This window comes from Arthrobacter sp. StoSoilA2 (genome assembly GCF_019977195.1).
Classification (GTDB): Bacteria; Actinomycetota; Actinomycetes; order Actinomycetales; family Micrococcaceae; genus Arthrobacter.
This window is the reverse complement of sequence record NZ_AP024643.1, coordinates 3,620,229-3,677,899: the sequence shown is the minus strand read 5'-3', so window position 1 is coordinate 3,677,899 and position 57,671 is coordinate 3,620,229. Positions and strand designations below refer to the sequence as shown.

At 63.0% G+C, this 57,671-nt stretch carries 47 protein-coding genes and 1 pseudogene (2 of these 48 cut by a window edge); 30 read left to right on the top strand and 18 right to left on the bottom strand.

Features of this window, described 5'->3' with window-relative positions:
• The 3 genes in view from LDN82_RS16735 to LDN82_RS16725 are tightly spaced (at most 22 nt apart) and all read left to right on the top strand, a layout consistent with a single transcriptional unit that may run on beyond the window.
• Positions 1–115: the 3' portion of a demethylmenaquinone methyltransferase gene (locus tag LDN82_RS16735; protein WP_224165087.1), read on the top strand. It extends 656 nt beyond the left edge of the window; the window shows 115 of its 771 coding nt (coding positions 657–771); its start codon lies off the left edge, out of view; its stop codon occupies positions 113–115.
• Between the two features lie 22 nt (positions 116–137).
• A complete protein-coding gene (locus LDN82_RS16730; protein ID WP_224165086.1) occupies positions 138–1,481 on the top strand; it encodes a geranylgeranyl reductase family protein in 1,344 nt (447 codons plus the stop codon).
• Positions 1,482–1,490: 9 nt separating this feature from the next.
• Positions 1,491–2,594, top strand: coding sequence for a polyprenyl synthetase family protein (locus LDN82_RS16725; protein ID WP_224165085.1), 1,104 nt, complete (start codon positions 1,491–1,493; stop codon positions 2,592–2,594).
• A 408-nt stretch (positions 2,595–3,002) separates the two neighbouring features.
• Here the strand turns inward: LDN82_RS16725 and LDN82_RS16720 are convergent, their stop codons facing one another.
• Together LDN82_RS16720 and LDN82_RS16715 are read right to left on the bottom strand one after the other, a co-directional pair.
• Complete coding sequence (locus LDN82_RS16720; RefSeq protein ID WP_224088473.1) at positions 3,003–3,425, bottom strand: SMI1/KNR4 family protein; 423 nt, start codon at positions 3,423–3,425, stop codon at positions 3,003–3,005.
• Positions 3,426–3,438: 13 nt separating this feature from the next.
• Positions 3,439–4,110 carry a trimeric intracellular cation channel family protein gene (locus LDN82_RS16715; RefSeq protein ID WP_224165084.1) on the bottom strand — a complete coding sequence of 224 codons (672 nt, stop codon included), beginning with the start codon at positions 4,108–4,110 and terminating at the stop codon, positions 3,439–3,441.
• 63 nt (positions 4,111–4,173) lie between these two features.
• Here LDN82_RS16715 and LDN82_RS16710 point away from each other — a divergent pair, with 63 nt between their 5' ends.
• From LDN82_RS16710 to LDN82_RS16660, 11 genes are all read left to right on the top strand, one after another.
• A complete protein-coding gene (locus LDN82_RS16710) occupies positions 4,174–4,878 on the top strand; it encodes a CbiX/SirB N-terminal domain-containing protein (protein WP_224165083.1) in 705 nt (234 codons plus the stop codon).
• 152 nt (positions 4,879–5,030) lie between these two features.
• Positions 5,031–6,773, top strand: a complete 1,743-nt coding sequence (locus LDN82_RS16705; protein ID WP_224088467.1) for a nitrite/sulfite reductase — start codon at positions 5,031–5,033, stop codon at positions 6,771–6,773.
• Entirely contained in the window at positions 6,770–7,483 is a 714-nt protein-coding gene (locus LDN82_RS16700) for a phosphoadenylyl-sulfate reductase (protein WP_224088465.1), read from the top strand. The genes LDN82_RS16705 and LDN82_RS16700 overlap by 4 nt, the downstream gene beginning before the upstream one ends.
• Positions 7,480–8,427, top strand: coding sequence for a sulfate adenylyltransferase subunit CysD (cysD, locus tag LDN82_RS16695; RefSeq protein ID WP_224088462.1), 948 nt, complete (start codon positions 7,480–7,482; stop codon positions 8,425–8,427). Before LDN82_RS16700 ends, cysD begins: the two co-directional genes overlap by 4 nt.
• Positions 8,428–9,840, top strand: coding sequence for a GTP-binding protein (locus LDN82_RS16690; RefSeq protein WP_224088460.1), 1,413 nt, complete (start codon positions 8,428–8,430; stop codon positions 9,838–9,840). It abuts the gene before it with no gap.
• Positions 9,841–9,953: 113 nt separating this feature from the next.
• Positions 9,954–10,907, top strand: coding sequence for a homocysteine S-methyltransferase (gene mmuM / locus LDN82_RS16685; RefSeq protein WP_224088458.1), 954 nt, complete (start codon positions 9,954–9,956; stop codon positions 10,905–10,907).
• Between the two features lie 227 nt (positions 10,908–11,134).
• Complete coding sequence (locus tag LDN82_RS16680) at positions 11,135–12,283, top strand: ABC transporter substrate-binding protein (RefSeq protein ID WP_224165082.1); 1,149 nt, start codon at positions 11,135–11,137, stop codon at positions 12,281–12,283.
• A gap of 100 nt (positions 12,284–12,383) precedes the next feature.
• Positions 12,384–13,115: an ABC transporter ATP-binding protein gene (locus LDN82_RS16675; RefSeq protein ID WP_224165081.1), complete on the top strand. Its 732-nt coding sequence runs from the start codon at positions 12,384–12,386 to the stop codon at positions 13,113–13,115.
• Positions 13,105–14,049, top strand: a complete 945-nt coding sequence (locus tag LDN82_RS16670; protein ID WP_224088454.1) for an ABC transporter permease — start codon at positions 13,105–13,107, stop codon at positions 14,047–14,049. Before LDN82_RS16675 ends, LDN82_RS16670 begins: the two co-directional genes overlap by 11 nt.
• A 102-nt stretch (positions 14,050–14,151) precedes the next feature.
• Positions 14,152–14,709, top strand: coding sequence for a dihydrofolate reductase family protein (locus tag LDN82_RS16665; RefSeq protein ID WP_224165080.1), 558 nt, complete (start codon positions 14,152–14,154; stop codon positions 14,707–14,709).
• A gap of 47 nt (positions 14,710–14,756) precedes the next feature.
• Positions 14,757–15,815: an LLM class flavin-dependent oxidoreductase gene (locus LDN82_RS16660; protein ID WP_224165079.1), complete on the top strand. Its 1,059-nt coding sequence runs from the start codon at positions 14,757–14,759 to the stop codon at positions 15,813–15,815.
• A 7-nt stretch (positions 15,816–15,822) separates the two neighbouring features.
• Here LDN82_RS16660 and LDN82_RS16655 read toward each other — a convergent pair whose 3' ends face one another.
• Together LDN82_RS16655 and LDN82_RS16650 are read right to left on the bottom strand one after the other, a co-directional pair.
• Entirely contained in the window at positions 15,823–18,615 is a 2,793-nt protein-coding gene (locus LDN82_RS16655; protein ID WP_224165078.1) for an aminotransferase class I/II-fold pyridoxal phosphate-dependent enzyme, read from the bottom strand.
• A 17-nt stretch (positions 18,616–18,632) separates the two neighbouring features.
• Positions 18,633–20,084, bottom strand: coding sequence for an amino acid permease (locus LDN82_RS16650; protein WP_224167557.1), 1,452 nt, complete (start codon positions 20,082–20,084; stop codon positions 18,633–18,635).
• A 387-nt stretch (positions 20,085–20,471) separates the two neighbouring features.
• Between LDN82_RS16650 and LDN82_RS16645 the strand changes: the two genes are divergently transcribed.
• From LDN82_RS16645 to LDN82_RS16625, 5 genes are all read left to right on the top strand, one after another.
• On the top strand, positions 20,472–22,088 hold the full coding sequence (locus LDN82_RS16645; protein ID WP_224165077.1) for a helix-turn-helix domain-containing protein: 1,617 nt from the start codon (positions 20,472–20,474) through the stop codon (positions 22,086–22,088).
• Positions 22,089–22,092: 4 nt separating this feature from the next.
• The gene (locus LDN82_RS16640; protein WP_224165076.1) at positions 22,093–23,004 is read left to right on the top strand and encodes a glutaminase; all 912 of its coding nucleotides are present in this window, start codon (positions 22,093–22,095) and stop codon (positions 23,002–23,004) included.
• 128 nt (positions 23,005–23,132) lie between these two features.
• Entirely contained in the window at positions 23,133–24,410 is a 1,278-nt protein-coding gene (cobA, locus tag LDN82_RS16635; protein WP_224165075.1) for a uroporphyrinogen-III C-methyltransferase, read from the top strand.
• A 20-nt stretch (positions 24,411–24,430) separates the two neighbouring features.
• Positions 24,431–25,897, top strand: a complete 1,467-nt coding sequence (locus LDN82_RS16630) for an FAD-dependent oxidoreductase (RefSeq protein ID WP_224165074.1) — start codon at positions 24,431–24,433, stop codon at positions 25,895–25,897.
• Between the two features lie 79 nt (positions 25,898–25,976).
• Entirely contained in the window at positions 25,977–27,356 is a 1,380-nt protein-coding gene (locus tag LDN82_RS16625; protein WP_224165073.1) for an MBL fold metallo-hydrolase, read from the top strand.
• Between the two features lie 59 nt (positions 27,357–27,415).
• Here the strand turns inward: LDN82_RS16625 and LDN82_RS16620 are convergent, their stop codons facing one another.
• From LDN82_RS16620 to LDN82_RS16610, 3 genes are all read right to left on the bottom strand, one after another.
• Complete coding sequence (locus LDN82_RS16620; RefSeq protein ID WP_224088446.1) at positions 27,416–28,096, bottom strand: FadR/GntR family transcriptional regulator; 681 nt, start codon at positions 28,094–28,096, stop codon at positions 27,416–27,418.
• Positions 28,093–29,376, bottom strand: a complete 1,284-nt coding sequence (locus LDN82_RS16615; RefSeq protein ID WP_224165072.1) for an MFS transporter — start codon at positions 29,374–29,376, stop codon at positions 28,093–28,095. Before LDN82_RS16615 ends, LDN82_RS16620 begins: the two co-directional genes overlap by 4 nt.
• Before the next feature lie 76 nt (positions 29,377–29,452).
• Positions 29,453–30,895 carry a PucR family transcriptional regulator gene (locus LDN82_RS16610; RefSeq protein ID WP_224088444.1) on the bottom strand — a complete coding sequence of 481 codons (1,443 nt, stop codon included), beginning with the start codon at positions 30,893–30,895 and terminating at the stop codon, positions 29,453–29,455.
• 146 nt (positions 30,896–31,041) lie between these two features.
• On the opposite strand from LDN82_RS16610, the gene LDN82_RS16605 reads away from it, so the two are divergent.
• Positions 31,042–32,472, top strand: a complete 1,431-nt coding sequence (locus LDN82_RS16605; protein ID WP_224165071.1) for a gamma-aminobutyraldehyde dehydrogenase — start codon at positions 31,042–31,044, stop codon at positions 32,470–32,472.
• Positions 32,473–32,535: 63 nt separating this feature from the next.
• Entirely contained in the window at positions 32,536–33,891 is a 1,356-nt protein-coding gene (gene gabT, locus LDN82_RS16600; protein ID WP_224165070.1) for a 4-aminobutyrate--2-oxoglutarate transaminase, read from the top strand.
• 170 nt (positions 33,892–34,061) lie between these two features.
• On the opposite strand, the gene LDN82_RS16595 is transcribed toward gabT, so the two are convergent.
• Both LDN82_RS16595 and rarD read right to left on the bottom strand, forming a co-directional pair.
• Positions 34,062–36,503 carry a polysaccharide lyase 8 family protein gene (locus LDN82_RS16595; protein WP_224165069.1) on the bottom strand — a complete coding sequence of 814 codons (2,442 nt, stop codon included), beginning with the start codon at positions 36,501–36,503 and terminating at the stop codon, positions 34,062–34,064.
• Between the two features lie 312 nt (positions 36,504–36,815).
• Positions 36,816–37,907, bottom strand: coding sequence for an EamA family transporter RarD (rarD, locus tag LDN82_RS16590; RefSeq protein WP_224167556.1), 1,092 nt, complete (start codon positions 37,905–37,907; stop codon positions 36,816–36,818).
• Between the two features lie 128 nt (positions 37,908–38,035).
• Between rarD and LDN82_RS16585 the strand changes: the two genes are divergently transcribed.
• The 6 genes and pseudogenes from LDN82_RS16585 (at position 38,036) to LDN82_RS16560 (ending at position 45,801) form a co-directional block, all read left to right on the top strand.
• Positions 38,036–39,490, top strand: a complete 1,455-nt coding sequence (locus LDN82_RS16585) for an FAD-dependent oxidoreductase (protein WP_224165068.1) — start codon at positions 38,036–38,038, stop codon at positions 39,488–39,490.
• Positions 39,491–39,632: 142 nt separating this feature from the next.
• Positions 39,633–40,976, top strand: a complete 1,344-nt coding sequence (locus tag LDN82_RS16580; RefSeq protein WP_224165067.1) for a GAF domain-containing protein — start codon at positions 39,633–39,635, stop codon at positions 40,974–40,976.
• A gap of 96 nt (positions 40,977–41,072) precedes the next feature.
• Positions 41,073–42,596, top strand: coding sequence for an aldehyde dehydrogenase family protein (locus LDN82_RS16575; RefSeq protein ID WP_224165066.1), 1,524 nt, complete (start codon positions 41,073–41,075; stop codon positions 42,594–42,596).
• Positions 42,597–42,630: 34 nt separating this feature from the next.
• The gene (gene adhP, locus LDN82_RS16570) at positions 42,631–43,653 is read left to right on the top strand and encodes an alcohol dehydrogenase AdhP (protein ID WP_224165065.1); all 1,023 of its coding nucleotides are present in this window, start codon (positions 42,631–42,633) and stop codon (positions 43,651–43,653) included.
• Positions 43,653–44,088 (top strand): annotated as a pseudogene (locus tag LDN82_RS16565) (DUF779 domain-containing protein). Before adhP ends, LDN82_RS16565 begins: the two are co-directional and overlap by 1 nt.
• A 156-nt stretch (positions 44,089–44,244) precedes the next feature.
• Entirely contained in the window at positions 44,245–45,801 is a 1,557-nt protein-coding gene (locus tag LDN82_RS16560) for an amino acid permease (RefSeq protein WP_224165064.1), read from the top strand.
• Between the two features lie 173 nt (positions 45,802–45,974).
• Here LDN82_RS16560 and LDN82_RS16555 read toward each other — a convergent pair whose 3' ends face one another.
• The 4 genes from LDN82_RS16555 to LDN82_RS16540 all read right to left on the bottom strand — a co-directional run bounded on the left by LDN82_RS16555 (position 45,975) and on the right by LDN82_RS16540 (position 49,623).
• Entirely contained in the window at positions 45,975–46,610 is a 636-nt protein-coding gene (locus LDN82_RS16555) for a DUF2461 domain-containing protein (protein ID WP_224165063.1), read from the bottom strand.
• Between the two features lie 131 nt (positions 46,611–46,741).
• The gene (locus LDN82_RS16550; protein WP_224088432.1) at positions 46,742–48,223 is read right to left on the bottom strand and encodes a catalase; all 1,482 of its coding nucleotides are present in this window, start codon (positions 48,221–48,223) and stop codon (positions 46,742–46,744) included.
• 14 nt (positions 48,224–48,237) lie between these two features.
• Positions 48,238–48,717, bottom strand: coding sequence for a Fur family transcriptional regulator (locus LDN82_RS16545; RefSeq protein ID WP_224088431.1), 480 nt, complete (start codon positions 48,715–48,717; stop codon positions 48,238–48,240).
• 30 nt (positions 48,718–48,747) lie between these two features.
• Positions 48,748–49,623 carry a hypothetical protein gene (locus tag LDN82_RS16540; RefSeq protein WP_224165062.1) on the bottom strand — a complete coding sequence of 292 codons (876 nt, stop codon included), beginning with the start codon at positions 49,621–49,623 and terminating at the stop codon, positions 48,748–48,750.
• A 107-nt stretch (positions 49,624–49,730) separates the two neighbouring features.
• Here LDN82_RS16540 and LDN82_RS16535 point away from each other — a divergent pair, with 107 nt between their 5' ends.
• Together LDN82_RS16535 and htpX are read left to right on the top strand one after the other, a co-directional pair.
• Positions 49,731–51,002, top strand: coding sequence for an MFS transporter (locus LDN82_RS16535; protein ID WP_224165061.1), 1,272 nt, complete (start codon positions 49,731–49,733; stop codon positions 51,000–51,002).
• 117 nt (positions 51,003–51,119) lie between these two features.
• Complete coding sequence (htpX, locus tag LDN82_RS16530; protein ID WP_224165060.1) at positions 51,120–51,989, top strand: zinc metalloprotease HtpX; 870 nt, start codon at positions 51,120–51,122, stop codon at positions 51,987–51,989.
• 88 nt (positions 51,990–52,077) lie between these two features.
• Here htpX and LDN82_RS16525 read toward each other — a convergent pair whose 3' ends face one another.
• From LDN82_RS16525 to LDN82_RS16505, 5 genes are all read right to left on the bottom strand, one after another.
• Positions 52,078–52,881: an aminoglycoside 6-adenylyltransferase gene (locus LDN82_RS16525; RefSeq protein WP_224165059.1), complete on the bottom strand. Its 804-nt coding sequence runs from the start codon at positions 52,879–52,881 to the stop codon at positions 52,078–52,080.
• Between the two features lie 127 nt (positions 52,882–53,008).
• Complete coding sequence (efeB, locus tag LDN82_RS16520; protein ID WP_224167555.1) at positions 53,009–54,283, bottom strand: iron uptake transporter deferrochelatase/peroxidase subunit; 1,275 nt, start codon at positions 54,281–54,283, stop codon at positions 53,009–53,011.
• Between the two features lie 176 nt (positions 54,284–54,459).
• Positions 54,460–55,653 (bottom strand): iron uptake system protein EfeO, encoded by a 1,194-nt coding sequence (gene efeO, locus LDN82_RS16515; protein ID WP_224165058.1) that lies wholly within the window; start codon positions 55,651–55,653, stop codon positions 54,460–54,462.
• Positions 55,654–55,806: 153 nt separating this feature from the next.
• Complete coding sequence (efeU, locus tag LDN82_RS16510; protein WP_224165057.1) at positions 55,807–56,667, bottom strand: iron uptake transporter permease EfeU; 861 nt, start codon at positions 56,665–56,667, stop codon at positions 55,807–55,809.
• Positions 56,668–56,875: 208 nt separating this feature from the next.
• Positions 56,876–57,367: a YajQ family cyclic di-GMP-binding protein gene (locus tag LDN82_RS16505; RefSeq protein ID WP_018776783.1), complete on the bottom strand. Its 492-nt coding sequence runs from the start codon at positions 57,365–57,367 to the stop codon at positions 56,876–56,878.
• Positions 57,368–57,547: 180 nt separating this feature from the next.
• On the opposite strand from LDN82_RS16505, the gene LDN82_RS16500 reads away from it, so the two are divergent.
• Positions 57,548–57,671 carry the start of a hypothetical protein gene (locus tag LDN82_RS16500; protein ID WP_216925007.1) on the top strand. The gene runs 143 nt beyond the window's last position, so only the first 124 of its 267 coding nucleotides appear in the window; it begins with the start codon at positions 57,548–57,550; the stop codon falls past the right edge of the window.

Genomic DNA, 57,671 nt, shown 5'->3' with positions numbered 1-57,671 from the left:
CGGCATCGTTGCCGTACATCGCGCGCAGAAGCCGGCCGAGCACCGCGAAAGCGTGCCCGTGGCCAAGCTTCGCCGCCAGATCAAACCGCGCCGGTCCGGCAGCCAGCCCACCTGACGTGCCACTTATTTAGGACGACGTGAAAGTACTGATTGTTGGCGCGGGACCCGCCGGGTCCACCGCCGCGTATTACCTCGCCCAGGCCGGCATTGATGTCACAGTCCTGGAGAAGACCTCCTTTCCCCGCGAAAAAGTCTGCGGCGACGGTCTCACCCCGCGCGCGGTCCGTGAAATCCAGAAGCTCGGATTGCCGCATGCCGAGTCCGAGGGCTGGCGCCGAAACAAGGGTCTTCGACTCATTGCTGGCGGCCGTACCATCGAGCTGCCTTGGCCGGAGGTTTCAGACTTTCCTACCTACGGACTGATTCGGACCCGGCTGGGCTTCGACGAAGAGTTGGCCCGTCACGCACAGGCCGCGGGCGCCGTCGTGCTTGAACGCCACAGCGTCACGTCCGCCCTGCAGTCCGACGACGGCCGCGTCATCGGCGCACGGGCGTCCATCCTCGACGAGTCCGGACGCAAGACGGGCGAAACGCGCGACTTCCATGCCGACGTCGTACTCGCTGCGGACGGCAACTCCACGCGAACCGCCGTGTCGCTGGGTATGCACAAGCGTGATGACCGTCCGTTGGGCGTCGCCGTGCGAACTTACTTCACATCTCCCAGGCATGAAGACGACTGGATGGAAGGCTGGCTGGAGCTCCCCGGCAAGTCCGGCAAGCCGCTGCCCGGCTACGGCTGGGTGTTTGGGGTCGGCGACGGCACGTCCAATGTTGGCCTCGGAATACTGAACTCTTCCAAGGAATTCGGCAAGCTGGATTACAAGCAGGTCCTGCGCGAATGGACGGCTGGAATGCCCGCCGATTGGGGCTTCACGCCTGAGAACCAAGTGGGGGAGATCCGTGGCGCCGCGCTGCCCATGGGCTTCAACCGCACGCCGCACTACTCACCCGGACTGCTCCTGCTGGGCGACGCCGGTGGCATGGTGTCCCCCTTCAACGGCGAGGGTATCTCCTACGCCATGGAGTCGGCCCGGTTCGCGGCTGAGTTCCTTATTGACTCTGCTTCACGTTCCGCTTCCGCCGGATGGACCGCCGACGACGCCGACGCCCACCTTTCGCGGTACGCGGACTATGTGCGGGACCAGTGGGGATCGCACTTCACTTTGGGTCGAATGTTTGCTTCCTTGATCGGGAAGCCGGCCGTCATGAAGCTCGCACTGCGCACGGGCATGCCCATTCCGATGCTGATGCGCTTCGTGGTGCGTATGCTCGCAAACCTTACGGACCCGTCCGCGAAGGGCTTCGAAGATCGCGTAATCCGCGTCCTTGAGATGCTCGTCCCGGCCACGTCCAACACTTCCCCTGTCCGTCCTTTTAAGGCGGCAGACTCCGACACCGCGGTTTCCGCAACAACTAGTTAGGGTTAAGCCGTGACGAATTCTGCCGAACACAGCTGGACGCATGCCGGGCACGGCCTGCCGGACACTGTTGAGCCTGCCCCCAACACCACCGCCATCGCCACAGGGCTCCAGCTGCCCGCCGGTTTTGCCGCCATCGCCGGCGACGCCGAACTCGGCCCAGCCATCACCACCAACCTGGCCCGCGTGGAAAAGAAGCTGCGCGAAGCGATCTCCAACTCGGACCCCCTGGCTGACGCAACGTCGCGCCACCTGGTGGAAGCCGGCGGCAAGCGTATCCGTCCGCTGCTCACATTGTTGTGCGCACACCTGGGAGATGCGTCCCGTCCCGAGGTGGTCCAGGCGGCAGTTGTGGTTGAACTGACGCACCTTGCAACCCTGTACCACGACGACGTCATGGACTCCGCACCCTTCCGCCGCGGCGCCCCGACGGCCCATGAAGTGTGGGGCAACTCGGTGGCCATCCTCACCGGCGACCTCATCTTTGCCCGCGCCTCCATCCTCGTCTCCGAGCTCGGCTCCCGTGCCCTCGGCATCCAGGCCCGCACCTTCGAACGCCTTTGCCTCGGCCAGCTCCATGAAACCGTGGGCCCGCGCGAGGACGAAGACGCCGTGGAGCACTACCTCTCCGTCATCGCCGACAAGACCGGCTCCCTGGTTGCAGCCTCCGGCCAACTTGGCGCAATCTTCGCCGGTGCCGATCCCACATACGAGGACGTCTTGGTTGAGTACGGCGAGAAGGTGGGCGTGGCCTTCCAGCTTGCCGACGACGTCATCGATGTCACCGGCGTGAAGGTCAAGTCCGGCAAGTCCCCGGGCACCGACCTCCGCGAAGGCGTGCCCACCTTGCCTGTACTCCTGCTCCGCCGGGATGCTGCAGCGGGGGATTCCTCAGCGGCTGCCCTGCTGGAGTTGGTGGACGGCGACTTGACGTCCGACGCCGCCCTTGCCGATGCTGTGGCTGGTTTGCGCGAACACCCTGTGACCACCGAATCCTGGAAGATCGCCCGCCAGTGGTCTTCGGAGGCCATTTCGGCTCTGGCGCCGCTGCCTGAGGGCGTTGTTAAGACGTCGCTGACCAACTTCGCGCACGCAGTGGTGGACCGGAGCAGCTAACTTCCTCGTTCCGATTAACGCAACGCGGGGTCACTTACGGCCCATAAATCCCCTTGGGATGGGCCGTAAGTGACCCCGCGTTGCTTAATGTGCTGTGTTTTGCAGCTATATGGAAAACTCCACGGTTCCGTAAATAAGATCATGGTTGTTGGAAAATCCTTGACGCAAAAAGTTGCGTATGTGACAGAGTTGTCATAAGCTATTCACGGATCCACTAAATGCCTCCGGTGGGTCTGATGCGAACGGAGATTGTGGTCCCGGTTCGGTGCAGCGTATGACTCGTAACGTTGCAGCGGACCGGGGCCATTCCGTTTAACAGCAAGACCTCAAGGGAGGGCTATCGACAGCCCAAATAAAAACAGCCCCCGCGCCACCATCAAGGGGAGCGCAGGGGCTGCCAGTCAGAACTTAGTCTTCGTCGTTGAACGCCCACTCGAACATGTCGAAAACGAATTCGGAGAACGTGCCTTCTTCGCTCTTCCACTGGCCGCGGGCGTTGTTGCGGCGCCAGACGATGGGGTCCGGGATGCTGACATCGGCGATGCGGAAGCCCCAGGTGAATTGTTCCTCTTCGTCCTCCAGGAACATGAGGAAGCCTTCGTCATCCACCTCGAGTTCCTCGGGATCCCAGAAGTAGTGGTACGCCTCCATGAGGTCCTCGCAACCACCGAGGGCAAGGTAGAACTCACGCAGAGCCAGGGGGATCGTAAAGGAGTGATCGGCGAGGGCCTCGTCCAATTCCTCTGGTGTGAGGCCGTCTTCTTCCTGCCATTCATCCTCGAGATACTTTGGGACCAGCGCGCGGAACTTCTCGAGGAACATGTCAGTCATGCTCTTATCCTAGCTAATCGCGGGCACCCGAAATTGCGCCCGTCCCGGTGCCCGCACGCTGCCATCCGCGCACGGCCAGTGGCACGTACCAACTGCGCCTCCAGGCTGTGACGCGGAAGGCAAAAACAATGCCGGCCACCAGGCATGCGGTGAGCCCGCTGAACAGGCCAAGGTGCCAGAGCAGGGTGGTCAATCCGGCCCCCACAAACGCGGGTAGCGCGTAGATGTCGCGGGCATCAAAAAGAGTTGGAATCTCGTTGGCGGTGATGTCGCGCAGCAGACCGCCGCCCACTGCCGTGGTGACGCCCAAAAGGATTGCAGCCACTGGATTCATGCCGGATGTGAGTGCCTTCAACGTCCCGGTGATGCAGAAAAGGGCCAGCCCGCCGGCGTCGAACAGTGTTAACAGGGAGGTGAAGCGCTGCACTGAGGAGAACAGGAAGTACACCAGCAGCGCAGCGAGCAGTGGCGGAATCAGGTAGATCGGGTTTGTGAAAGCAACAGGTGGTCCGGCGTTGATGACGACGTCGCGGATCGCACCGCCACCCAGCGAGACGATGGAGGCGAGGAGCACTGAACCCACGATGTCGAATTGTTTGCGGGCTGCCAGCAGCGAACCCGAGACCGCGAAGAAGAACACGCCGACCAGGTCAAGCCACAGAAGGACAATGTCGATGGAAATCAAGTGGACGGGTTCTTTCTGCCTGCGACTCTCGGTAGGTGCTGGCTCAACGTTACGCTAGCTCCCATGAACAGCCCCGTTTTGATCGCTTGTGCCCACGGAACCCGCAACGCCGAAGGCCAGGCCGCCATCCGTCGCGTCATGGCCGAAATCGAAGCCCTGCGCCCCGGCCTGCAGGTCCTTGAGGCGTACGTGGACGTGCAGGAACCCGAGTTGTCCGGGGTGGTGGAGGGTCTGCCCGAGGGGACTGCCGCCGTCGTCGTACCGCTTTTGCTCAGTACCGGCTTCCACATCAAGGTGGACGTGCCCAAGGCGATCAAGAGCCGGCCGGAAGTAGTGGCCGCGAGGCCGCTGGGTCCGGACCCGCGCTTGGCGGAGCTGCTTGCCACCCACTTGCGCGCCGCCGGACTGAAGGAGAACGACGGCGTGCTGCTGGCTGCCGCAGGATCATCCCTTCCGGACGGCTCGGTGGACTCGGAGGAGCAGGCGCGCCAACTCGCTGAGCTGCTGCCGAACAAGGTTCGCGTCGCCTACGGTGCCAGTGCACAGCCAACAGTGCCCGACGGCGTCGCCTCCTTGCGCGCCGAACTCGCCGAAGACGGGGCAAACGGCAGGGTTTTCGTCGCCTCTTACCTGTTGGCAACGGGCTACTTCCACGACCAGCTGGCCAAGGCTGGGGCGGATATTGTTACGGCTCCTTTGCTGCCGTCGCCGGTTCTGGCGGAGATAGCACTGGAGCGTTACGACGCCGTGTTGGCAAGGGCGTCCTAACCTTTATTGGCGCGGAGGGAGCCCAAAAAGGACCTGCATATACGGGCTCCCGGGACAAGGCCGCTGGCGTGTTCGTGACGAAATGTTTCCCTAGGTGACTTAGCGTTTCCGGACCTTTGCTGACGAAAACTGGCCAGACCTAAAGTCGACGTATGACAGATACAGCTGTAGCCGGTGCGCCCGCGGACTCCGCAGTCCCCTCGCGCCCAGCACGCACCCGCCCTGCCGCCAAGCCCCACGGCCAGTGGAAGGTTGATGGCACTGCGCCGCTCAACGCCAACGAAACCTGGAAGCAGGAAGACAACGGGCTGAACGTCCGTGAGCGGATTGAGTCTGTCTATTCCAAAGAGGGCTTCGACTCGATCGACGGCACCGACCTTCACGGCCGTTTCCGCTGGTGGGGCCTCTACACCCAGCGCAAGCCCGGGATCGACGGCGGCAAGACCGCAACCCTTGAGCCGCACGAGCTCGAAGACAAGTACTTCATGCTGCGCGTGCGCATCGACGGCGGTGCGCTGACCACCGAGCAGCTGCGCGTTATCGGCCAGATCTCCGTGGACTTCGCCCGCGGCTCGGCTGACCTCACGGACCGCCAGAACATCCAGCTCCACTGGATCCGCGTGGAGGACGTGCCCGAAATCTGGCGCCGCCTCGAATCCATCGGCCTGTCCACCACCGAGGCTTGCGGCGACGTTCCCCGCGTCATCCTCGGCTCCCCGGTTGCCGGCATCGCCAAGGACGAGATCATCGACCCCACGCCGCTCATCCACGAGCTCGCAGAGCGTTTCATCGGCGACCCGGAGCTGGCCAACCTGCCTCGTAAGTACAAGACCGCCATCACGGGCCACCCGTCCCAGGACGTAGTGCACGAGATCAACGACTTCGCCCTGGTGGGTGTCGTCCACCCCGAGCTCGGCGCAGGTTACGACCTCTGGGTTGGCGGCGGTTTGTCCACCAACCCGCGCCTTGCCGAACGTCTCGGTGTTTTCGTCTCGGCCGACGTCGCCGCTGAAGTGTGGCTGGGCGTCACCAGCATCTTCCGCGACTACGGCTACCGTCGCATGCGCACCAAGGCCCGCCTGAAGTTCCTGATGAACGACTGGGGTCCGGCCAAGTTCCGCCAGATCCTTGAAGACGAATACCTTGGCTTCAAGCTTCCGGACGGCCCCGCCGCTCCCAAGCCGACGGCTCCCGGCGACCACATCGGTGTCCACGAGCAGAAGGACGGCAAGTTCTTCATCGGCGTGACCCCCACGGTTGGCCGCACGTCCGGCGAGGCGCTGGTCAAGCTCGCCGACACGCTGGAGCAGCACGGCAGCTACCGCCTGCGCACTACTCCCCACCAGAAGCTCGTCATCCTGGACGTTGCCAAGGAGCAGGTGGAGCCGCTCATCGCTGAACTGGACACCCTGGGCCTTTCCGCCCGTCCGTCCGTGTTCCGCCGCGGCACCATCGCCTGCACAGGCATCGAGTTCTGCAAGCTGGCCATCGTGGAAACCAAGGTCACTGCGGCTACGGCCATCGCCGAGCTGGAACGCCGCCTGGCTGACCTCGTGGAGACCAAGCAGCTGCCGCAGGCACTGTCCCTCCACATCAACGGCTGCCCCAACTCCTGCGCCCGCATCCAAACCGCGGACATCGGGCTCAAGGGCATGATGCTGCCAACGCCCGACGGCGACCCCACCCCGGGTTTCCAGGTCCACCTCGGTGGCGGGCTGGCCAACAACGAGCGTGAGGAAGCCGGTTTGGGACGTACCGTCCGCGGCCTCAAGGTCACGGTCGAAAACCTGCCTGACTACGTGGAGCGTGTGGTCCGCAAGTTCGTCGCCACTGGCGCCGAGGGCCAGACCTTCGCGGAGTGGGCACTCTCCGCAGATGAAGGAGACCTCCAGTGACAGTTGCAACCAAGCGTTCCAATGAAGAACTCAAGGCTCTGGCCGAGGCCGGAGCTGCAGAGCTCGGTTGGAACGCACCCGCCCGCGATGTCATCGCCTGGGTGGCCCGGAACTTCGAGCTGCCCGCAGTGACGGTCGCCTGCTCCATGGCCGATGCCGTACTGCCGGCCTTGGTCGCTGACCAGCTTCCCGGCGTCGACGTCTTGTTCCTGGAGACCGGCTACCACTTCAAGGAAACGTACGAAACCCGCGACGAAGTCGCCGCCAACCTGCGCGTCAACGTGGTGGACGTCCTCCCGGAGAACACGGTGGAACAGCAGGACCGTTTGCTGGGCAAGGACCTGTTCGCCCGCGACCCCGCCCAGTGCTGCGCGCTGCGCAAGGTAGAGCCGCTCCGCCGCTCACTTGGCGGCTACGAGGTGTGGTTCACCGGTGTGCGACGCGACGAAGGACCCACCCGCACCAACACGCCGGTGATCACTTGGGACGAGGGCTTTGGCCTGGTCAAGGTGAACCCGATGGTCGACTGGACCTTCGACCAGCTGGTCGAGTACTCCGAGGACAACATCCTTCCCGTCAACCCCCTCCTGAGCCAGGGCTACCCGTCCATCGGCTGCCAGCCCTGCACCCGCAAGGTGGCCCCGGGTGAAGATCCCCGCGCCGGCCGCTGGGCAGGATCCGACAAGACAGAATGCGGACTACACACATGAGCACATACACAACTGAGGAGTCCACCCTGGTGACTGAAGCCGCTGTCTCTACGCGCCTCTCCAGCCTGGACACCCTTGAGTCCGAGGCCATTCACATCATCCGTGAAGTTGTTGCTGAGTTCGAGAAGCCTGCGCTGCTGTTCTCCGGCGGCAAGGATTCCGTGGTCATGCTGCACCTGGCCACCAAGGCTTTCTGGCCGGGCAAGGTTCCTTTCCCGGTCCTGCACGTGGACACCGGCCACAACTTCCCGGAGGTCATCGACTTCCGTGATCGCACCGTTGAGCGTCTTGGCTTGAAGCTGGTTGTTGGTTCGGTCCAGGAGTTCATTGACCGTGGCGAACTGGCCGAGCGTGCCGACGGTACCCGCAACCCGTTGCAGACCGTTCCGCTGCTGGATGCCATCCAGCGCAACAAGTTCGACGCCGTGTTCGGCGGCGGCCGCCGTGATGAGGACAAGGCCCGCGCCAAGGAGCGCATCCTGAGCCTCCGCGATGAGTTCGGCCAGTGGGACCCGCGCAACCAGCGCCCCGAGCTGTGGAACCTGTACAACGGCCGCCACACCGTGGGCCAGCACGTCCGCGCGTTCCCCATCAGCAACTGGACCGAGCTGGACATCTGGCGCTACATCGAGCGCGAGAACATTGAGCTCCCCAGCCTGTACTACGCCCACGAGCGCGAGGTGTTTGCCCGCGACGGCATGTGGCGTGCGGTAGGCGAGGTTTCCGAGCCGTTGCCGCACGAGGAAGTCATCACCAAGCTGGTTCGCTACCGCACGGTGGGCGACATGTCCTGCACCGGTGCCGTCGAATCCGACGCACGCACCGTGGCCGACGTCGTTGTTGAAGTCGCTGCCTCCACCCTGACCGAACGTGGCGCCACCCGAGCAGATGACCGCATCTCCGAGGCAGCCATGGAAGACCGCAAGAAGGACGGCTACTTCTAAATGAGCACCGATACCGTATTCCTGGATGGCGGGCTTGAGTCCGCGCCGCTCCCGTCTACTCTCTTCCGCTTCGCAACGGCCGGATCGGTGGACGACGGCAAGTCCACTTTGGTGGGCCGCCTCCTTCACGATTCGAAGGCGATTCTTGCTGACACGCTCGACGCCGTTGCCCGCACCTCTGCGGACCGCGGCTTCGGTGGGGACAAGGGCGGGATCGACCTCGCCCTCCTGACCGACGGCCTCCGTGCCGAGCGCGAGCAGGGCATCACGATCGACGTCGCATACCGCTACTTCGCCACCGACCGCCGCAGCTTCATCCTGGCGGACTGCCCCGGCCACGTTCAGTACACCAAGAACACGGTGACTGGCGCGTCCACTGCGGATGCCGTCGTCGTGCTGATCGACGCACGCAAGGGTGTCCTTGAGCAGACCCGCCGCCACCTGTCCGTGCTGCAGTTGCTCCGGGTTGCCCACGTCATTGTGGCGGTGAACAAGATCGACCTCGTTGACTTCAGCGAACAGGTGTTCCGCGACATCGAAACTGACGTGCAGAAGGTTGCCCGCGAGCTGGGACTTGGTTCCGACGGCGTGGCGGACCTGCTGGTGGTTCCGGTTTCGGCGCTCGACGGCGACAACGTCGTGGACCGCTCGGACCGCACCCCTTGGTACACCGGTCCTGCACTGCTTGAGGTCCTTGAAACGCTGCCGGCCGCTGACGAGCTGGAAGCCGAACTGGAGAGCTTCCGCTTCCCGGTGCAGCTGGTCATCCGTCCGCAGGGCGCCTTGGCACCGGACGCCGTGGCGGCTGGGCTCGATGTGGAGGCATACCGCGATTACCGTGCCTACGCAGGCCAGATCACCGAGGGCTCCGTCAAGGTTGGCGACGAAGTCACCGTGTTGAGCCCGGGCCACGAGCCGCGTATCACCCGGATTACCGGCATCGACTTCGCCGGCAAGGAACTTCAGGAAGCGGCTGCTCCGCAGTCCGTTGCCGTTCGTTTGGCTGACGAGATCGACATCGCCCGTGGCGACACCATCGCTGCCGCAGGCACGGTCCGCGAAAGCACGGCTGACCTGTACGCCTCGCTGTGCTGGCTCTCGCCCAAGCCCCTGCGTGAAGGCCAGAAGGTCCTGGTGAAGCACGGTACGCGCACGGTCCAGGCCCTGGTTCGCAACGTCACCGGCAAGCTGGACCTGGCAACTTTCAACGTGGAGCCTGCCTCGAGCCTTGAGCTCAACGACATCGGACACGCCCAGCTTCGCCTGGCTGCTCCGTTGCCGCTGGAGAACTACCTGCACCACCGCCGTACAGGCGCGTTCCTGGTGATCGACCCCATCGACGGCAACACCCTTGCCGCCGGCCTGGTCAAGGACCACCCTGGCGATCACGAAGACGAGCGCTACGTCATCTAAGGTCGAAGAGTCAGATAGACCGCAGCTTGTTCGAAAATCCCGGCCTTGTACGGCGGGGGACCTCGAACAAGCTGCGGTTTTTTCATTGAGCGATTAAGCAGGAAGATCACTACATGCCACAGAACACAGCACTCAGCACCCTGTTGGACGCCGGCCAGGACCTCGTCCTGGATGGGGCCCTTGCCACCGAATTGGAGGCCCACGGCTGTGATCTTGAGGATGCCCTATGGTCGGCCAAGGTCCTGCTGGAACAGCCACACCTGATCAAGCAGGTCCACCGGGACTATTTCGACGCCGGTGCCTCCGTGGCGATCACAGCGAGCTACCAGGCAACTCCCCAGGGGTTTGCGCGTCGCGGGCTATCCGTGGAGGAATCGCTGGAGTTGGTGGCCCGGAGCGTCCGACTGGCCGACGAGGCCCGCCGCGAGCACGCTGCGGCGAACCCTTCCAGCGGCCCTCTTCTGGTGGCCGGATCCGTAGGTCCCTACGGCGCCTATCTGGCTGACGGCTCGGAATACCGGGGCGACTACACCCTGAGCGGTGCGGAGTTCATGGATTTCCACCGCCCGCGCATCGCCGCCCTTGTGGATGCCGGGGCGGACTTCCTGGCGTGCGAGACCCTGCCGTCGTTCGCCGAAGCGGAGGCGCTGTTGGCGCTCGTGGCGGAGTTCGACGTCGAATCCTGGTTTACGTTCACCCTGCGGGATGCGGAGCACATCAGTGATGGAACGCCGCTGGCGGACGTGGCTGCGCTGCTCCGCACGGAACCGCGGGTAGCCGCCGTCGGGGTTAACTGTGTGCCGCTGGAACTGGTGACGTCTGCGCTGGGGACGCTGAACGAAGTATCGGACAAACCGTTGGTCGCGTACCCGAACTCGGGGGAGACGTACGACGCCGTCACCAAGACGTGGGGCCCTTCCGCGGGTGGCCACGGCACGACTACCCTCGCCGGGAACGCCGCTGACTGGCGCGAGCGTGGAGCCCGGCTGATCGGTGGCTGCTGCCGCACGACGCCGCAGGACATCGCAGAGCTGGCAGCAAACATGACGTCAAGTGACCTTGGGTGAACCCAAGTGCCGCACAACCCCACGCAACATTGAAGGCCTGGCGGCGAATATGACGTCACGTGACCCTGCGTGAACGTTGGTTTCCATGGGATTGAAGCGGAAATATGACAGTCCCTACTGTGAACTTATGACCTTTCCGGAATGGTCCTTCCTTGCCCCGAACGGGCGATGTTAAGGGGCCTGATCTTCGCCCCTTTTCGCATCCCACATCTCCTTAGGACCTCCCCATGGCAAACACCCCCGAGTCACAGAAGCCCGATTCCGGCACCACCCGCATCGTCGCTGGTGAGACCAACAAGCCCAAGCGCCGCCGCGGCCTTGAGATCGGACTGGCCGTCGGCCTGGCCCTGCTGATCGGTGCAGGCGCCGCAGTGGCCTCCGTCGTCTCCCAGAACAACCAGGCCGCCCCGGCTCCTACGACGTCCCCGGCTGCCGAGCTCAAGCTCGGCTACTTCAGCAACGTCACCCACGGCCCGGCCCTGGTTGGCATCAGCAAAGGCATCATCGCCAAGGACCTCGGCGATACCAAGCTGAGCACCCAGATCTTCAACGCCGGCCCTGCCGCGATCGAAGCCTTGAACGCCGGCGCCATCGACGCCGCATACATCGGCCCCAACCCGGCCATCAACTCGTTCGTCAAGAGCAACGGCGAGTCCGTCAGCATCATCGCCGGCGCCGCAGCAGGCGGAGCCCAGCTGGTGGTCAAGCCCGAAATCAACTCCGCGGCTGACCTCAAGGGCAAAGTCCTCGCCTCTCCGCAGCTTGGCGGGACGCAGGACGTAGCCCTCCGCGCATGGTTGGGCCACCAGGGCTACAAGACCAACCCGGACGGCAGCGGCGACGTCAACATCAACCCGACCGAAAACGCCCAGACCCTGAAGCTCTTCCAGGACGGAAAGCTCGACGGCGCGTGGTTGCCTGAGCCGTGGGCCTCCCGTTTGGTCCTGGAAGCGGGCGCGAAAGTCCTCGTAGACGAGAAAGACCTGTGGGACAAGGGCGAATTCACCACCACCATCCTGATCGTGAACAAGAAGTTCGCCGCTGAGCACCCGGAAACCGTGAAGGCACTGCTCAAGGGCCATGTTGAATCCGTGAACTGGCTGAACTCCGCAACGCCAGAAGAGAAGGCCAGCACCATCAACGCTGTCCTGAAGGACACGGCCGGCAAGCCGCTCCCCGCCAACGTGATCGACCGCGCACTGAAGAACATCACCTTCACCACTGACCCGCTCGCGGGAACGTACAAGAAACTCCTCCAGGACGGTGTGGACGCCGGCACCACCAAAGCCGCCGACATCAACGGCATCTTCGACCTCCGGGCATTGAACGAAGTAGAGGGCAAGAAGACGTCCGCTGCAGGGCTCGGCCAGGACTAAGCACCAACCGGCTGGTCCGCTTCCCCTCCGGAATACGGGTGGGGGAGCGGGCCGGCCTTCAGCCATATCAGCTCCACCAATCAACACGAAGGACGGGACCATGCCAGTCGTACTCGAGAACCTGGGCAAGCGCTTCGGCGATGGCGCCCCGGTGCTGGACGACGTCAACGCCACGATCGCGCAGGGCGAGTTCGTTGCCCTCCTCGGTGCGTCCGGCTGCGGCAAGTCCACGCTACTGAACATCATGGCGGGACTTGAGCATCCGACGTCGGGCGCCCTTGAAGTGCCCAGCGACGGCGCGGCGTTCATGTTCCAGGACTCGGCACTGTTCCCGTGGTTGACGGCGCGAGGCAACATCGAGCTGGCACTTCAGCTGGCTGACAAGTCCAGCACCAAGGCCAGCCGCCGGGAACGGGCAACCGAACTGCTGGAGCTTGTCCACCTCGGCGGCGCCGGCGACAAGCGTCCGCATGAACTGTCCGGTGGCATGCGGCAACGCGTTGCCCTTGCACGTTCCTTGGCACAGGACCGGCAGCTGTTGTTGATGGACGAGCCCTTCGCGGCCCTTGACGCGATTACCCGCGACCTCTTGCACGATGAACTCGAGCGGATCTGGAAGGAAACCGGCCGCACCATCGTGTTCGTGACGCACAACGTTCGCGAGGCTGTCCGGTTGGGCCAGCGCGTGCTGCTTTTGTCCTCGCGTCCCGGCCGTGTTGTCGCCGAATGGGATGTGACCGAGGAACACCGAACCGATGCTGGTCGTGCCGGGGAGCTGACCGGAGTCATTACCCGCCGGCTACGCGAGGAGATCCGCCGCCATGCCAAGTAATCCCACCACTACCCAGGAGCGGACCCTGCCCGTGAGCGAATCCAGCGAGCATATTACGTCGCCGTCCTTGAAGGGCAACCCCTCCGAACTGCGCGACCTCGAAGCGGGCCTGGACAACCTCCAGTCCGATACCGGACGTAAGGCCGGCATCGAATGGAAGCGCGTACTGCTGCCGATCGCAGCCCTGGTAGTCCTCGTCCTCGCCTGGCAGTTCTACGTCTCCCTCGGCCTTAAGCGACGTGACCAGGTTCCCGGGCCCCTTGATGTGCTCAACCAGCTGGTGACGCTCTGGGGTGAAGGCAGGGTTCAGGAATCGGTGTGGACCTCCTTGCAGCGCGGCTTGATCGGCTTCCTGATTTCGGTGGTGGTTGCTACCCCTGTGGGCCTGTTGCTGGCTCAGGTTGCTCCGCTCCGCCGCGCGTTTGGGCCGCTGATTTCCGGGCTTCAGGTCCTGCCGTCCGTGGCTTGGGTGCCGGCCGCGATCATCTGGTTCGGCCTGACCGATGCCACCGTCTACTTCGTGGTCCTCATGGGTGCGATCCCGTCGATCATCAACGGCCTCATCTCCGGTGTGGACCAGATCCCGCCGCAATACCGCAGCGTGGGAACTGTGCTCGGCGCGAACCGGCTGCAGATGGCCCTGCAGATCGTCCTTCCCGCAGCACTGCCCGGCTACATCGGCGGGCTGAAGCAGGGTTGGGCTTTCTCCTGGCGTTCCTTGATGGCCGCGGAAATCATCGCTGTCGGTGGCACTATCGGCTTCGGTTTGGGCTCGCTGCTTGACCAAGGACGTGCACTGTCCGACATGGCCGTGGTCATGTCCGCCATCCTGTTGATCCTGGCTGTGGGCATCCTGATCGAGCTCCTCGTCTTCGGCCCGATCGAAAAGCGCCTCCTCCAGCGTCGTGGTTTGCTGGCGGGCAGCAGCCGCTAGGGTCCCGTTCTTAAAGCAACGCGGGGTCAGATACAGCCCATGTTGAAGCTAAACATGGGCCGTAACTGACCCCGCGTTGCTTTGGCTGGCTAGAATCGGCGAATGGGCCTTCTAACGTTCAGCATCAACGTCACTTTGGATGGTTGCGTCGACCACCGGGAGGGCATCGCCGACGACGAGACGCATGCCCATTACACCCGGCTCCTGGAGCAGAGCGGCGCGATGCTCTGGGGCCGCACCACGTACGAAATGATGGAGGCGTACTGGCCGCTGGTGGCCCGTGGCGACGTCGATGCGCCGCCTGCCCTGCGCGACTGGGCCCTCGCACTGGAGACCAAGCCCAAATACGTGGTTTCGGCGACCCGTAGCGACTTTCCGTGGACCAACAGCCACCACGTTGTCGGCGAGCTGCGAACGGCGGTGCAGGAACTCAAGGACCGGACTCCCCGCGGCGTGCTTGTGGGCAGTGGCAAACTTGCCACCGAGCTGGACCGGCTGGACCTGATCGACGAGTACAAATTCCTCATCCACCCCATGATCACCGGGCACGGCCCAACCCTGTACCAAGGCGGACTGCCCAGCACCAGACGCCTCGAACTGATCTCTGCCGAGCCGCTGAGCAACGGCGCGGTCGCCATGCACTACCGACGCGCCGGATAAGTTCCTTCGCGAGGAATTCCTGGGCCGCCTCACGAGTTGTCCCGGACATGCACAACAAACGCATCGGCTTCCTTTCCTTCGGCCATTGGGCACGCGTCCCTGGTTCACTGGTGCCATCGGCCGGTGAAGCAATCAAGCAGGGCATCGAACTGGCGGTGGCCGCAGAGGAACTGGGGATCGATGGGGCGTTCTTCCGTGTGCACCACTTTGCCCGGCAGCAAGCGTCCCCATTCCCGCTGCTCGCCGCGATCGCGGCCCGGACCAGCACGATCGAGATGGGCACCGGCGTGATCGACATGCGCTATGAAAACCCGCTGTACATGGCGGAGGAGGCTGCGGCCACGGACCTGATCAGCGATAGCCGGCTTCAGCTCGGAGTAAGCCGTGGTTCACCCGAGCCTGCCCTGAACGGAGCCGCCAACTTTGGCTATGTTCCGAACGAGGGCGAGGACGCGGGCGACATGGCGCGGCGCCACACCGCGCTGTTCCGCAAGGCCATAGCCGGGCACGGGGTAGCCCAGGCTGATCCCCACTACGCAGGCGGAGCCACTGGACTTCTGCCCATCCAACCGCTTTCTCCAGGACTTCCACAGCGGATCTGGTGGGGTGCCGGTACCCGCAAGACGGCAGTCTGGGCCGCCGAGCAAGGCATGAACCTCATGAGTTCCACGCTCCTGACCGAAGATACCGGCGTCCCTTTCGACCAATTGCAGGCCGAGCAGATCCACCTGTTCCGCGAAGCCTGGACAGCTGCCGGGCACGACTTCGAGCCCCGCGTTTCCGTCAGCCGCAGCATCCTGCCGATCGTCGATGAGGTGGACAACCGCTACTTCGGCCTTCGCGCCCAAGCGGACCGGCAGGACCAGGTTGGAATTCTCGACGGCGCGTTGTCCCGTTTCGGGAAGAGCTACATCGGCGAGCCGGACGAGTTGGCAGAAGAACTCGCAGCCGATGCAGCCGTCCAGGCTGCCGATACCGTCCTGCTGACGGTGCCCAACCAACTTGGGGTGGAGTACAACGCGAAGCTCCTGGGGAACGTCGCGAAGTACATCGCACCTGCTTTTGGCTGGGCCCGACAAACGCCTGAGTCCCGGCAAAACGCCTGAGTTAAGCCTACGAAGCGGCGGGCAGCCGCCCGATGCCCGCCGCTTCCACAGCAGTGTCCGAAACGCCAGCATTCGAAACTGCAGGCCCGTCCACGAAAACCCGGTAACCACGTTCGTGGTCGAAGCCGTGGATCTCCCGCGTGTCCAAAGCAGCCATGAACTCCAACGTCTGCCGCGTGATGACCTGGCCCGGGACAAGGATGGGAAAGCCGGGCGGGTACGGCGTGACGAAGCCGGCGGAAATAACTTCCTGCCCGGCACGCACTGCAAGGGCAAGCTCATCGGCGGACAAGTATGCCGTGGATTCTGGCTTGTAGCTTTCGAAGTAGGCTGCGCGGATATCCCCGTCTTCGCAGGCATCGTCCACACGGAACCGTGCGGCAAACGTGCTGAAGTCCGGGAGCGGTGGTGTCTGCCCAACCACCCCTGATGCTCCGCCCTGCGGCGATGCAGGCGAAAGCACAGGCACTGTTCGGGGTCGCGCTGAGGGATGCGGGCTTTCGAAACCCTCGGCGAGTTTGACCAGCACCTCGATCAAGTACGCCACGGAACTCCGCGAGGTGCCGATGTTGGTCATGAACAGCACAGTGTTCCGGGACGTCTTGTTCACCTGGATTCCGTGATCGTCCATGAGGTAGCTGTGGCGGAACGTGTCGCCGTCGATGCCTGTCCTGCTGATGTCCAGCGTGAGGCGGCTGGGATCAATGACGAACTCATCGCGCTGCCAGGCGTCCTCGAGTTCCGCCAATCCCTCCCGCAGCGGCATGGCGGCGCTGGTTTCCCGGTATTGAGGCTCGATAAGATCCCGCGAGGTCAGCACCCGGAAGTATTTCTTCAGCAGGGGATGCCGTGCAACGGCTTGCGCGACGGAAACGGCGAGGTCGGATTGCTTCTGGACCAAACCAAAACCTTCCAGCTCCACCTGCCGACGGCCAATGTCCAGGGACGCCAGGATTTGGTAGTTGGGCGAGGTGGAGGTGTGGGTCATGTACGCCTCGCGGAAGGACTCCTGGTTGGAGGCCATGAAGTCCTGGTCGTACACATGGATCATCGAACCTTGGCGCAAGGACGTCAACGTCTTATGCGTGGACTGGGTGGCGTATACCCTGATGCGTGCCTTCTCAGGGTTGGGAATCAGCCGCGTGTTCAGCCAGGCCTCATCATCAACGGGCTCACCGGTGACGGGGTCATGCAGGGCCGCTGCTTGCCCGGCGTACCGGGCCGCGTAGGCAGGGTTGCTGAAGGAGGCTTCCAGTGCGGCTGCTGAAGCCATTGCCGTTCGACGCCGGTAGATGGGGTGGGAGCGGGCGAAAGCAAACCATGCCTCGTCCCAGAGGAAAACAAGGTCGGGTTTGATGGCCAGGCATTCCTCCATGACACGCTCGACGTCGTAGACGATTCCGTCAAAGGTGCAGTTGGTGAGCGTGACCATTTTGACTTCATGCAATCGTCCGGCCCGCCGGTACTCAAGCAGCCTGCGCTTCAAACTGGCCAAGGGCACAGCACCATAGAAGGCGTATTTGTCCAAGGGGTAGGCATCCAGATATGAAACGCGGGCACCGGCGAGCACGAAGGCGTAGTGGTGGGACTTGTGGCAGTTTCGATCAACCAACACAACGTCACCAGGAGCCAGCAGAGACTGATGAACGATCTTGTTGGCCGTGGACGTGCCGTTGGTAACGAAGTAGGTTCTCTGCGCTCCGAAGGCCCGGGCGGCGAGGTCCTGCGCCTGCTTGATGGATCCATGCGGGTCCAAAAGTGAATCGAGGCCGCCGGACGTTGCCGAAGTCTCCGCCAAAAGCAGGTTTGTCCCGTAGAAATCGGCCATGTCCCGGATCCAAGGGGAGTTCCCTACGGATCCGCCACGCGAAATGGGCAGCGCGTGGAAGACGCTTGCAGGCCGTCGGCTGTAATCCTGCAGGGCTGTGAAGAACGGAGCTTCGTATCGTTCTGCAACCCCGGACAACAGGGACAAGTGCAGGTCCAAGTGATCCTGCCTGCGGAAAATCCTTCGGAACTTCCTGGTCAGTGATCCGGCCAGGGACTCGATGGAGACGCCTGCAACGAGGTAGACGTCCAGCTCAGGCCTGAGACCGGATATTTCCTCGGCCAGGCCCAGGATCCGTTTGACGGGTCGCAAGGCCTGCAGGCCTTCGGGAGTGTGCCCGGCCAGGAACCGGCGGAGGTCGCTGCCGAGCTGCCGGGAGCTGCGAACGGAAAAGCCCGGACGCAGGATCACGGCTTGGATATCGGGGTTAAGCAGGACCGCCACCAACGCGTCTTCGTAGCTGGGAACCACATTGATTTCGTACGTGAAGGCATCGGAAGGGCGTCGCTGGGCTGCCATGCTGCCCTTCAATGCCTCCGCTTCCTGGGCCGTGATGTTGTCCACCATCAGGACCTCAAAACGGGGTCGTTCAGCCTGCTCGGCTGGTGCAACCTCGTCCTCCAGCGACTCCTGGACAAGCCCGGACGATGAACCTTGCTCCGCTCCGGAAGCCAACGGCAGATGCGCCAAACCGCCCAGAAGTTCCAGCGCGGCGTGGGGGTCGCCGTCGTTCACCAGTTGGCGCAACTGGCCCACAGCGGCAACGCCCGGCTCTGCCCAGTAGGGCTCCACGGCTTCCAGGAGCGCAAAGGTCCGGCTGATCTGGGAGTGCAAACCTGAGTCGGAGGATCCTGCGTAAGGGTCCAAGGCGAGCTGCTTGATGGCATATCCCAGGAACTCCCAGGCATCGGCGCGCGACCGCCAGGCGCGGCTGGGCGTGCCAATTTTTGGAAGGGGGGAGAGGGTGCTCATGTGACGTGTGTTCTCTTTCAAACTGAGGGCGGGTTCAAAGCGGACTGTTCATTACGGATTCGGCCCCTGTGGGCGTACCAGCCACCCACCAGCAGCGGCGCCAGCACCAGCAGGGAACCGAGCACCCAACGGCCTGTTTCCGAGAAGCCCATGGTGATCAGGACAAAGGCCAGGAATCCGAGGGTGAGATAGGAGGTAAAGGGGGCGCCGAACAGCCGGAATGCGGGCCTAATGACTTTGCCGCTCCGCACCCAGGCCTGCAGCTTGATGTGGCAGAGCATGATGGTGGCCCAACCGCCGATGATGCCCAGCGCAGAGACCTCGAGCACGATTTCAAAGACCTGCGACGGAACGATCGCATTCAAGCCCACGCCCATCAAGGTGATGACAGCAGTCAGCAGGATGCCGCCGTAAGGGACGCCGGAAGCGCTGATGCGGGCGGTGAAGCGCGGCGCTGAGCCCTTGATTGCCATGGAACGCAGGATCCGGCCGGTGGAGTACAGGCCAGCGTTGAGGCTAGAGAGAGCGGCGGTCAGAACCACGAAGTTCATCACGGAGGCCGAGACCGCGCCGGCCTGGGGATCGCCAAGGTGGGAGAAGAAGGTCACGAACGGCGACTCACCGGACTTGTAGGACGTGAAAGGCAGCAGAAGGGAGAGCAACAGGACGGAGCCGACGTAGAAAATGCCGATACGGAGAACCACCGTATTGACGGCTTTGGGCATGACCTTGTGCGGGTTGGCGGTTTCGCCGGCGGCCGTTCCCACCAACTCAACAGCTGCGTACGCGAAGACGACGCCGCTGATTGCCAGGAGTGGCGCCACCGCGCCCATGGGAAAGAGGCCCCCGTTGTCCGCAATGACGTTCAGGCCGGGAACGCCCACGTCCGTCCTGCCACCAAGGACAATGAAGCAGATTCCGACGACGAGGAAGGCTACCAGCGCACCAACCTTGATGAGGGCGAACCAGAACTCCATCTCACCGAAGATCTTCACCGACACGAGATTCAAGGCCAGCACTACAACCAGTGCGATGAGGGCGATGAGCCACTGCGGGACGTCGTTGATCGGCTGCCAGAACTGGCCCCAAAACTTCACGTACAGGGCCACCGCGGTCACATCCACAATGGAGGTCATGGCCCAGTTCAGGAAGTACAGCCAACCAGCCGTGTAGGCCATTTTCTCGCCGTAAAACTCACGGGCATAGGAAACGAACGAGCCTGAGGCCGGGCGGTAGAGAACCAGCTCGCCCAAGGCGCGCAGGATGAGGAAGGCAAAGAATCCGCACACCGCATACACCAGGATCAAGGCCGGGCCTGAACCATTGAGGCGGCCTCCGGCTCCCATGAAAAGCCCCGTGCCGATCGCGCCGCCTATGGCAATCATTTGGATCTGGCGGGGCTTGAGGGTCTTCCGGTAGCCCGATTCTTCCGTTGAGAAGTCCTGGCCTGGCTCCTGGGCAACAAACAGGGTGCCGGCCTCGTCGGACCGGTCGGGCGCAGCAGAATGCGCTGAAACTGACGTGGGTATCACTGGGGGTCTCCTTTGACTCCGGCGCCGCCGTCGGCAGCTCAACAGTTCCGAACGGCACAAACCTGCTGAGTGCACAGGCAGAACACACAGTGTTTGTGGCGTTGGGGACAGTAAATAACTCTAGATCTCAGGGGAATCGCGCAAATTGGCTGGCGAACCAAATTCGGGCCCCGGCTCTTGTGCCAGCTGGACAACACTGGTGTCCTGAAGGCCCGGTAATGTTTCTGGCTGTGCGCGATTGCGCAGGAGCATGGGCAGGACTTCTTCAATGGCGAAGGATGTCCGGTTGACCCGAATTGAATACGAGAGGAAGCGATAGCTTCGTTGAAGGCCCTGGACATTGACGACGACGGAGTCGTCACCTTGCTGAGCGATGTACTTGAAGACCTGGGCGTGGACAACGCACGGTTATTGCTTGCCCCGGACGCGGACAACCTGACAGTTCGTGAAACGGTCATTGTGGATGCAGAAGACGAGGATGCCACCCGTCCCGGGTCCTTGGTGATGCTCATCGGTGCCCGTGGACGTGTGGCGCTGCCGGCAATCCGGAGGATCATCAGCGGCAGGCCCACGGCCGTCGCCGTCAAGGGAAACGAACGTGAACTCGAAGCCGTGGCGGAACTGCTGCAATCCACCGGCATTGGATTGGTAGCCGTAGCTCCCGGCCTCCGCTGGGACAAGTTTGAAAGCGTCGCTGTGGACCGTATCCGGGAACGCGGTGTGTCCGGGGAGAACCCCACCACCGTGCACAGGGACTTGTTCGCCATCGCCCAAACAACCGCAACCCTGACCAACGGCCACGTAGTCATCGAGGATCCGGGAAACAGGGTCCTCGCCTACTCGCCGGCATCCAACGACGTTGATGAGCTCCGCCGCCTGTCCATCCTTGCGCGGCGCGGGCCGGAGCGGTACCAGAAACTCCTCAAGGAGTCAGGCGTCTACAAGCACCTTCAGGCCACGGAAGAACCCGTCCATGTGGAGGCCAACCCTGATGCCGGCCTTCGGGAACGCGTGGCCATTGGCATCCATGCGGGAAGCCGGGTGATGGGCTACATCTGGCTGCAGGAAGGTGCCGAGCCGTTGGCTCCGAACACTGACAGGCTGATGATCGGTGCTGCCCGGCATGCCGCGATTGAACTGGTGCGCCACCGGAACCAGCAATCCCAGTCGATGCGCGAAGACAGGGTGTCCAGCCTGCTCAGCGGAACGGCACAGGTTCACTCGCAGGCCCAGTCGGCGGGAATAGACCCCTCCAAACCGGCTGCCTTGGTGCTGATTTCGGCGGGCGGACTGGACCAGAGCGCCCCGGGGCAACAACTCCGAAGGGGTGAACTCTCCAACCTCGCATCCATCCACGCGGCGGCGTACCGGCCGGGAGCAGTGGTGGGAGCACTGGGCACGGAAACGGCGATCATCCTGCCGGATCTGGACCCGGTGAAGTCTTTGCCCGCCATCAACCGGCTGGTCAACACGATTGTGCGTGACGCCACCACCCACCTGCACTTCCAGGTCCAGGCCGCCGTGGGCCCGATTGTTCCGCGGCTGGACGCCCTGTACGCCACGCTTGACCACGTCCGCAGCGTCCTCAAGGTGTTGCAGAGCACCCCGTCCATCCGTGTTGCTTCCTACCGGGATGTGGAAACCACGGTCCTCACCAACGAGTTGCTGGATCTGCTGGAAACCCGGAAGGGGCTGCGGCACCAAGGCATAGCGAAGCTCTGCGACCGATACCCGGAGTTCGCTCTGACACTGCTCACATACCTCGAATTCTTTGGCGATGTGAACCGCTGCGCGGAGGAACTGGCCATCCACCGCAACACCGTCCACTACCGGCTCCGACGCGCCTGCGAAGAGGCCGGCCTGGACCTGCAGTCCGCGGACGAACGATTGCTTGCCCATCTCCAGATACGACTTTGGACCTACGCAGAGGCCAGGAGCTAGAACCTTGGACATCCAGAATCTCCTCGACGACATCGTCGGGGCAGTACAGCCGCACGTCGGGCAAGGCAACGTTGCCGACTACATTCCGCAACTGGGAGCAGTAGACCCCCACCAGTTCGGCATCTCCATCGCAACCCGGGACGGTGACGTCTACTCTTCAGGGGACGCGCATGTGCCCTTCTCCATCCAAAGCATTTCCAAGGTGTTCGCCCTCGCCCTGGTGTTGGCCTTCGACGGCGACGGCATCTGGAAGCGCGTCTTCCGTGAACCTTCGGGCAACCCGTTCAACTCGTTGATCCAGTTGGAGAGCGAGGAAGGGATTCCCCGGAACCCCTTCATCAACGCCGGCGCGATCGTCGTCAGTGACCGGCTCCTCAGCGTCACGGGAAGCGCTGCCCTGGCTGTCCGTGACCTGATGCGCCGCGAAACCGGCAACTCCACCGTGGACGCGGACCACTACGTAGCGGCGTCGGAACTCCGCAACAGCCACCGCAACGCTTCACTGGCCCACTTCCTTGCCAGCTGCGGCAACCTGGAGAACCCCGTGGAAGCCGTCCTCGAGTCCTATGTGGAGCAGTGTGCCCTGGCCATGACCTGCGAAGACCTGGCGCTCGCAACCCGGTTCCTGGCCGCCAACGGTGTTGGAGCTGACGGCACACGATTGCTGTCCCCAGCGCAGACCAAGCGGATCAATGCAGTCATGCTCACCTGCGGGACCTACGACGCCGCCGGCGAATTCGCTTATCGCGTTGGGCTTCCGGGGAAGAGCGGTGTCGGGGGAGGAATCGTGGCAGTGGTGCCCAATAAATGCGCCATCAGTGTGTGGAGCCCGGGCCTGGGGCGGTCCGGCAACTCGGTGGCAGGGGTTGCAGCCTTGGACGAATTCACGACGCGCACGGGCTGGTCTGTTTTCTAGAGGTAGTGGTTTCCGGACGTTTGCCCAAGGAAACAAGGGATGAAGCGTATGTGACGCTGGATTACCCAGCGTTACCGGTTGTTTCCGAGCCTTTGAAGCATATTACGGGCCCGCCCTACAGTTTTTTTATGGCAATACAGGACATTTACCCCACGGCACTGCGGCTGCTTGGCCGCCCGGTGCTGGTTGTGGGCGGCGGGCCCGTCGCGGAGCGCCGTGCCAAGGGACTGCTCGACGCCGGTGCGAAAGTTACCGTGGTCGCTCCCGTTGCCTCCGAAAACCTCCGCGGCCTCGCCAACGCAGGACTCCTCATCTGGGAGCCGCGCGAGTACCGCATGTCGGACCTCGACGGCGTATGGTTCGTTCAAACCGCCACGGGCACTGCCGCTGTGGACACCCAGGTAGCAGCCGATGCCGAAGCGCAGCGCATCTGGTGCGTCAACGCCTCGGACCACGAATCATCAGCTGCCTGGACGCCCGCGGTGGCCGTGGTGGATGACGTCAAGATCGCCATCAATGCCGGGGGAGACCCACGCCGCGCCATGGCGCTCCGCGATGCTGTTGCCACTGCCTTGGAAACCGGCGACCTGCCGCTGCGTCGTCACCGCAAGCCGGACGCCGCTGGCAAAGCGCCTGCTGGTTCTGTAGCACTCGTTGGCGGCGGCCCTGGCGACTCGGGACTCATCACCGTCCGCGGTCGACGCTTGCTCGGCCAGGCCGACGTCGTGGTTGCAGACCGTCTTGGCCCGCGTGAGCTGCTCAAGGAATTGGCTCCGGACGTCCGCGTGATCGAGGTCGGCAAGACGCCGGGCCATCACCCGGTGCCGCAGCTTGAGATCAACCGTATCCTCGTGGACGAAGCCCTCAAGGGCAACCGCGTGGTCCGCCTCAAAGGTGGCGACCCCTATGTCCTGGGTCGCGGTGGCGAGGAAGCAGAGTTCTGCCGGCAGAACGGCCTCGAGGTTGAAGTGGTGTCCGGCGTGACGTCGGCGATTTCGGTTCCTGCCGCCGCTGGTATTCCCGTCACGCATCGCGGCCTGGCCAAGGGTTTCAGCGTCGTAACCGGCCACGAAGAACTTTCCGAAGTCCCTGCACGGCCGGACCACACTGTGGTTTTGCTCATGGGAGTGGCGCAATTGCGCGAGTCCGCGGCTGCCCTGGCTGGCTCGGGTCTGCCTTTGGACACTCCAGTAGGTATCGTTGAGAACGGGTATTTGCCGGATCAGCGCGTCACTATCGGCACGTTGGGATCCATCGCGGACCAGGCTGAGGCCGTCGGCGTGGCCAATCCCGCGGTGATCGTGATCGGCGATGTTGTCCGTGTCAGCCCCTTCGCCCCACAGCATTTCAAGACCGCTGATTACAGCACGATTACTCCCAACCGACCCCGCGTCCGCACCAACTGAGAAGAAGAAGGAACACAGCCGTGTCAATTAGCACCCCCGTAGGTTCTGCGGACCGTCCGCTTCGCGTCGCCGTCATCGGCTCCGGCCCTGCCGGCGTGTACGCAGCAGACATCCTGACCAAGAGCGAGGCCGTCAAGAGTGGCGAACTCAACGTCAGCATCGACCTCTTTGACCGCTACCCGGCACCCTATGGCCTGATCCGCTACGGCGTCGCTCCGGACCACCCCCGCATCAAGGGCATCGTCAACGCCCTGCACAAGGTTCTGGACCGCGGCGACATCCGCTTCTTCGGCAACGTTGACTACGGCACGGACATCTCCATCGAGGACCTGCGCAAGCACTACGACGCCGTTATCTTCGCCACGGGCGCCATCAAGGACGCGGACCTGAACATCCCGGGCATCGAGCTTGAGGGTTCCTTCGGCGGCGCCGACTTCGTCTCCTGGTACGACGGCCACCCGGACGTTCCCCGCGAATGGCCGCTGGACGCCAAGGAAATTGCTGTCCTCGGCAACGGAAACGTGGCCCTTGACGTGGCCCGTGTCCTCTCCAAGCACGCCGATGACCTGCTGGTCACCGAAATCCCGGACAACGTCTACGCCGGCCTGAAGAATTCCCCGGTCACAGACGTCCACGTCTTCGGCCGCCGCGGCCCGGCGCAGGTGAAGTTCACCCCGCTGGAACTCCGCGAACTCTCGCACTCCAAGGACGTAGACATCATCCTCTACGCCGAGGACTTCGAATTCGACGAAGAGTCCGACCGCCAGGTCCAGACGAACAACCAGACCAAGACCATGGTTGGCACCCTCACCAACTGGATCGCCGAGCAGCCTGAAGACCTCTCCGAGCTCAAGGCCTCCCGCCGCCTGCACCTGCACTTCCTGCACAGCCCGGTCGAGATCGTGGACTCCCCGGAAACCCCGGGCAAGGTTGCCGGCATCAAGTTCGAGCGCACCGAGCTGGACGGCACGGGCAACGCCCGCGGCACCGGCGAGTTCGTCGACTACCCGGTCCAGGCCGTGTACCGCGCCATCGGCTACTTCGGTTCGGCCCTGCCGGACGTCGAGTTCGACCACAAGAAGGGCGTCGTGACCAACGACGGCGGCCGCGTCCTTGACGCCGACGGTCAGCACGTGCCGGGCCTCTACGCGACCGGTTGGATCAAGCGTGGTCCGGTGGGCCTCATCGGCCACACCAAGGGTGATGCCCTGGAAACGGTGACGTACCTCTTGGAGGACCGCGAAAACCTGCCGTTCGCCGAGGTTCCTGCGGCAGACGCCGTCGTGGATTTGCTTGACGCCCGCGGCGTGCAGTTCACCAGCTGGGAAGGCTGGCTGGCTCTGGACGCCCACGAGCTCGCGCTCGGCGCAGCAGCCACTGAGGCCGGCGGCTCCCACGGTGTTGAGGTCACCCGTGAGCGCATCAAGGTTGTGCCGCGCGAGGACATGGTCAACATCTCCCGCGACGGGGTCTCCGCACAGGTCTAAACCAACGCGGGGTCACTTACAGCCCATTCCGGGTCTTCGGATGGGCTGTAAGTGACCCCGCGTTGCTTTAACCTGAGGTATGGACGTCGTAGTCATCGAAACCACGGCATTGGGGGACCGCAGTTACCTGGTGCATGACGGCAAAGTTGCTCTGGTCATTGACCCGCAGCGGGACACCGACCGCGTTGAAGAAGCCGCGCGTGCCGCTGGCGTCCGGATCACGCATGTGGCCGAAACCCATCTCCACAACGATTACGTCACCGGCGGCCTGGTTTTGGCTGAAAAACATGGAGCCCAGTACCTCGTCAACGCCGCCGACCACGTTGGGTTTGATCGCGTCCCGGTCACCGACGGTCAAGTCATCAGTGTGGGGCACCTACTCGTGAAGGTGCTCGCAACGCCCGGACACACGCACACGCACCTCTCGTACGTGGTGCGGGATGACACGCACGACGGCGGCACTGAGGCTGTGTTTTCCGGCGGCAGCTTGCTCTACGGTTCAGTCGGGAGAACGGACCTGGTCTCGCCCGATGACACAGCAAAGTTGGCCCACGATCAGTACTCTTCGGTCCGGCGTCTTGTTTCCTCGGCATCACGGGACGCCGCCTTGTATCCAACACACGGCTTCGGATCCTTCTGCTCCGTGGGGCCCTCCAGCAAGGTCAAGGCCTCAACCATTGGCGAACAAGCCGCCGCCAACCATGCCCTGACTGATCAGGACGAGGACCATTTTGTGGCCGAATTGCTGGAGAACATCACAGCCTATCCGGCCTACTACGCGCACATGAGCCCCCTCAACGCCGCAGGCCCCGGTGCAGCGAACTTGCACGTGCCTGATTCCGTGGACGCCGCAGAGCTGGGCCGGCGCCTGGAGTCAGGGGAGTGGGTGGTGGATCTGCGGCACAGAGTGGCCTTCGCGGACAGCCATCTCCAAGGCAGCGTGAGCTTCGAATACGGGCGCGGCGACAACTTCACCAGCTACCTCGGGTGGGTGATCCCGTGGAATCAACCCCTTACCTTGCTGGGCCCGTTGGATGAGGTGGAGAAGGCGATCCGCGATTTGGCGAGAATTGGCATCGATGGTCCGGATGCCGCCGTCGGGCCTGGCGCCACGCCTCTGAACATTGGTGCGCTGGCGCCCGGGCATCCACGGGCGTCGTATCCGCACTCGGACTGGGCCGGTCTCGCCAAGGACAGGGCACCGGAGGACGTGGTCCTGGATGTTCGCCGCCCTGATGAATTCGCGGCGTCGCATGTCAAGGGTGCGCTGAACATTCCGGTTTACGAGTTGATCAGCAGGACCACTGAGGTGCCGGACGCCAGGATCTGGGTGCACTGTGCCACGGGATACCGGGCGAGTGTCGCAGCCAGCCTCCTGGACCGGGCGGGACGGGACGTGGTCCTGATCAACGCGCGGTTCAGGGACGCTGCCGGGGTGGGAATCGAGACTGTGCCATAGACGTTGCGAGCCCGCTATTTCGTCGTTGGGCAACAACGGACAAGCGGGCCGGCAATGGGCTAATGAGGGGTTTTGTCTGCGCAGAAATCCAGGTTCCGGTAGACGCTCTGGACTGCGGCGTCGGGATCGTGGGCTTCCAAGGCATCCACCAGTTCGTCGTGGCCTTCGCGGGGGATGCCGTTGAAGCCTTCCTTGCGTTGCTGCCGGAGGAGGTCGTTGTGGAAGACCCCGCCAAAGGAGACATAGAGCTGATGCAACAGCGGATTACCGGATGCCAGGGCAACACGTTCATGGAATTCCCAATCTGCGCGGGCCCACGTGGGGTAGTCCTCTGACTGCCAGGCATCATGACGCAGGGCAAGCAGGCGGCGCATCTCGGCGATGTCTTCCACCGTTGCATGCTTGGTGGCGAGGCGGGCCGCCTGGGTGTCCAGGCCGAGCCGCACCTCCACGATGTGTTCCTGCGTGTGCTCCAGGTACATGCGCTGGGCCGCGCCGGACATTTCACTGTTGGCACGCACGTACGTGCCGTCACCGCGGCGGACTTCGAGCATGCCCGAGTGCGCCAATGCCTTGATGGCCTCGCGGAGGGTTCCCCGCGAAACGCCCAGGCTTGCCATGAGTTCAGGCTCAGCCGGGATGCGTTCCTGGAGCGGCCATTCGCCTGATTTGATCATGTCCCGCAGCTTGGCGGTGATCTCCTCGGCAAGGGCCGGGCGATGCGAAGGGGTAAGGGTCATGCTGTCCTCGGTCCGGTCTTGGTGGCAGTGCGCTTGCTCGTGAGCATGTGGCAGGTAACCATGAGCGCCACCGCCACGATGGACAGCAAGCTCAAGGGCAGCGCCCAGCCGCCCGTAGCGCTGTGGAGCAGCCCCATGCCAAAGGGGCCAATTGCCGCAATCAAGTATCCCAGCGATTGGGCGATCGTGGAGAGCGCGGTGGTTTCCGCCGTCGACCGTCCGCTTCGGCTGATGATTACCAGGACCAGCGGGAAGATGCCCAACCCGAAGCCGAAGAGCACTGCGGAGACCACCGCCAGTGAAGTGGGCAACCAGATCATGGCGGCAATGGCAACCAGCGTGGAGCTGCTTGCGAGGTAGAGGGCAGGCCGCAGCATTCCGGGCCTGGAACCGAAGGCAAGCAGGATCATGCCGGCGGCCACGGAGACCAGCTGCATGACGCCGAACTGCAGGCCGCTTTCAGAGGCACTGAGGCCCTGGGACGTGAGGATGTAGGCGAACCAGCTCATCACGGCGTAGGCGAGGAAGGCCTGGAAGGTGAAGATGGCCGTGATCAGGATGCCCAGACGGGTGCGGAGCAGGGGCCACATGGATACGCGCGGACGGTCCGTCTTGGTGGAATTCCGATGCGAGTGCAGGACCACCGGCAGGAAGCCGAGCAGTGCTGCGACCCCCAGGATTCCCCAGGCGGCAAGCCCCATGGACGGCGAACCGAGCTGCTGCGCCAAGGGAACGCTCACGGCGGCTGCGAAGGTGGCGCCGCCGGACATCGTGAAGGTGTAAAGGCCGGTCATCATGGACGTGCGGTCGGCGTAGTGCTCGCGGATGAACGACGGCATGGCCACGTTGCAGACGGCAAGTCCGGACATCGCCAGAACCGTCCCGCCGAGCAGGGCACCGGTGGCCGGCACGCCGCGCACCAGCAAACCTCCCGCCAGCAAAGCCAGGGCGATGGCGATAGCCTTCTCAACACCCACACGGCGGGTCAGCCACGAGGTTCCCAGCCCTGCAACCGCGAAGCACAGAAGCGGAATCGTGGGCAGGATTGAGGCCACCAAAGCGCCGTAGCCCAACACTTGCTGCAGCTCATGGAAGAGCGCCGCGGCACTGGTGATTCCGGCGCGAAGGTTCAGCCCGATGAGCACCACGGCAATGATGCCGACGACGGCGACGACGCGCGTCTTGGGGACAGCCTTGACCGTGTGGGCTGTTGCCACGTTGGCGGGGGCAATCGTAGGGATGTTTCCTGTGGTGGGGGTAAGAGGGGTCGTCGCAGCCATACCTAAAGGTTAGACGTTTGACGTTTAATGTCTACACTTTTGTGGCGAATCTCTCCGGCGGTTCGGCTATGGGCGCTTACCGGGGGTTCCGTGAGCCCAGCCGCTGGACGGCCAGCGCAAGCCAAAGCTGCACGCGATCCTGCGTCTGTGACGGGTCATAGCCGGTCAGTTCGGTGATCTGGGCCAGCCGATATCGCACGGTGTTGCGGTGCAGCGTCAGGGCTTCGGCGACCGCGGCGACGGACCCGTTGTGGTTGAGGTAGCTTTCCAGCGTGGCTACGAGTTCGGCACCGTGGGCGGCGTCGAACTTCCTCAGCGGAGTGAGCGACTCGCTGGCCATGTCGGCCAACGGAACATCCTCGCTTGCCAGCAGGAGGGAGGTCAGGCTCAGCCGTTCGGGTTCGTTGACGGGCAAGCCGTGCGCCACGGCGTCGCGCGCTTCAAAGTAGCTCCAGCGCAGGCCGTTCGGCTTCGTATAGGCGCCGCCGATTCCGATCACAGCATGGATTCCGGCCTCCTGCAGGTGGTCGCTCAGGCTCTTGGCCAAGGCTGTCGCGGAGCTGCCGTCGTCGGTGACGACGGTCACCAGGTCCTTCCCGACGACGGCGCTAACGCCCGCTTCCAGCGCCTGGGGCAGCGAGATGCTCACCAGTTGCTTGTGATGTGCCGTGGACTCCGCCACGAGCACCACGTTCTTCCGGGTGCTGTTGATTCCAACGCCTGCCAAACGGCGGGCGGCCTCAATGGTTTCCAAGGTGCCGTGGATAACGTCGTCCAGAACCTGCCCTGCCATGGCGCGCTGGGCCTGGCGCTGCTTGACCATGTTGTTCAGCTCGACACTGATGAGGTTCTGCGCGTAGCTCACAATCCCCGAGTCCACGAACGGCTGGCGCAACCACAATGTGCAGGCATCCCTGCGTCCGGTGGGAATGGGGTACGAAGCCCAGCCATCCGCCGTCGGGGCCGGTTTTCCGGGAACGCTGTTGTAGAGCTGCGCGCTGAACTGGGTGAGCACAACATCAGTGCGCAGCATGCTGCCCAACTGCTTCAGGAGCTCGCCCAGGCCGCCACCGGTGAGGAGTGACCGGGCCAGGATCTGGTGTCCGGCCAGAAGCCGTTCCAGGTTTGAGTAGTGGTCAGCTGAATGTGACTCGGCCACGAGCTTTCCGATCGCGATGAAGGGAATCTCGTAGGGCACTTCAACCAGGGGCAAACCCCAACGGTTCGCTTCGGCGATGAGCGCCTCCGGAACGGCTTCGTGGGTGAGGCCGATGCCGAAGCCGATGCCCACTGCACCTGCGCGCTGGACCTGCCGGACGAATCGGCGTTGGTCGGCGGCGCTCTTCAGGCGCAGGCCCGTAGTGAGGACCAATTCCCCGCCGCTGAGGAAGCGTTGTGGATCCTCCAGCTCCGTCACGGCAACCCAACTGATGTCCTGGTTCCAGGTTGTTTCGGCGCTGCCTGTTTTACGGAGCTTCAAGGATGGGACAGCGACGAGCGAAGAGAGGGACATTGCCATGGTTACAAGCGTAACCCGGCGCTGGTCAAGCGCACTAAGGAGGGTATGCCGGTGTGTGCAGCTGACTATTCCTTGGACCCCTTCGCTGGCATAGGCTCTGATCAGCTAAAACCCATGCCCCAGACACCGAAAGAGGGTTGCACACCGTGGTTCAAACCTTGCAGAACTTCATCAACGGCGAATTCGTTACGCCGGCAGGTACGGGTCTCCTGGACATCGTGAACCCTACCAACGGGGAGATCGTTGCCAAGTCGCCGATTTCGGTGCAGGCCGATGTTGACGCCGCCATGACCGCAGCCAGCGAAGCCTTCAAGACGTGGAAGCACGTTACGCCGGGCCAGCGCCAGCTCATGCTGCTCAAGCTCTCCGACGCCGTGGAGGCCAACAGCGAGGAACTCGTTGACGCCCAGCACCGCAACACCGGCCAGGTCCGGTCCCTGATCGCTTCCGAGGAAGTTGCCGCCGGCGCAGACCAGCTCCGCTTCTTCGCCGGTGCAGCACGCATCATGGAAGGCAAGTCCGCAGGGGAGTACTTTGAGGGCCACACCTCCTACGTTCGCCGCGAACCGATCGGCGTCGTAGCCCAGGTTGCCCCGTGGAACTACCCGTTCCTGATGGCTATCTGGAAGATCGGTCCCGCCCTTGCAGCCGGCAACACCGTTGTCCTCAAGCCCTCGGACACCACCCCCGAATCCACCTTGGTCCTGGCTCGCCTCGCAGGAGAGATCTTCCCCGCCGGCGTGCTCAACGTTGTGCTCGGCACCGGCGAAACCGGCGCCATGATGGTTGACCACAAGGTCCCCGGCCTCGTGTCCATCACCGGTTCCGTCCGCGCCGGCATCGCGGTCGCCAGCGGCGCAGCCAAGGGGCTCAAGCGTGCCCACCTGGAGCTTGGCGGCAAGGCTCCGGCCATTGTCTTCAAGGACGCCGACATCAAGAAGAGCGCTGCGGCCATCGCCGAATTCGCCTTCTTCAACGCGGGCCAGGACTGCACTGCCATCACCCGTGTGCTGGTGGAAGACTCCGTCCACGATGACGTTGTGGCAGCAATGGTGGAGCACACCAAGACCCTGCACACCGGTTCGCAGAACGACGAAGAGAACTACTTCGGCCCGCTGAACAACGTGAACCACTTCAACGCCGTCACCTCGGTGGTGGAGCACCTCCCGGCAAACTGCAAGATCGAGATCGGTGGCCACCGCGCAGGCGAGAAGGGCTTCTTCTTCGAGCCCACCATCATCTCCGGTGCCAAGCAGACCGATGACATCGTGCAGAAGGAAACCTTCGGTCCGGTCATCACCGTCCAGAAGTTCAGCACGGAAGCCGAAGCGCTCGAGTTGGCCAACGACGTCGAATACGCCCTGGCGTCCAGCGTCTGGACCACCGACCACGGAACGGCCATGCGCATGAGCCGCGACCTGGACTTCGGTGCTGTCTGGATCAACACCCACATCCTCCTGACGGCAGAGATGCCCCACGGCGGCTTCAAGCAGTCCGGCTACGGCAAGGACCTCTCCATGTACGGGGTCGAGGACTACACCCGCATCAAGCACGTAATGAGTGCACTGGATGCATAACCCGGTTGCATAACGCAGTCGCGTAACCCTCCACCCCTGGCTTCCCAGAAAGGCAATCACCCCATGACCACTACCGCGAACGAACTCTCGTACCGCATCGAGCAGAAGCGCAACATCAACGGCGCCTTCCCCGGCCCCAAGTCGCAGGCACTGGCCGACCGTCGCTCCGCCGTCGTTGCTGCCGGCGTTGCATCCGGCGTCCCCGTTTACGTTGAAGACGCCGACGGCGGCATCATCCGCGACGTCGACGGCAACTCCTTCATTGACCTCGGCTCCGGCATTGCCGTGACCAGCGTCGGCGCGTCCGATCCCGCCGTCGTCGCCGCTGTCCAGGAAGCTGCTGCGCACTTCACGCACACCTGCTTCATGGTGACCCCGTACGAGGGTTACGTAGCCGTGGCCGAGCAGCTCAACCGCCTCACCCCGGGCGACCACGCCAAGCGCACCGTGCTGTTCAACTCCGGCGCTGAAGCCGTGGAGAACGCCGTCAAGGTTGCACGCCTGGCTACCGGCCGCGACGCAGTGGTGGCCTTCGACCACGCCTACCACGGCCGCACCAACCTGACCATGGCACTTACCGCCAAGGCCATGCCGTACAAGACCAACTTCGGCCCGTTCGCGCCCGAGGTCTACCGCATGCCCATGAGCTACCCGTTCCGTGAAGAGAACCCGGAGATCACAGGTGCCGAGGCCGCCAAGCGCGCCATCACCATGATCGAGAAGCAGATCGGTGGCGACCAGGTTGCCGCGATCATCATCGAGCCCATCCAGGGCGAGGGTGGCTTCATCGTTCCGGCCGAAGGCTTCCTCCCGGCACTGTCCGCATGGGCCAAGGAAAAGGGCATCGTCTTCATCGCCGACGAGGTCCAGTCCGGCTTCTGCCGCACCGGCGAATGGTTCGCCGTTGACCACGAAGGTGTTGTCCCGGACATCATCACCATGGCCAAGGGCATCGCCGGCGGCCTCCCGCTGTCCGCGATCACCGGCCGCGCCGACCTGCTCGACGCCGTACACCCGGGCGGCCTCGGCGGCACCTACGGTGGCAACCCGGTTGCTTGCGCAGCAGCACTTGCAGCCATCGACACCATGGAGCAGCACGACCTCAACGGCCGCGCCCGCCACATCGAAGAGCTCGCCCTGGGCAAGCTCCGCGAACTGGCCGAAGAAGTTTCCGTGGTTGGCGATGTCCGCGGCCGTGGCGCCATGCTGGCGATCGAACTTGTCCAGCCCGGCTCCAAGGAACCGAACGCCGAGCTCACCAAGGCTGTAGCCGCTGCGTGCCTCCAGGAAGGCGTCATCATCCTGACCTGTGGCACCTACGGCAACGTGATCCGCCTCCTTCCGCCGCTGGTCATCAGCGACGAACTGCTCCTCGACGGCCTCGAGGTGCTCGCTGCAGCCATCAAGGCCAACGCGTAAGACTTTCTCGCTGTAACGCAGGAGGGCCGGGGTTTTCCCGGCCCTCCTCGTGCGTTTAACGCCGGGTTCGAGGGAAGGCGCTGAGTTCGCCGGAGGTTTCCGGGCGGTCTGGCACCTTTCCCGCGTCCTCGGCGTCCTCGTTGCAGGAAGCGCACGACGGCGGAGCCCGCCTAAGTGCCCAGCGTAAGGTTTTTCTGGTGGCCGTGTCCGTCGAGTTGGACGTCGATGACCAGGGGAGAGGCGCTGACCAACGCCACCCCGGCATCGGAATCCACCAGGGTGCCCCACGCGGAGCCAGCGAGCGTGATCCGCACAGAGGACTGCGTCCGTGATGGATCTGCCACGGACACGGCCAGCGTGTCGCCGCTGTGGCGCAGAGCAAGCGTGCAAGGCCCTGAGACCGAGTAATCCCCAACGCCGCCAGCTGCGAAGAAGTTGGCCATCACCAACTTGTCCTTGGCGACCTTCACCATGTGGACGTCCGCCGAGTTGGCCAGCACTTTCACGCCGTGGTTTGCGGACTCTGAGAACGTGACTTCATGGCTTGCGGCAGGCAACACCATATATGCGTAGCCAGCTCCCACAGGATCCACCCCGTGGTGATGCGTGATGGTCACGTAGTCCCGGGTGACAGGATCAGGGGATCCTCCCGTGTCTGCTCCGGAGTTGACGTCAAACCAGCTTCCTGTCCGGTGGATCACCGCCACCTCCGTAGAACCGGAGACGCCCGGCGCTTCCAGGAAGACGTAGCCGCCATGACCGTCGATGTGGACCGACCTCTGAACCGTCACGGCGGCGTCCCCGGGAGCCAGGGAACGGTTCCGGGAATCCGTCCGCAGGGAAGGCACTGAACCCGGAGCAAAGGACCTGTTCTCGATGGTGGTCCGTACCGCAGCCCCACCAGTGCCCGAGATGCCGGCGCCCAGGCAGACCACGGCGTCGTCCAGGAAGAACCATGATTTGCGTCCGGACACTGTCTTGTTGTGGTTGAGGTGGTCCATGCCGATGACACCCCAGCGCCCATCTACCGTGAGCCCGCCGGCGAAGGCTTGGAACGCGCGCGGGATGCCGGTTCCCGCGCCGCCGGCTCCACTGGCCCGGGTCTGGTCGTTCACGGTGGTTCCGGGAAGGCCATACGGGTCCACCGTGGGCCAGAAGTCCGCGCTGAATTGGGAGGGGTCCTGGCGCGTGTAAAGGAAAGTCATGCCGTCGCCTTGGTACCAGCCAAGGTTGTTCTCGCTGTTGCCCCACTCGTAGCGGCCGATGCGCTTGGATGAAAGGTTCACCGTGCATCCCCACTGTGGTCTGTGGTGGACCAGCCGGTCCTGGTCGGCGAACATCCGGCTATACACCGGTGCCGGTGCTGAAACCACTGCGGAATCGGACAGGACGCCAAGCGACAACAAGGACTTCGCCAGGCTCTGTGTTGGATGCCCCACGAGTTTCTGGTCGGCACAGCGTTCCAGCCAGCCTTTGGCCAAGGCGAGGAACCTTGAACGGTAGGGCTCATCGCAGCCGGGTGCCAGCAGCAAGACGGCGGAGATGAGGGCAAAGCCACTGACGTAGTCGGGCTCGCGCTGACGGGACACGGCACGGCCGCGAATGGTGTCCATGATGCGGCCGTCCCACACGAAGGGTGCATAGGTGTCCTCCACTGCATCCAGGAGCACTGTGCGCTTGGGGTCGTTTACTGCCCACGTGCTTCCACCGAGCATCGCTATGATCTCGGCGATGCCAGCCAGAGCCACCACACCGTAGGTGCCGGCATAGGGCAGATAACCGTGCTGCACGAACGAACCGTCTGTGTAGAAGCCATCGCCGCTGGTTACGTACGTGAAAACGCTGTTGGTCCCGCCGCGGACGGTGTCACTCAAGGCGTCCCTGCCAAGGGCAATATCGTCCACATTGTTGTCCAGGATGCCCCGCATGCAGCAGGCTAGGGACTTGTCCACGCGGTTTGCCCCGGTCTCTGCAAGGGATGTGGCGCGTCCACGCCAATTAGGGTTCGGCGCGAACCAGCGGACGGCTGCCAGCAATGACGTCCGCAGGTCTTCGGGGACCTCTGCGTACATCAATGTGAGGATGTCCACCGTTTTGCGTGGCACACCTATCTCCCAGAACCACCAGTTGCCCGCTGCCCGCATTCCGGATTTGTAGGCGGTGTCATTCAGGAGTTTCAGGCCAGCCACTATGTCCGCGGCCAATTGAGGGTTGCCGGCGTAAGGATTTCCTGGAACCGCATAACCCAAGGCCATGTCATAGAGGCGGTTGAAGTGCAGGCCCATGTTGCCTGTGGCCGCCGTCGACTGTCCAATGCCTGTCAGGGGAACGTCATTCCACAAGGACGTCCGGGTGGCTGTCTTATCCAGGGAAGTCCACCAATTTTCCGCGGTTTTCCCCATTCCCTGCAGCTGGGCAGCAAGCTCCGGGATGCCCGCAGCACTTTGTCCGCCTGTGAGGACCATGCGGCGGCGTCCTATGAGTTCCTGTAGCCCGGGTGCCGGTTCCGCAAAGGCCGGGGCAGAGCTGGAAAGCAGGGCTCCGGCCAGTGCGGCGGCACCAGCAGCGCGGAAGAGGGTCCTACGGCTCAGTGTGGGTCCATTGAGGGTCAAAACGGCTCCGTTCAAAACTGTTGCCAGCAAAGCCGGGCATATCCATGTGACTGTCATCTGTGGTTGTTCCCGATCTGGGAAGACCCGTGAATGCCAGGTACTTGGGTGTGCCTCTGGATATTGGCAAGTTGGGGGTGGACGTGGCGGCGAAAGTTTCCGCAACCTTATGTCCGCTTGGTGGACCCCTCAACAGAAATGAACAAAAGTGCTCACACGCCGAGAACGCGGGAACGTGTCGAGACCGCCCGAGGTTTCCGGGCTCTCACGCACGGTTCCGGCGACCTCGTTGTAGGAAGCGCTCGACGGCGGGAGCTAGGCTCCCCCAGCGGCCGCGGTCCGGGCCTTTTTCTTCATCGACGAGTTCTTCCTGGCCGTGCGCAGCATGTCCACCGTGAGCACCAGCAGGGCGAGCCACACCACGCAGAATCCGATCCAGCGGGCCGTGGTCATGGTCTCGTTGAAGACGGCCAGCGCCACGATGAACTGAAGAATCGGTGCGAAATATTGGAGCAGACCTATGGTGGTCATGGGCAGGCGACGGGCTGAGGCGCCGAAGAAGAGCAGCGGCACAGCCGTGATAACGCCCGATGCAAGAAGCAACCAGAAATGCCCGGGCCCATGGGCGGTGAGTGTCGCGACGCCGCTTACGCCCAGGACAACCATGGTGGCGGCTGCCAGGGGAGCCAGGACCACTGTTTCAACGGAGAGGCTGGTGAGCGCATCGACCCTGGGACCGACCCGCTTCTTAACGAACCCATAGAGACCGAAGCTGAAGGCCAGGATCAACGCAATCCAGGGAAGCTGCCCGTAGGAAAAGGTCAGGACGCCCACCGCAACAAAGCCGATGCCCACTGCTGCCCATTGGAGTGGCCGCAACTTCTCCTTGAGCACGAATACGCCGAGCAGGACCGACACCAACGGGTTGATGAAGTATCCAAGGGACGTTTCCACTGCGTGCCCTGTGGTGACACCGAAGGTATAGGTCAGCCAGTTGATGGCTATCAATCCAGCTGCCAATGCCAGTGGGCCAAAGACGGAGCGGTCCTTCACGGCGGCGCCGAAGACCCTCCACGCCCGCGTGACCGTGATCAGCAACGCGCAGAAGAGCAGCGACCAAACCACGCGGTTGGCAACGATTTCGATTGCCCCCGCCGGTTGAAGCGCGAGGAAGTACAGCGGAAGCAGTCCCCACAGACTGTAAGCACCAATGCCAAAGAGGATTCCCGCCGTCGACTCGCTCCAGACAGGCTTTCCTCCGCGGGTCCTGCCGCCAGAGGTGTCGCCGCTAAGTTCACTGGACGCACTCACAGTCGCGGGCTGGCTGGAAATGGACGAGTTTGCGGTGATCTGCTCGGGTGTCGACACAATGTCGCCAACACCAAATGGGAACGCAATATTCCGCAATGTTGGCATCAATCGACCGTTTTCTTGTGACTCCCGCCATATAGGAGGCCGGGTGCGGGGCGGACATCTAGAATTGGAATCTGCGCGCCCCAACAACGGCGTGGCTTACTGCTTCGGAAGGGCTTACGGTGTCCAACTCAGCCGCAACCACCCCCAAACGTCCGCTTCGCGTCGCCATCGTGGGCGCCGGTCCCGCCGGCGTGTACGCCGCCGACATCCTGACCAAGTCCAACGAGGTCAAGGATGGGGACGTGGAGGTCAGCATCGATCTCTTTGAGGCGTACCCTGCCCCTTATGGGCTTATCCGCTACGGCGTGGCGCCGGACCACCCCCGTATCAAGGGCATCGTCAACGCCCTGCACAAGGTCCTGGACAGGGGCGACATCCGCTTCCTGGGCAACGTCACCTACGGCCGGGATCTGACGCTTCACGATTTCCGTGCTTTCTATGACGCCGTGATCTTCTCCACGGGGGCCATCAAAGACGCGGACCTCAACATCCCGGGCATCGGGTTGGAAGGGTCCTTCGGCGGAGCCGATTTTGTTTCCTGGTATGACGGGCACCCGGACGTTCCCCGGGATTGGCCGCTGGACGCCAAGGAGATTGCCGTCATCGGCAACGGCAACGTTGCCCTTGATGTGGCTCGCATGCTGGTCAAGCACCCCGATGAGCTGCTGGTCACCGAGATCCCCGAAAACGTCTACGAGGGCTTGAAGAAGTCGCCTGTTACCGACGTCCACGTGTTTGGGCGCCGCGGTCCTGCGCAGGTTAAATTCACCCCGCTGGAATTGCGGGAGCTGTCCCACTGCAACGACGTCGACATTGTCCTGTACCCGGAGGACTTCGAGTTTGATGAAGCCTCCGATGAGGCAATCCGTACCAACAACCAGATCAAGACCATGGTCAACACCATGACCAACTGGCTGGTGGAAGAACACGCGGAATCCGAGCAGCCATCCTCGCGCCGTCTGCACTTGCACTTCCTGCACAGCCCCGTGGAAATCCTGGACTCGCCGGAAACTCCCGGCAAGGTTTCCGGCATCAAGTTCGAGCGGATGCAACTGGATGGAACTGGCAACGTCAAGGGCACCGGTGAATTCCTGGAGTACCCGGTGCAGTCCGTCTACCGCGCGATCGGCTACCACGGCTCGCCGCTTCAGGAGCTTCCGTATGATGCCCGCCGCGGTGTCATACCGAACGACGGCGGTCGCGTCCTGGATGCCGAGGGCAAGCCCGTGCCGGGAATCTACGCCACTGGCTGGATCAAGCGTGGACCTGTAGGCCTGATCGGTCATACCAAGGGCGATGCACTGGAGACGATCGGCTGCCTCCTCGAGGACCGGCTCACGTTGCCGCCAGCAGAGAACCCGGACCCCCAGGCCATCATCGATCTCCTTGAAGAACGCGGCATCGAATACACCACCTGGGAGGGGTGGAACCGCTTGGATGCCCACGAGGCCGCCCTCGGTGCCGCCTGGTCCAAGTCCAAGTCGGAGTCCGAATCCGGCAACGGCAACGGTGTGATCCGGGAACGCATCAAGGTAGTCCCGCGTGAGGAAATGATCCAGATCTCGCGCGGCTAGCCCTTGGGTTTGTGTACACCGAACGTCCTCGCAAAAAGCGCCAGCTGTACACAAACTCCATTCCTGGAACTAGACTTTCGGGTACTGTGCCGCCAAGCACATTTACGCAGCGCACTGTCGCTGCGGATTACCGGGGAGTTCGATGAGGAATCCAATCCATCCGCCTGTTCCAGGCACCGAAGCCGGAAGGCTGCTGCAGAAGCGCGCCCTGGCTGGCCATGAACAATTGGATATGCTGCGGGCCGGAACTCCCGAGGAAATCTCGGGCCTCCGGCGTTTGGTGCGTGAGTCCTGGCAGCGTTCGGCCACTCTGCTGGCCAATCCTGATATCCCTGAAGCGCCACTTGCGATGGACCGCGACGAACTGGAGGACTACCGCCGCCAACACCCGCTGGCAGCGATCATGCCGGTGATCAGGAAGTTGCTGGTCCAGCCCAGCCATGACAGTGGGTTGCTCGTGGCGGTGGGGGACGACGTCGGGCGGCTCCTGTGGGTGGATGGCGATCCAGTCATGCAGCGCAGGGCCGAAGGGATGATGTTCGTGGCGGGCGCCGATTGGTCTGAAGCCTCTGTGGGTACAAGTGCTCCCGGGACGGCGCTCGCCCTGGATCGCAGCATCCAGATCTCCGGGGCCGAGCACTTCAAGAGATCAGTTCACCCATGGAGTTGTACTGCTGTTCCCTTCCATGATCCCGATTCCGGTGCTGTGCTGGGCGTCGTGGACATCACTGGAACCGAGACCGCGGTGGCCCCGCACACGGTATCCCTGGTGGAAGCTACCGTTGCGGCTGCACAGGCGCAGTTGCGCATCGAGCGTCTCCAGTTGGCTGCTGCCGTACGGGAAAAACCGCGACGCCGGAGCTCAGCTTCTGCTTCCAGCCACACGCTTTACCGGAACAGCCTGCAGTTGCTTGGCCGGGATCAGGCCCTTCTCAGCATTGATGGCCGGACGGTTTCCCTGTCCGCCCGCCACAGCGAAATCCTGGCTATCCTCTGCAGCGAACCGGCCGGCCTCAGTGCGGACGACCTCTGCGCGCAGCTATACCCCGGAGATGGCTCGGGGGTGACCTTACGGGCGGAAATGGTGCGACTGCGCAAAGTTCTCCATGAACTCAGCCCCGGCGCGGTGCCCGAATCGCGACCCTACCGCCTGCCCGTTGAGTTGCTTCCTGATGCAGGCCAGGTGCTCAGTTGCCTGCAGCGCGGAGCCCACCGTATTGCCTTGGAGATCTACAAAGGCGCAGTCCTGCCGCGCTCGGAGGCGCCCGGCGTCGTGGAGTTGCGTGAGCGGGTTTCGCATCTGTTGCGGGAAGCGCTCCTCAGCGACGGCAGCGTTGATTCGCTCCTGAAGTACGCTGAGCTGCCCGAGGCGAAGTACGACGTCGAACTCCGCCTTGCCGTCCTGAAGCTGCTGCCGCCGCGCTCACCCAAGCGGGCCGCCGTCGTGGCCGACCTTGAACGGATCGACACGGAACTCAAAGCGTGAGCTGACTCACATGGTTGCAACGTAGCTGCAACCTGCCCGCTCCTAGGCTCGAATCAATGGCGACAGCCACCGTGATTCGCAGCAAAGGAGCTAGCAATGACCGTTTATGCACAGCCGGGTGCCGAGGGTTCGAAGGTCACCTTCAAGGACCGGTACGAGAACTGGATCGGCGGGGAATGGGTTGCCCCCGTCAAGGGCGGCTACTTCGAAAACATCACGCCCGTCACAGGCAAGGCTTTCTGCGAAGTTGCCCGTGGCACATCCGAGGACATCGAACTGGCACTCGACGCCGCGCACAAGGTCGCACCATCCTGGGGCAAGACGTCAGCGACAGAACGCGCCGCGATTCTGAACAAGATCGCAGATCGCATAGACGAGAACGTGGAGTTGCTCGCCGTTGCTGAGACATGGGACAACGGCAAGCCCGTCCGCGAGACCCTCAACGCGGACATTCCCCTGGCTGCCGATCACTTCCGCTACTTCGCTTCGGCTGTCCGTGCCCAGGAGGGCCACCTTTCGCAACTGGATGACGACACCACCGCCTACCACTTCAAGGAACCACTGGGCGTGGTGGGCCAGATCATCCCCTGGAACTTCCCCATCCTCATGGCCGTGTGGAAGCTGGCCCCCGCGCTCGCCGCCGGGAACGCCGTCGTTCTTAAGCCAGCGGAGCAGACGCCAACGTCGATCCTGGTACTGATGGAATTGATCGCTGACCTGCTGCCCGCCGGCGTAGTGAACGTCGTCAATGGTTTCGGCGTCGAAGCCGGAAAGCCGCTGGCTTCCAGCCCCCGTATCCGCAAGATCGCCTTCACGGGCGAGACCACCACCGGCCGGCTTATCAGCCAGTACGCGTCCAACAACCTCATCCCCGTCACCCTGGAACTTGGCGGCAAGAGCCCCAACATCTTCTTCGACGACGTCGCAGCCCAGAATGACGCGTTCTACGACAAAGCACAGGAGGGCTTTACGCTCTTCGCCTTCAACCAGGGCGAGGTTTGCACCTGCCCGTCACGTGCCTTGGTCCAGGAGGGGATATACGACTCGTTCATGGCTGACGCCGTAGCCCGCACCAACAAGATCATCCAGGGCAACCCGCTGGAGACGGAAACCCAGATCGGTGCCCAGGCTTCCAACGACCAGCTGGAGAAGATCCTCTCCTACATCGACATTGGAAAGCAGGAAGGTGCCAAAGTCCTCACAGGCGGCGCGCGGGCCGAGCTGTCCGGCGACCTTGCCGGCGGCTACTACGTCCAGCCCACGATTTTCGAAGGCCACAACCGGATGCGGATCTTCCAGGAGGAGATCTTCGGCCCTGTGGTCTCCGTGACCAGGTTCAGCGACTACAACGACGCAATCGGCATCGCCAATGACACCCTGTACGGCCTTGGTGCCGGCGTGTGGTCGCGCAACGGAAATGTCGCCTACCGCGCGGGCCGGGAAATCCAGGCCGGCCGCGTGTGGGTCAACAACTACCACGCCTACCCGGCCGGTGCCGCCTTCGGTGGCTACAAGTCCTCAGGCATCGGCCGTGAAAACCACGCCATGATGCTGGACCACTACCAGCAGACCAAGAACCTCCTGGTCAGCTACAACGAGAACAAACTCGGCTTCTTCTAAACCCGTCCTGTTCATCGATCAAAGGAGATCGTCAATGTCCGCAACCATGCAAGCTGCAGTAGTCACTGAATTCGGAACCGACCTTACGGTCAAGGAAGTGGAAAGGCCGACGCCGGGTCCCGGCCAGGCGCTGGTCCGCCTCATCACCTCGGGAGTTTGCCATACCGACCTCCACGCCGCCGAAGGCGACTGGCCGGTCAAACCGACTCCACCCTTCATTCCCGGGCATGAAGGCGTGGGTGAAGTCGTGGCTCTGGGTGAGGGTGTCACGGACGTTGCCGTTGGCGATCTCGTGGGGAACGCCTGGCTGTGGTCCGCCTGTGGGGACTGCCAGTACTGCCGCACCGGCTGGGAAACCTTGTGTGAGTCCCAGCAGAACGGTGGTTATAGCGTGGACGGCTCGTTCGGCGAGTACATGCTGGTGGACACGCGCTTTGCTGCCCGCATCCCGGAAGGCTCGGACCCGGTGGAAGTCGCGCCCGTTCTTTGTGCCGGGGTTACGGTCTATAAGGGCTTGAAGATGACGGAGGCCAGGCCCGGTCAATGGGTCACGATCTCCGGTATCGGGGGCCTGGGCCACATCGCGGTCCAGTATGCGGTGGCCATGGGGCTCCGGGTCGCGGCAGTGGATATTGCCGACGACAAGTTGGCGCTTGCTCGTGAACACGGCGCCGAGCTAACGGTCAATGCACTCCACGAGGATCCGGCGGAGGTCATCCAGCGCGAGACCGGTGGCTGCCACGGTGTCCTGGTGACGGCGGTCCACCCTTCTGCTTTCGGGCAAGCGATCGGCATGGCACGTCGTGGCGGAACCATCGTGTTCAATGGTTTGCCGCCGGGCGACTTCCCGGCGCCGATCTTCGAGATCGTCCTCAAGGGACTCACCGTCCGGGGATCGATTGTGGGCACCCGCCAGGACCTTGAGGAAGCGCTGGAGTTCTATGCCCAGGGCAAGATCAAGCCAACGGTCTCCACGCGGGAACTCTCCGAAGTCAACGCGGTCTTTGACGAGATGAAGCACGCCAAGATCGATGGCCGAGTGGTTCTGAAGTTCTGATGGACCACCCCGTGTTGGAAGCGGCGGTGACGCTGCCCGGGGGGGGATTTCTCCCGGGTGGCGCTCACCGCGGCCTCTGTCGAACTGTTGCGGAAGCTCTGGGAGCAGCATGGACCGCTCATGTTCCATCAATCCGGTGGCTGCTGCGACGGCTCCGCTCCCATGTGCTACCCGGCGGGGGAGTTCCTCACTGGTGATTCGGATGTGCTCCTGGGCCGGTTCGATATCAGTGCCGGCTTCGGAACCGGAGCGGACCAGGATCCCAAGCCCCTCGAGTTCTGGATGTCCAGGGAACAGTTCGCGTACTGGTCCCACACCCATCTGACTGTTGACGTGGTCCCGGGACGGGGAGGCGGCTTCTCTGTAGAGTCCCCGGAGGGGAAGCGGTTCCTGATCCGCTCCACCATCATGGACTGGGACGTACAGGGTGTTTAGTGGTGTGACGGGGGCTACTCGCCTCCGTCACACCAGTCACATCAGTAACGCGGGCCCAGCGACCGTCTCACTATCTGGGATAAATATGGTCGTCCACTGACCGGACACTATTCTTGATGAGTCCTAGACCACCCCCATCCAGAATGTGGCATTTTTATGAACATTTTCAGGACCAAGTCGATCGAGCAGTCGATCGCCGACGCCGACGAGCCCGGGCGCAAGCTGAAGCGAAGCCTCAGTACCTGGGACCTGATGATCATGGGTGTCGCCGTCGCTGTCGGTGCCGGTATCTTCTCCGTTGGCGCCAAGGCTGCTGCGAACTTTGCCGGCCCGGCCGTCACCATCTCCTTTGCCATCGCAGCCGTCACGTGTGCCTTGGCCATCATGTGCTATGCCGAATTCGCCACGGCAATTCCCGTGGCAGGTTCGGCCTACGTGTTCACTTACGCCACCATGGGCGAGGTGCTCGCGTGGATCATTGGATGGAACCTCATCCTCGAACTCTTCACGGCGGCTGCGGTGATCGCCAAGTACTGGGGCATCTACCTCAGCAAAGTCTTCGCCCTGATGGGCCTGGACATTCCGCCGGCGCTCAGCCTGGGCGGCGTGGACCTCTATTGGGGCGCCTTCCTCATTGTCGCGATCTTCACGGTGCTGCTGGTGCTGGGGACGAAGTTGTCCGCCCGTGTTGGCAACATCTTCACTTTGATCAAGATCGCCGTAGTGCTGTTCGTGATCGTCGTGGGCTTCAGCTACGTGAAGTTCTCCAACTACACCCCCTTCATTCCCGCTTCCGAGCCAACTTCCGGAACGGGTGCCGCCGATGTCATGAAGCAGTCCTTCTTCGGCTTCCTGACCGGTGCTGCTCCTGCCCAGTACGGTACTTTGGGCATTTTCGCAGGTGCTGCCCTGGTGTTCTTCGCCTTCATTGGCTTTGACGTTGTTGCAACCTCCGCGGAAGAGGTCAAGAACCCGCAGAAGACTCTGCCCCGCGGTATCTTCGGGGGCCTGGCAGTGGTCACGCTGCTCTACATCCTCGTCTCCCTTGCTTTGACCGGCATGGTCTCCTACACCCAGCTGGCAGAGGAAAAGAACCCCACATTGACCACGGCTTTCGAGGCCGTAGGCAACAACGATGCCGCCAAGGTCATTGCGTTCGGATCCCTGGTGGGCCTGACCACGGTGATCATGGTGCTGCTCATGGGCCTTTCCAGGGTGGTTTTGGCCATGAGCCGCGACGGGCTGCTGCCGCGGTCCCTGTCAAAGACCAGCGTGAAGCGCTCCACGCCTGCACGCCTGCAGATCATTTGTGGTGCAGCAGTGGCACTGGTGGCCGGGTTGACCAACGTGGATCTCCTGGAGGAAATGATCAACATTGGAACGCTGTCCGCGTTCGTGATGGTCAGCCTGGGAATCCTGGTGCTGCGCAAGAAGCGTCCGGACCTCAAGCCTGCGTTCCGGGTCCCGTTCGGCAAGGTCCTGCCATGGGTTTCCGCCATTCTGTGCATCTACCTCATGACCAACCTGGCAGTCGAAACCTGGATCTTCTTTGCGATCTGGCTGGTCATCGGCATGCTCATCTACTTCTCCTACGGGCAGCGCCACTCGCGGCTCAACGAGAAGTTCGCCTCAGCCAGGTCAGCCGTTAATGGCGGTTCTGCAACCCCCGCGGTCAAGGGCGACGAGGACGAAGACTCCTTTACCAAGGTCTAAACCAATCACAGCCGCTTGTCAGACAGCTGGCTGGAATCACCATCGAAAGCGCTCGGGAACTGCAATTCCCGGGCGCTTTTGGTGTTCCCGCGGGCCTTGGTGTTCCGGACGCCTTGGTGTTCCCGGGCGCTGACTGACGGCGGATTGCGCGCTGTTCCGGGGAGGACCAAGTCCTAGGGTGCAGCGTGCTTCCCAACCCACTCCACCAGCGGCCTCAGCACTTCCCAGCGGTCAGCGATCTCCTTTTTTGCCGACGGCCTGGAGAGCCATTCCGGCTCACCAACCTCGATGCCGGCAGACAAGGACTTGTGCTTAAGGAGCTCGGCCCGTGGATGGTCTTTGTCGAAGCCCCGCGGAACGGTCTTGAGCTTCTCGCCCTGGATGGCGAAACCCGCTGCGGCAACTGAGTCCACAATCTGCTGCAGTTCCCCTCCGCTATCGGGAGCGTCCACAGCCGCGCGGAAGCGTGCCAATTGCGCGGGAGTGTATGAATGGCAGCCGCCACCGATCAATAGACCGTCGGCACTTACCTGGAGGTAGAACCCGAGGCCTTCCTGCGACGCTGCGAAGGCGCCCTGGGCCGTCTTGTAGGGCGACTTGTCCTGGGAGAACCTGATGTCCCTGTTTGGCCGGAAGATCTTCGCCGGCCCGAACTCGGGCTCCAGCTCCGAAAGGAGGGCCACCAGCGGCTCCTTGACGGCGGCGTCGTAGGTGTCTTTGTGTTCCAACCACCACTCGCGGTTGTTGTTCTCTTCCAGTTCTTCATAGAAGCGGAAGGCTGCGGACGGAATTCCCTCGAATGTGCTCATGGAAGGATCCTATGGACCGCGGCACCAGAGCAGCCAGAGCCCAGCCCGCCTATGTGGAAAAACAAAGAAGAACACCCCGTTGCGGCGATCCGCAACGGGGTGTTCGACCTGGTACTTACCGGCTCTGATGCTTAGAGCTTGTTGGCTGCTTCGGCGTCGGAAGCGGTCTGGCCTGCACCGAGGTTGGCGCGCAGCTTGGCGCCGAGTTCGGCGTCAACGTTGGTCCAGTACTGGATGGCGCGTTCCTTGATGTCGGCGCTCTTCACGCCACCCACGGCACCGGTGATGGTGTCCAGCAGGCGGGCCTTGGCGGCGTCGTCGTAAACCTCGCGGTACAGGGTACCGGCCTGGCCGAAGTCGCTGTCCTCGGAGTGCAGGGTGTGCGCGGAGAGGGTGAGCTCGCCGTCGTTCTCCCAGCCACCTGCCGGTGAAGCGGGCTCAACAGCAGCCGGGCCACCAACGGAGTTCGGTGCGTAGACCGGGGTGGAGGGGGCGTTGAACAGGTAACGTCCGGCGCCGTCCTGGCTGTAGTTGTTGACCTGGTTCTTGGGCTGGTTCACCGGGATCTGTGCGTGGTTGGTGCCCACGCGGTAGCGGTGTGCATCGGCGTAGGAGAAGATGCGGGCCTGCAGCATCTTGTCCGGCGAGGCAGCGATGCCCGGTACGAAGTTCGACGGCGCGAAGGTGGCCTGCTCGATCTGCGCGAAGTAGTTTTCCGGGTTCTTGTTCAGCTCCATGGTGCCCACGTGGATCAGCGGGTAGTCCGCGTGCGGCCAGACCTTGGTGAGGTCGAACGGGTTGAAGCGGTACGTCTTGGCGTCCTCGTAGGGCATGACCTGGACGTGCAGTTCCCACGAGGGGAAGTTGCCGGCTTCGATGTTCTCGGAGAGGTCGCGGATGTAGAAGTCTGCATCCGAGCCTGCCAGCTGCTCAGCCTGGTCGCCAGTGATGGTCTTGACGCCCTGGTTGGACTTGAAGTGGTACTTGACCCAGAAGCGCTCACCGGCGGCGTTGATCCACTGGTAGGTGTGCGAGCCGTAGCCCTGCATTTCACGCCAGGAAGCCGGGAGGCCACGGTCGCCCATGAGCCAGGTGACCTGGTGTGCGGATTCGGGGGAGAGGGTCCAGAAGTCCCACTGCATGTCAGCGTCACGCAGGTGGGTACCCGGGAGGCGCTTCTGGGAGTGGATGAAGTCCGGGAACTTGATGCCGTCGCGGATGAAGAACACCGGGGTGTTGTTGCCCACGAGGTCGTAGTTGCCCTCGGAGGTGTAGAACTTCACGGCGAAACCGCGGGGGTCGCGCCAGGTGTCAGGAGAGCCATTCTCGCCGGCAACGGAGGAGAAACGGATCAGCATGTCCGTCTCGACGCCCGGCTGCAGGAACGCTGCCTTGGTGTAGGCCGATACGTCAGAGGTGGTCTTGAACGTACCGAAAGCGCCGCCACCCTTGGCGTGCACTACACGCTCCGGGACCCGCTCGCGGTTGAACTGTGCAAGCTTCTCCACCAGGTAGTGGTCGGTCAGGATGATGGCACCGTCGGCGCCGACGGACTTGGAGTGCGCGTCGGAAGTAACGGGGGCACCTGACTGGGTTGTTGAAATAGCAGTCATTGTTCTCCTTGTTCTTATTTTTGAGTTACGGACGTTTGTTTGGGGAGCTGTTGTTTAGCCTGGCAATCCTGGCAGATGCCCTGATACAGGACGTCTGCGATCTGGATGGTCATGGGCTTGGAATTTTCATCCCAGTGCGGTGTGAGGCACGGTGCGTGTCCCACGGCGCAGTCCACGTCTTCCACGCGGCCGCAACTGATGCAGACGGCGTGGTGGTGGTTGTCGCCAACCCGGGTTTCGTAGAGCGCCGGGGAGTGCGGGGGTTCAAAGCGGCGCAGCATCTGCAGATCCGTGAGGTCGCTGAGCACAACGTAAACGGACTGCGCCGTCAGTTCAGGGAGCTCTTTGCGGGCAGCGGCAAGGATGCCTTCCGCCGGGGAGTGCGGATGGTGCTGGACCGCGGCCAGCACTGCCAGCCGCTGTTTGGTCACACGCCTGCCGTGGGCATGCAGGGCACTGGCCCATGCTTCCTGGTCGGCTGTGTGATCGGTCATGCACCCATTGAAGCACTTATTTTGATCAGTTCACAATAAGGCAAAGCTAACTTCCGGCAAATTAAACAAATCCACCATCGGATTGGCTTCCTCCGCAGCAGATCGACCCACCGCATGGATCCGCAGGGTGGAACCCGGATTCCCGCCTTCGCCCGGATTCCCGCCTTCGCCCGGATCCCCGCCTTCGATTGCTACGCAACTGAAGCCGGTGAGCCCACTGGTCAGCGGCAGGGCACCCAAAGCTCTCCCCAGGGCAACGAGCTCCCCTGGAAGGACAGCGGAAATCGCGGCCGCACCGCTGGCGGGCTCAATCACACTGTGATGGCGGGCTGCATCAACGGTCGCCACCCGCGGGAACGGCGCCGGCGGGAACGGCGCCGGCGGGAACGCCACCGGCGGTAACGGCACTTGGACGGGTACGACGCCGGACGTGGCCGAAGGCGCGGAGCCCACCTGACCGGTGGGTGCTTTCGCAACGTTGGCGGCACTGAGCTGGAGAGATTCCCGGAGCCGCGCATCCACGATGTCCAGGATGTCCTCAGGCACAGGAATGCGATGGTGGGCCGGCAGCGCGAGTTGGAGTCCCGGCGTCGTGCTTTCCGATCCCCAACGAGCGAAGAGGTGGAACGTGGGCGTAGACGACTCAGCCACCGGCTCGCCGACGGCCGCACCCAAGGGGTGCCACCGGTGGGCGAACATCACGGTGAAACGCTTCGCTCCCAGGACCTCGTCCAAGGCTGCCCGGAGGAGGTTGTGGCAGAACAACCAGTCGGCCGCCGAGGTTTCAGTAAATTCCGTGGAAGGGTCCGAGAGGCGGATCAGCACGTGCCCGGTCGTCAAAGGGTGGCGCGGCCTGGCAATTTCCCAGATGCCCGAGCGGAACAGCAATCGTCGCGACAAGACCATGTGGACTCCTTCCCCCGGGTGAGCCTACCAACCAGTGCGTTACGGCGGGAGACGCACCATGGAAGCCAAACGGACAAGGACGTCACTGGGGTCGCTAGGGTGGCTAGGTGGCGAAACTACTGGCAGACATCACCCCGATCAAGGAGAGCCCGGCGTTCCGGCGGCTTTGGCTCGGAGCCTCGGTGGCTGCCATCGGTACCCAGCTCACGTTGGTGGCCGTCAGCTTGGAGGTTTACCGACTGACCCAGGAGAGTTTCTATGTAGGCCTCCTGGGAATCTTCGCGTTGGTTCCGCTGATCATCGCAGGGCTTTACGGCGGCTCCATCTCCGATGCCTACGACCGCCGCAAAGTTGCCCTGATCGCATCATTGGTCCTTTGGGTCACCACCGCTGGCCTGGCACTGCAGGCCTGGTTGGAGATCGGCAACATCTGGTTGCTTTACGCGTTGGTTGCCATCCAAAGCGGCGCACAAGGCATCAACGGTCCAGCCCGCAGCGCCATCATTCCGCTCCTGGTCCGCAAGGATCTGCTCCCGGCGGCGAACGCGTTGAGCATGCTGACGTTCGGCCTGTCCATGACCGCCGGACCACTCTTGGCGGGCGTGCTGGTGGCCACGATCGGTTTCGGATGGACCTACACGATCGATGTCATCAGCTTCACCTTTGCCCTGTGGGGCCTTGCCAAACTCCCGCCGCTGCCACCGTCCAAAGATGCCGTCCGGCCGGGGCTCCGCTCCGTTGTGGAGGGCTTCCGGTTCCTTGGCACGCGGCCCAATGTCCGGATGACCTTCATCATTGACCTCATCGCCATGATCTGCGCCCAACCCCGTGCCCTGATGCCTGCAATTGGTGCAGTCATGATTGGCGGCGGTGAAACAACCGTGGGCCTGCTGTTGGCATCCACGGCCGTGGGAGCCTTCCTGGCGGGCTTGTTTTCCGGTCCCCTTGGCAGGGTGAGGCGCCAGGGCAGCGCCGTGGTGTGGTCGGTGGTCGGATGGGGTGCCTCGATCGCAGGCTTTGGCCTGGTGGTGTTGCTGGCAGGAGATTCAGGCCGCGAGGGCGTAACACCCTGGCTCCTCCCGGCTACCCTGTGTTGTGCGCTGGCGGGGATTTCCGACTCTGTCAGTGCGGTCTTCCGCACCACCATCCTCCAGGCCGCCACGCCAGACCACCTGCGCGGACGCCTGCAGGGAGTGTTCATCGTGGTGGTCGCAGGAGGGCCTCGAGTGGGGGATATGCTGGCCGGCGGCGTCACGCAATTCCTCAGCGAAGGCGGCGTGCTGCTGATCGGCGGAATCGTCTGCATTCTCCTGGCCTGGCTGGCATCGCGCCTGCAGCCGGGCTTCGTCGCGTACGATGCGAAGCATCCGGTGCCCTAGCCAGGAGCCTCTGGCAGGGCGGGCGGCCCAGGCCTGCAGGCTGCGGAACACGGCGACCGCCGTCGGCGTTAATCGGTACAGAACTGTTCACGAGCCAACGAGAGTGGAAGAACAACCGTGCACAAACACAACAATGGACTCAAGACCGCGGCGCTTTTCGGTGTGCTGTGGGCGGTGCTGTTGGGTTTGGGTGCCATTATCGGAGCCGGTACGCGCAGCACCACCCCTATCTGGATCTTTGCCCTGATCGGGGTAGCCGCTACCGCCTACGGATACTGGAACAGCGACAAGATCGCCATCCGCTCCATGGCGGCCTATCCGGTCAGCGAAGCGCAAGCCCCGCAGCTGTACCAGATCGTCCGGGAGCTTTCCGTGCGGGCCAACAAGCCCATGCCGCGGATTTACCTCTCGCCCACCATGACGCCGAACGCCTTCGCTACCGGGCGCAGTCCCAAGAACGCCGCTGTCTGCTGCACCGAGGGAATCCTGCATGTCCTTGATGCCCGCGAACTCCGGGGTGTCCTGGGGCACGAGCTCATGCACGTGTACAACCGGGACATCCTGACGTCGTCCGTGGCGGCTGCCGTGGCGGGCGTGATCACGTCCGTGGGGCAGATGCTGTTGTTCTTCGGCGGCGGGGACCGGCGCAATGCCAACCCGCTCGCGATGATCGCCATGGCGCTGCTGGCGCCGTTCGCGGCCTCACTCATTCAGATGGCGATCTCCCGCACCCGGGAGTACGACGCCGACGAGGACGGTGCCGAACTGACCGGCGACCCACTGGCGCTCGCCTCGGCGCTGCGCAAGATCGAATCGGGCGTCTCCCAGCTTCCGCTCCCACAGGATCAGCGGCTCGTGAATGCCTCGCACCTCATGATCGCCAATCCGTTCCGTGGCGGTGGCATGAGGCGTTTGTTCTCCACGCACCCGCCCATGAAGGAGCGCATCACCAGGCTTGAGCGGATGGCTGGGCGGCCGCTTTCCTAAGGACGCGGCTTTCCCAGGGCTAAAACGTCAATTCTGGAGCAGTCCTTGAGCCGGCTCATACAAAGTCCGAACACCGGAGAATCGGGTGTTACCAGGCCATTTGCAGTTCATGAAGCCATAGCTTTTTCGTGGCCTCTTCGAGCTCCAATGGCCAAGCAGCCGCACATTTCCCAGCGAGCCTACGTGCCCGGCTTAAGTAGGCGGCCGCAAGTTTCTGTTGCGCTTCGCGAAGGCTAGGCTCCCCGAGCCCGAAAGGTGGAATTTCCTGCAAACACTGCATCTGTTCGTCACCCAATTGGTCGCCGATCCGCTTGTTGATCGTCCCGCTTGGAATCCCGTTCTCAGCCAGCAGCAAATTGACCAAAAGACGATCACGCATCATCGCCGTGGCCTGCGAAAGGGCGATGAGATCACCGCGATGAACCGACGCAATGGTCTTACCCAAGAAGTACAGGAAGATTTGGACATCTTGGGCGGGAAAAAATGGCTGCCCGCGAGGAGGCACGGCGCTCGGCATGTCCGGAATCGGGGCATCCCGGACAAGAAGTACGCGGCGTGAGCCGCAGGACGGGAGGGGACTTTCCGAGGAATGAACATTCACGTCGACCTGTATCCAAGTGGAAGTGAGGCAGATAAAGGAACCTCGCAGCCCGGGGATCGCATCCGCGAGGACCAAGTGCACCTGCGAATCGAGCCACTCGATAGCGTCGAAGGCCTCCGGCTCCCTTACTGCTAAATGGAGGTCTATGTCGCTCCAGTCATCTGCTGATCTCTGTGCCAAAGAGCCCTCGAGCCAGGCCGACCGTATGCGTTCATCATCGTGACACTTCTTCAAGAGCATTTGAAGTGTTGGCCTAAGCCGTCGCGGCACGTCCTCAAAAGTGGAATCCATACCCGGATTGTTTCATCCGTCGTTGAGCCATCGTGGTTTGGCGCCACAGAAGAAACGTCGTGAACCCGCTATTCCGTGGTCGGCCAACACCGGAATAGCGGGTTCACGACGTAATAGAGAAATCAGCCTAAGCGAAAAGTCCTTCACCGATGAAGCCGCCCTGCTGGATCCCCGGAGGCACGGCAAAAAGGCCGGAGCCCGTGTGCTTCAGGTATTCCACGGACAACGTATCGCCCTTGGCCAGAGCCAGCTGCATGGGAACGTAGTGGGTCCGCGGATCCTTGACGAACGCGATGAAGAACAACCCCGCGTCCAAATGCCCGAGTCCGTCTGAGCCGTCGGTGAAGTTGTAGCCGCGGCGAAGCATCCGCACACCCCCGTTCTGGTCGGGGTGGGCCAGGCGGACGTGCGAGTCCAAGGGAATGAGCGGGTCACCGTTGCGGCCCGCGAGCTTGAAATCGGGCGTCGTGAACTCTTCGCCACCGGACAACGGCGCCCCCACGCCCTTCGTCCGCCCTATCAGGCCTTCCTGTTCACCCAGGGACGTCCGGTCCCAGATTTCGATGTGCATCTGGATCCTGCGCGCCACAAGGTAGCTGCCGCCCCTCATCCACTCTTCACTCGGCGAAGCCGGGGAACCTACCCAGACATGCTCATCGAGGAGGGCTTTGTCCTCAACTTTGAGGTTGTTGGTGCCGTCCTTGAACCCAAAGAGGTTGCGGGGCGTCACCTGCGCACGGGACGTGGAGGACGTGCGGCCAAAGCCCAATTGGGACCAGCGGACACGCACCTTTCCGAAACCGATGCGCGCAAGGTTGCGGATGGCGTGAACGGCTACCTGGGGGTCGTCGGCGCAAGCCTGGACCACGATGTCGCCTCCGGTGCGGCCAGGTTGAAGGTCATCACCGGGGAAATGCGGGAGGTTGATCAAGGCTTCGGGCCGGCGACCGTCCAAACCGAAGCGCACCTTGCCGTTCTTCTCGAAAAGCCCTGCGCCGAAACCGAAGGTCAACGTCAATTTCGCGGCGGCCAGGTCCAGCGCCTCACCGGTGTCTTCCGGCGGGGCCTCGTAGGGGCCATCGACGGCGCCGGTCGCACCCGTCGTGCGGCCCGCCGTCATGGCCTCAGCCGCAGCAGTCCAATCCTTCAGGAGCTTGATCAGTTCTTTCCGGTCCTCCGTGGTGACATCGAACGCAGCCATGTGAAGGCGGTCCTGGGCCGGGGTGGTGATGCCGGCCTGATGCTCGCCGAAAAAGGGAACAACAGCATCCCCTGCGTCGGATTCCGCAGCCGATGCAGCACCGGCCGTGACCAGGTCGTGGCCCAGGAAACCTGCGGCGAGGCCAGCGACTGCGCCAGCGCCGCCCACTCCGGCAAGGGAAAGAAGGCCACGGCGGGACAGCCGGGAGGTGCCGGCGGTTCCCGACGCACCGCCGTCGGACGTCGCCGTGGAGCGTTCGACGCCGGTCGCCTCGCCGGCGCGGGCTGAAGCGTCAGCCTCACTACGATTCACATTCAATGGCTGTCCGGCACCTGGAGCCTCCGGGGCTTCGCCGGTGTGCCCGTAGGGGCAGCCGGTCACAGCACGACAGCCGAGGTGAGCTTGGACAGTGGCTCGCCCAAGGAATCGACCAAGGCGGCGAGCTGCTGGATCTGATCCTGGCTCAGCTCGTTGTAGTAGGAGAAGCCATCGCCCTTGGCGTGCTTCTTGAGCTCGGCCTGGAGGGCTGCGAACTTCTCGTCCAAGGACTTGGCGAGCTCGGCGTCTTTTTGCTCCAGGGCCGGCTTCAGGCTCTCGAAAGCGATGCGGGCGCCGTCCACGTTGGCCTGGAAATCCCAGAGGTCGGTGTGCGACCAGATCTCTTCCTCGCCCGTCACCTTACCCGTGGCAACCTCATCGAGGAGCTCCTTGGCGCCGTTGCCCAGCTTGTCAGCCGTCAACTCCACTGTGCGGGTACGCGTCGCGAGGTCTGCAGTATCTGCAACCAGCTGGGTGGATATCGCGCTACGTTCGGCCGGGGTCATGGCGGTGTAGTCCGCAGGCGGGAACAAATCCTTCTCTGCGCGGTGCCATCCGGTCCATTCCTGGCCGGGCTCGAGATCGGCCTCGCGTGCATCAAGCTTGGGATCGAGATCGCCAAACGATTCTGCAACGGGCTCGATCCGCTCCCAGTGCATGCGGGTTGCGGCATACAGTTCACGGGCGTTTGCGGCATCGCCGGCTGCGAAGGCATCTGCAAAGGCCTTGGTGCCCGTGACGAGTTGCTCCGTTTGGTCCTTGACGTAGGCGGCATACTGCTGGGAGCCGGTCTCAAGAAGTTTTTGGAAATCGGCGTCCGCGCTCGGCTTGTTTCCGGACTCTGTGACCTCAAACGAAGCCCGGATTCCATCGCCCTGCATACCCGGCTTGCAGGCGGTGTTGTACTTGCCTGCAGCAGCGGTGACCACCAGGTTCCGGGTAATTCCAGGCCCGATGTTTTCCACTTCGCCGATGATCCGCAAACCGTCCTCGGCCAGCAGGTAGAACTCGGTGACCTCGGTGCCTTCGTTCTTCACGGCAAACGTCAGGTTGCCGCTGGGAGCAGTACCTGTGGAGACCTTGCATTCATTCGCGGTGCTGCTGACCTGGATCGGCCCATCTGTGGCCGCCGTGGTTTTTGCATTGTCAGTGCAGCCCACCAGAACCATGGGGACGGCCGCAGCCACACCGATGACGGTGAGGGTCCTGCGAAGCTTCGGGGAAGTGGCGGGGGACAGGAACGTGCCAAGCATGGGGGTCCTTTGGGTTGTGGGAACGAGCGGGGTGCGAGGCCTGCGCGCGGGTTGGGGGGTGCGAGATCGTACGGCTGAACCGTGTTTACGGCTGAACAGTGTTTACTGCTGAACCGTGTTTACGGCTGAACCGTAGTTACTGCTGAACGGCGTTTATTGCTGGACGGCGACTGCGGGCTTCGGGGCATTCGTCTTCGCTGCCGCCGCCGGAGGATGGGAACGGTTGGCCCGGATGTACATGAACAGGACCGGGATGACGTACAGCAGCCAGGCTGCTGCTTCCAGCCACGTGGTGGCCGGGGAGAAGTTCAGCGTGCCCTTCAGCAAGGTTCCGTACCACGACGACGGCGGAACCGCAGCTGAGAGGTCGAAGGCCAGGCTATGCAGGCCGGGAAGGATGCCGGCTTCCTGGAGATCGTGGATGCCATAAGCAAGGACGCCCCCGGCAATGACGATGAGTCCCACTCCAGTCCAGGTGAAGAAGCGGCCCAGGTTGACTTTGAGGACGCCGCGGTGAAGCAGGTATCCGAGGCCGGCAGCCGTCAGGAGTCCAAGCAGGGCGCCGAGGAGGGGGAACGTGGTTTCGCCGGTGGCTTGCGCCGCCGCCCAAATGAAGAGCGCCGTTTCAAGTCCTTCCCGGCCCACGGCCAGTGCCGCAACAAGCACGAGGCCCCATGCGGCGCCGTCGGCTGCTTTATCCACGTGGGACCTGAGGTCGCTGCCGAGGCTGCGGGCGGTGCGCGCCATCCAGAAGACCATCCAGGTTACGAGGCCGACGGCAACAATGGACAGCCCTCCGCCGATCGCTTCCTGGGCCTCGAAGGTGAGGCCCCGTGGGCCGAACGTGAGAAGAGCGCCGAAACCGAGGGAGATGGCAATGGCCAGCCCGACGCCGGCCCAGAGCCGGGGGAGCAGCGACTTCCTGCCGCTCTTGATGAGGTAGGCCATCAGGAGGACCACGATGAGCGAGGCCTCGAGGCCTTCACGCAGGCCTATCAGGAAGTTGGCGGTCATGTGCGTTTCTTTCACTCAGGGGAGCCATACTTAGGCTTGCCTAATGATGAAGAATACTGCCGCGGTACGATTACGCAAAAAGTTTGTGCCCTAATGTCCCCTGTCATTACGACAATCGATGTAGTCAAGCCACAAAAAACCGGGATCCAGCGCCCTGAGCGGCGCCGGACCCCGGCTTTTATGACGCTGGCGGTGCAGCGTCCGCAGCCTAGCTGCGGAAGTTCACGAACTGCAGGTCTGCCTCTTCGAACTTCTTGAGGATGTTCATGGTTTCCTGCAGGTCATCGCGGGACTTGGAGGTGACACGAAGCTCGTCGCCCTGGATCTGGGACTTGACGGACTTGGGCGCTTCGTCGCGGATGATCTTGTTGATCTTCTTGGCGATGTCCTGCGCGATGCCCTCCTTGATGGTGCACTCCAGCCGGAATTCCTTCCCGGAGGGGTAGGGCTCGCCCTGGTCCAGGGACTTCAAGGAGATGCCACGCTTGATGAGCTTGGACTGGAAGACGTCCAGGACGGCGAGGACACGATCCTCCGAGTTGGCTTTCATCAGGATCTTTTCGCCGCTGAAGTCAATTTCCGCGCCGACTCCCTTGAAGTCGTAGCGCTGCGCGATTTCCTTCTGGGACTGGTTGAGCGCGTTGGCGACCTCTTGCTTGTCTACCTTGCTGACGACGTCGAATGTTGATTCGCCTGCCATGACTCTCCTTAGGTTGGGGGCCCGGTAAGGGCGGTTTGTCTGCCATCCAGCCTAGTACGGAAGGCGCGGGATGGGGCCGTGGATAACTTTCACAGTTCGCTCACAGCACATGCTTGGTTGGAACCGAGGCGGATCTTTGAGAGTTGTACCAGTTGGAAGAGCCCATCCCCGGAGGTAAGCATGAGCCACAAAGCCGTCCACTACGTCACGAAGTCCGCATCGGCGGCAGCCGGTTCGATCGGTACGGCAGCGGCAGCCGCGGCGAGTGCGGTGGCAGCGGTGACCGTGGCGGCGTCGATCGTCC

Bases quoted from the DNA above. Each gene is read 5' to 3' on its own strand.
- LDN82_RS16525 (WP_224165059.1), bottom strand. From the start codon at position 52,881: ATGGATTCCACTTTTGAGGACGTGCCGCGACGGCTTAGGCCAACACTT.
- LDN82_RS16675 (WP_224165081.1), top strand. From the start codon at position 12,384: ATGCCAGTCGTACTCGAGAACCTGGGCAAGCGCTTCGGCGATGGCGCC.
- LDN82_RS16610 (WP_224088444.1), bottom strand. From the start codon at position 30,895: ATGGCAATGTCCCTCTCTTCGCTCGTCGCTGTCCCATCCTTGAAGCTC.
- adhP (WP_224165065.1), top strand. From the start codon at position 42,631: ATGTCCGCAACCATGCAAGCTGCAGTAGTCACTGAATTCGGAACCGAC.
- LDN82_RS16665 (WP_224165080.1), top strand. From the start codon at position 14,152: ATGGGCCTTCTAACGTTCAGCATCAACGTCACTTTGGATGGTTGCGTC.
- LDN82_RS16545 (WP_224088431.1), bottom strand. From the start codon at position 48,717: ATGACCGATCACACAGCCGACCAGGAAGCATGGGCCAGTGCCCTGCAT.
- cysD (WP_224088462.1), top strand. From the start codon at position 7,480: ATGAGCACATACACAACTGAGGAGTCCACCCTGGTGACTGAAGCCGCT.
- LDN82_RS16710 (WP_224165083.1), top strand. From the start codon at position 4,174: ATGAACAGCCCCGTTTTGATCGCTTGTGCCCACGGAACCCGCAACGCC.
- LDN82_RS16560 (WP_224165064.1), top strand. From the start codon at position 44,245: ATGAACATTTTCAGGACCAAGTCGATCGAGCAGTCGATCGCCGACGCC.
- LDN82_RS16550 (WP_224088432.1), bottom strand. From the start codon at position 48,223: ATGACTGCTATTTCAACAACCCAGTCAGGTGCCCCCGTTACTTCCGAC.
- LDN82_RS16660 (WP_224165079.1), top strand. From the start codon at position 14,757: ATGCACAACAAACGCATCGGCTTCCTTTCCTTCGGCCATTGGGCACGC.
- LDN82_RS16655 (WP_224165078.1), bottom strand. From the start codon at position 18,615: ATGAGCACCCTCTCCCCCCTTCCAAAAATTGGCACGCCCAGCCGCGCC.
- LDN82_RS16555 (WP_224165063.1), bottom strand. From the start codon at position 46,610: ATGAGCACATTCGAGGGAATTCCGTCCGCAGCCTTCCGCTTCTATGAA.
- gabT (WP_224165070.1), top strand. From the start codon at position 32,536: ATGACCACTACCGCGAACGAACTCTCGTACCGCATCGAGCAGAAGCGC.
- efeO (WP_224165058.1), bottom strand. From the start codon at position 55,653: ATGCTTGGCACGTTCCTGTCCCCCGCCACTTCCCCGAAGCTTCGCAGG.
- LDN82_RS16615 (WP_224165072.1), bottom strand. From the start codon at position 29,376: ATGGCTGCGACGACCCCTCTTACCCCCACCACAGGAAACATCCCTACG.
- LDN82_RS16625 (WP_224165073.1), top strand. From the start codon at position 25,977: ATGGACGTCGTAGTCATCGAAACCACGGCATTGGGGGACCGCAGTTAC.
- LDN82_RS16540 (WP_224165062.1), bottom strand. From the start codon at position 49,623: ATGGTCTTGTCGCGACGATTGCTGTTCCGCTCGGGCATCTGGGAAATT.
- LDN82_RS16620 (WP_224088446.1), bottom strand. From the start codon at position 28,096: ATGACCCTTACCCCTTCGCATCGCCCGGCCCTTGCCGAGGAGATCACC.
- cobA (WP_224165075.1), top strand. From the start codon at position 23,133: ATGGCAATACAGGACATTTACCCCACGGCACTGCGGCTGCTTGGCCGC.
- efeU (WP_224165057.1), bottom strand. From the start codon at position 56,667: ATGACCGCCAACTTCCTGATAGGCCTGCGTGAAGGCCTCGAGGCCTCG.
- LDN82_RS16690 (WP_224088460.1), top strand. From the start codon at position 8,428: ATGAGCACCGATACCGTATTCCTGGATGGCGGGCTTGAGTCCGCGCCG.
- mmuM (WP_224088458.1), top strand. From the start codon at position 9,954: ATGCCACAGAACACAGCACTCAGCACCCTGTTGGACGCCGGCCAGGAC.
- LDN82_RS16505 (WP_018776783.1), bottom strand. From the start codon at position 57,367: ATGGCAGGCGAATCAACATTCGACGTCGTCAGCAAGGTAGACAAGCAA.
- LDN82_RS16670 (WP_224088454.1), top strand. From the start codon at position 13,105: ATGCCAAGTAATCCCACCACTACCCAGGAGCGGACCCTGCCCGTGAGC.
- LDN82_RS16705 (WP_224088467.1), top strand. From the start codon at position 5,031: ATGACAGATACAGCTGTAGCCGGTGCGCCCGCGGACTCCGCAGTCCCC.
- LDN82_RS16575 (WP_224165066.1), top strand. From the start codon at position 41,073: ATGACCGTTTATGCACAGCCGGGTGCCGAGGGTTCGAAGGTCACCTTC.
- LDN82_RS16680 (WP_224165082.1), top strand. From the start codon at position 11,135: ATGGCAAACACCCCCGAGTCACAGAAGCCCGATTCCGGCACCACCCGC.
- LDN82_RS16720 (WP_224088473.1), bottom strand. From the start codon at position 3,425: ATGACTGACATGTTCCTCGAGAAGTTCCGCGCGCTGGTCCCAAAGTAT.
- LDN82_RS16580 (WP_224165067.1), top strand. From the start codon at position 39,633: ATGAGGAATCCAATCCATCCGCCTGTTCCAGGCACCGAAGCCGGAAGG.